This is a genomic window from Gracilibacillus thailandensis (genome assembly GCF_010994055.1).
Lineage (GTDB): Bacteria > Bacillota > Bacilli > Bacillales > Amphibacillaceae > Gracilibacillus > Gracilibacillus lacisalsi.
This window is the reverse complement of the sequence record NZ_WJID01000013.1, coordinates 57,672-100,602: the sequence shown is the minus strand read 5'-3', so window position 1 is coordinate 100,602 and position 42,931 is coordinate 57,672. Positions and strand designations below refer to the sequence as shown.

51 protein-coding genes and 1 tRNA gene (1 of these 52 running past the window's edge) are annotated in these 42,931 nt (G+C 36.9%); 9 read left to right on the top strand and 43 right to left on the bottom strand.

The genetic code is table 11. The features are described from left to right. The coding region (locus GH715_RS05780; RefSeq protein ID WP_205601837.1) for a transposase at positions 1-176 on the bottom strand (176 nt) is incomplete at its 3' end. Positions 177-253: 77 nt separating this feature from the next. Then, on the bottom strand, positions 254-490 hold the full coding sequence (locus GH715_RS05775) for a hypothetical protein (RefSeq protein ID WP_153834548.1): 237 nt from the start codon (positions 488-490) through the stop codon (positions 254-256). A 139-nt stretch (positions 491-629) separates the two neighbouring features. On the opposite strand from GH715_RS05775, the gene tlp reads away from it, so the two are divergent. Then, positions 630-863, top strand: a complete 234-nt coding sequence (gene tlp / locus GH715_RS05770; RefSeq protein ID WP_153834549.1) for a small acid-soluble spore protein Tlp — start codon at positions 630-632, stop codon at positions 861-863. 101 nt (positions 864-964) lie between these two features. Here tlp and GH715_RS05765 read toward each other — a convergent pair whose 3' ends face one another. The 6 genes from GH715_RS05765 to GH715_RS05745 all read right to left on the bottom strand — a co-directional run bounded on the left by GH715_RS05765 (position 965) and on the right by GH715_RS05745 (position 4,041). Further along, positions 965-1,753 (bottom strand): phosphotransferase, encoded by a 789-nt coding sequence (locus tag GH715_RS05765; protein ID WP_153834550.1) that lies wholly within the window; start codon positions 1,751-1,753, stop codon positions 965-967. Between the two features lie 60 nt (positions 1,754-1,813). Then, entirely contained in the window at positions 1,814-2,425 is a 612-nt protein-coding gene (locus GH715_RS05760; protein WP_163578472.1) for a class I SAM-dependent methyltransferase, read from the bottom strand. Positions 2,426-2,506: 81 nt separating this feature from the next. Then, positions 2,507-2,977 (bottom strand): VanZ family protein, encoded by a 471-nt coding sequence (locus GH715_RS05755; RefSeq protein ID WP_153834551.1) that lies wholly within the window; start codon positions 2,975-2,977, stop codon positions 2,507-2,509. Positions 2,978-3,049: 72 nt separating this feature from the next. Beyond that, positions 3,050-3,274, bottom strand: coding sequence for a GNAT family N-acetyltransferase (locus tag GH715_RS21490; RefSeq protein ID WP_228760256.1), 225 nt, complete (start codon positions 3,272-3,274; stop codon positions 3,050-3,052). A gap of 38 nt (positions 3,275-3,312) precedes the next feature. After that, positions 3,313-3,549, bottom strand: a complete 237-nt coding sequence (locus GH715_RS21485; protein WP_228760257.1) for a hypothetical protein — start codon at positions 3,547-3,549, stop codon at positions 3,313-3,315. 27 nt (positions 3,550-3,576) lie between these two features. Then, a complete protein-coding gene (locus GH715_RS05745) occupies positions 3,577-4,041 on the bottom strand; it encodes a GNAT family N-acetyltransferase (RefSeq protein ID WP_153834552.1) in 465 nt (154 codons plus the stop codon). A 335-nt stretch (positions 4,042-4,376) separates the two neighbouring features. Between GH715_RS05745 and GH715_RS05740 the strand changes: the two genes are divergently transcribed. Both GH715_RS05740 and GH715_RS05735 read left to right on the top strand, forming a co-directional pair. Beyond that, positions 4,377-4,739 carry a PadR family transcriptional regulator gene (locus GH715_RS05740; RefSeq protein ID WP_153834553.1) on the top strand — a complete coding sequence of 121 codons (363 nt, stop codon included), beginning with the start codon at positions 4,377-4,379 and terminating at the stop codon, positions 4,737-4,739. Continuing rightward, complete coding sequence (locus tag GH715_RS05735; RefSeq protein WP_153834554.1) at positions 4,726-5,727, top strand: HAAS signaling domain-containing protein; 1,002 nt, start codon at positions 4,726-4,728, stop codon at positions 5,725-5,727. Before GH715_RS05740 ends, GH715_RS05735 begins: the two co-directional genes overlap by 14 nt. A gap of 46 nt (positions 5,728-5,773) precedes the next feature. Here the strand turns inward: GH715_RS05735 and GH715_RS05730 are convergent, their stop codons facing one another. Further along, positions 5,774-6,136: an NIPSNAP family protein gene (locus GH715_RS05730; protein ID WP_153834555.1), complete on the bottom strand. Its 363-nt coding sequence runs from the start codon at positions 6,134-6,136 to the stop codon at positions 5,774-5,776. 82 nt (positions 6,137-6,218) lie between these two features. Beyond that, positions 6,219-7,430, bottom strand: a complete 1,212-nt coding sequence (locus GH715_RS05725) for an MFS transporter (RefSeq protein WP_153834556.1) — start codon at positions 7,428-7,430, stop codon at positions 6,219-6,221. A gap of 79 nt (positions 7,431-7,509) precedes the next feature. Between GH715_RS05725 and GH715_RS05720 the strand changes: the two genes are divergently transcribed. After that, positions 7,510-8,352: a MerR family transcriptional regulator gene (locus GH715_RS05720; RefSeq protein WP_153834557.1), complete on the top strand. Its 843-nt coding sequence runs from the start codon at positions 7,510-7,512 to the stop codon at positions 8,350-8,352. A gap of 322 nt (positions 8,353-8,674) precedes the next feature. On the opposite strand, the gene GH715_RS05715 is transcribed toward GH715_RS05720, so the two are convergent. The 8 genes from GH715_RS05715 to GH715_RS05680 all read right to left on the bottom strand — a co-directional run bounded on the left by GH715_RS05715 (position 8,675) and on the right by GH715_RS05680 (position 16,414). After that, the gene (locus GH715_RS05715) at positions 8,675-9,166 is read right to left on the bottom strand and encodes a PTS sugar transporter subunit IIA (RefSeq protein WP_153834558.1); all 492 of its coding nucleotides are present in this window, start codon (positions 9,164-9,166) and stop codon (positions 8,675-8,677) included. A gap of 20 nt (positions 9,167-9,186) precedes the next feature. Beyond that, complete coding sequence (locus GH715_RS05710; protein ID WP_153834559.1) at positions 9,187-9,978, bottom strand: endonuclease/exonuclease/phosphatase family protein; 792 nt, start codon at positions 9,976-9,978, stop codon at positions 9,187-9,189. A gap of 1 nt (position 9,979) precedes the next feature. Further along, entirely contained in the window at positions 9,980-11,629 is a 1,650-nt protein-coding gene (locus tag GH715_RS05705; protein WP_153834560.1) for a PTS transporter subunit IIBC, read from the bottom strand. A 205-nt stretch (positions 11,630-11,834) separates the two neighbouring features. Further along, positions 11,835-12,596, bottom strand: coding sequence for a sugar phosphate isomerase/epimerase family protein (locus tag GH715_RS05700; RefSeq protein ID WP_163578471.1), 762 nt, complete (start codon positions 12,594-12,596; stop codon positions 11,835-11,837). Positions 12,597-12,609: 13 nt separating this feature from the next. After that, on the bottom strand, positions 12,610-13,650 hold the full coding sequence (locus GH715_RS05695; protein ID WP_153834562.1) for a Gfo/Idh/MocA family protein: 1,041 nt from the start codon (positions 13,648-13,650) through the stop codon (positions 12,610-12,612). A 16-nt stretch (positions 13,651-13,666) separates the two neighbouring features. Continuing rightward, entirely contained in the window at positions 13,667-14,635 is a 969-nt protein-coding gene (locus tag GH715_RS05690) for a sugar phosphate isomerase/epimerase family protein (protein WP_153834563.1), read from the bottom strand. Positions 14,636-14,650: 15 nt separating this feature from the next. Then, positions 14,651-15,676: a Gfo/Idh/MocA family protein gene (locus GH715_RS05685; RefSeq protein ID WP_153834564.1), complete on the bottom strand. Its 1,026-nt coding sequence runs from the start codon at positions 15,674-15,676 to the stop codon at positions 14,651-14,653. A gap of 15 nt (positions 15,677-15,691) precedes the next feature. After that, positions 15,692-16,414 carry a ThuA domain-containing protein gene (locus GH715_RS05680; protein ID WP_153834565.1) on the bottom strand — a complete coding sequence of 241 codons (723 nt, stop codon included), beginning with the start codon at positions 16,412-16,414 and terminating at the stop codon, positions 15,692-15,694. A gap of 496 nt (positions 16,415-16,910) precedes the next feature. Between GH715_RS05680 and GH715_RS05675 the strand changes: the two genes are divergently transcribed. Beyond that, positions 16,911-17,675, top strand: a complete 765-nt coding sequence (locus GH715_RS05675; protein ID WP_153834566.1) for a helix-turn-helix transcriptional regulator — start codon at positions 16,911-16,913, stop codon at positions 17,673-17,675. Positions 17,676-17,680: 5 nt separating this feature from the next. Here GH715_RS05675 and GH715_RS05670 read toward each other — a convergent pair whose 3' ends face one another. The 5 genes from GH715_RS05670 to GH715_RS05650 all read right to left on the bottom strand — a co-directional run bounded on the left by GH715_RS05670 (position 17,681) and on the right by GH715_RS05650 (position 22,481). Further along, positions 17,681-18,358, bottom strand: coding sequence for a response regulator (locus tag GH715_RS05670; RefSeq protein WP_018931214.1), 678 nt, complete (start codon positions 18,356-18,358; stop codon positions 17,681-17,683). A 203-nt stretch (positions 18,359-18,561) separates the two neighbouring features. Next, positions 18,562-19,566, bottom strand: coding sequence for a glycosyltransferase family protein (locus GH715_RS05665; RefSeq protein WP_153834567.1), 1,005 nt, complete (start codon positions 19,564-19,566; stop codon positions 18,562-18,564). Positions 19,567-19,723: 157 nt separating this feature from the next. After that, positions 19,724-20,062 carry a helix-turn-helix domain-containing protein gene (locus GH715_RS05660; protein WP_018931216.1) on the bottom strand — a complete coding sequence of 113 codons (339 nt, stop codon included), beginning with the start codon at positions 20,060-20,062 and terminating at the stop codon, positions 19,724-19,726. A gap of 98 nt (positions 20,063-20,160) precedes the next feature. Beyond that, entirely contained in the window at positions 20,161-21,279 is a 1,119-nt protein-coding gene (locus GH715_RS05655) for a glycosyltransferase family 1 protein (RefSeq protein WP_163578470.1), read from the bottom strand. Positions 21,280-22,037: 758 nt separating this feature from the next. Further along, complete coding sequence (locus GH715_RS05650; RefSeq protein ID WP_018931219.1) at positions 22,038-22,481, bottom strand: DUF5392 family protein; 444 nt, start codon at positions 22,479-22,481, stop codon at positions 22,038-22,040. Between the two features lie 183 nt (positions 22,482-22,664). Here GH715_RS05650 and GH715_RS05645 point away from each other — a divergent pair, with 183 nt between their 5' ends. Further along, a complete protein-coding gene (locus GH715_RS05645; protein ID WP_153834568.1) occupies positions 22,665-23,384 on the top strand; it encodes a metallophosphoesterase family protein in 720 nt (239 codons plus the stop codon). 57 nt (positions 23,385-23,441) lie between these two features. Here the strand turns inward: GH715_RS05645 and GH715_RS05640 are convergent, their stop codons facing one another. The 6 genes from GH715_RS05640 to GH715_RS05615 all read right to left on the bottom strand — a co-directional run bounded on the left by GH715_RS05640 (position 23,442) and on the right by GH715_RS05615 (position 28,846). Beyond that, complete coding sequence (locus GH715_RS05640) at positions 23,442-25,499, bottom strand: heavy metal translocating P-type ATPase (RefSeq protein ID WP_153834569.1); 2,058 nt, start codon at positions 25,497-25,499, stop codon at positions 23,442-23,444. Beyond that, entirely contained in the window at positions 25,489-25,839 is a 351-nt protein-coding gene (locus GH715_RS05635) for an ArsR/SmtB family transcription factor (protein ID WP_153834570.1), read from the bottom strand. Before GH715_RS05635 ends, GH715_RS05640 begins: the two co-directional genes overlap by 11 nt. A 153-nt stretch (positions 25,840-25,992) precedes the next feature. Beyond that, positions 25,993-26,586, bottom strand: a complete 594-nt coding sequence (locus GH715_RS05630; RefSeq protein ID WP_153834571.1) for a histidine phosphatase family protein — start codon at positions 26,584-26,586, stop codon at positions 25,993-25,995. A 16-nt stretch (positions 26,587-26,602) separates the two neighbouring features. After that, positions 26,603-27,259 (bottom strand): HD domain-containing protein, encoded by a 657-nt coding sequence (locus tag GH715_RS05625; protein ID WP_153834572.1) that lies wholly within the window; start codon positions 27,257-27,259, stop codon positions 26,603-26,605. Between the two features lie 211 nt (positions 27,260-27,470). Beyond that, positions 27,471-27,944 carry a tRNA (uridine(34)/cytosine(34)/5-carboxymethylaminomethyluridine(34)-2'-O)-methyltransferase TrmL gene (gene trmL / locus GH715_RS05620; protein WP_018931225.1) on the bottom strand — a complete coding sequence of 158 codons (474 nt, stop codon included), beginning with the start codon at positions 27,942-27,944 and terminating at the stop codon, positions 27,471-27,473. Positions 27,945-27,994: 50 nt separating this feature from the next. Further along, a complete protein-coding gene (locus tag GH715_RS05615) occupies positions 27,995-28,846 on the bottom strand; it encodes an amidase domain-containing protein (protein ID WP_153834573.1) in 852 nt (283 codons plus the stop codon). Positions 28,847-29,143: 297 nt separating this feature from the next. Between GH715_RS05615 and GH715_RS05610 the strand changes: the two genes are divergently transcribed. Together GH715_RS05610 and GH715_RS05605 are read left to right on the top strand one after the other, a co-directional pair. Then, positions 29,144-29,494, top strand: a complete 351-nt coding sequence (locus GH715_RS05610) for a hypothetical protein (RefSeq protein WP_153834574.1) — start codon at positions 29,144-29,146, stop codon at positions 29,492-29,494. A 172-nt stretch (positions 29,495-29,666) separates the two neighbouring features. Next, a complete protein-coding gene (locus tag GH715_RS05605) occupies positions 29,667-29,810 on the top strand; it encodes a hypothetical protein (protein WP_153834575.1) in 144 nt (47 codons plus the stop codon). A gap of 20 nt (positions 29,811-29,830) precedes the next feature. Here GH715_RS05605 and GH715_RS05600 read toward each other — a convergent pair whose 3' ends face one another. The 4 genes from GH715_RS05600 to GH715_RS05585 form a co-directional block, all read right to left on the bottom strand. After that, complete coding sequence (locus GH715_RS05600) at positions 29,831-30,343, bottom strand: methylated-DNA--[protein]-cysteine S-methyltransferase (protein WP_153834576.1); 513 nt, start codon at positions 30,341-30,343, stop codon at positions 29,831-29,833. A gap of 10 nt (positions 30,344-30,353) precedes the next feature. Further along, positions 30,354-31,499, bottom strand: coding sequence for a tRNA epoxyqueuosine(34) reductase QueG (queG, locus tag GH715_RS05595; protein WP_153834577.1), 1,146 nt, complete (start codon positions 31,497-31,499; stop codon positions 30,354-30,356). Between the two features lie 13 nt (positions 31,500-31,512). Next, positions 31,513-33,213, bottom strand: coding sequence for an ABC-ATPase domain-containing protein (locus tag GH715_RS05590; protein ID WP_153834578.1), 1,701 nt, complete (start codon positions 33,211-33,213; stop codon positions 31,513-31,515). Between the two features lie 183 nt (positions 33,214-33,396). After that, positions 33,397-33,470, bottom strand: a tRNA-Gly gene (locus GH715_RS05585). Positions 33,471-33,650: 180 nt separating this feature from the next. Here GH715_RS05585 and GH715_RS05580 point away from each other — a divergent pair. Continuing rightward, complete coding sequence (locus GH715_RS05580; RefSeq protein WP_153834579.1) at positions 33,651-33,785, top strand: lmo0937 family membrane protein; 135 nt, start codon at positions 33,651-33,653, stop codon at positions 33,783-33,785. 154 nt (positions 33,786-33,939) lie between these two features. On the opposite strand, the gene zupT is transcribed toward GH715_RS05580, so the two are convergent. From zupT to GH715_RS05530, 10 genes are all read right to left on the bottom strand, one after another. Beyond that, positions 33,940-34,746, bottom strand: a complete 807-nt coding sequence (gene zupT / locus GH715_RS05575; RefSeq protein WP_153834580.1) for a zinc transporter ZupT — start codon at positions 34,744-34,746, stop codon at positions 33,940-33,942. A gap of 379 nt (positions 34,747-35,125) precedes the next feature. Beyond that, positions 35,126-36,586: a PH domain-containing protein gene (locus GH715_RS05570; protein ID WP_240469351.1), complete on the bottom strand. Its 1,461-nt coding sequence runs from the start codon at positions 36,584-36,586 to the stop codon at positions 35,126-35,128. Next, positions 36,579-37,061 (bottom strand): PH domain-containing protein, encoded by a 483-nt coding sequence (locus GH715_RS05565; RefSeq protein WP_153834582.1) that lies wholly within the window; start codon positions 37,059-37,061, stop codon positions 36,579-36,581. The genes GH715_RS05570 and GH715_RS05565 overlap by 8 nt, the downstream gene beginning before the upstream one ends. Beyond that, on the bottom strand, positions 37,058-37,699 hold the full coding sequence (locus GH715_RS05560) for an ABC transporter ATP-binding protein (protein WP_153834583.1): 642 nt from the start codon (positions 37,697-37,699) through the stop codon (positions 37,058-37,060). The genes GH715_RS05565 and GH715_RS05560 overlap by 4 nt, the downstream gene beginning before the upstream one ends. 92 nt (positions 37,700-37,791) lie before the next feature. Next, a complete protein-coding gene (locus GH715_RS05555; protein WP_153834584.1) occupies positions 37,792-38,538 on the bottom strand; it encodes an ATP-binding cassette domain-containing protein in 747 nt (248 codons plus the stop codon). Beyond that, the gene (locus GH715_RS05550) at positions 38,516-39,322 is read right to left on the bottom strand and encodes an ABC transporter permease (protein WP_153834585.1); all 807 of its coding nucleotides are present in this window, start codon (positions 39,320-39,322) and stop codon (positions 38,516-38,518) included. Before GH715_RS05550 ends, GH715_RS05555 begins: the two co-directional genes overlap by 23 nt. Beyond that, entirely contained in the window at positions 39,319-40,299 is a 981-nt protein-coding gene (locus GH715_RS05545) for an ABC transporter permease (protein WP_153834586.1), read from the bottom strand. Before GH715_RS05545 ends, GH715_RS05550 begins: the two co-directional genes overlap by 4 nt. Before the next feature lie 22 nt (positions 40,300-40,321). Further along, the gene (locus GH715_RS05540) at positions 40,322-41,911 is read right to left on the bottom strand and encodes an ABC transporter substrate-binding protein (protein WP_153834587.1); all 1,590 of its coding nucleotides are present in this window, start codon (positions 41,909-41,911) and stop codon (positions 40,322-40,324) included. A 117-nt stretch (positions 41,912-42,028) separates the two neighbouring features. Next, a complete protein-coding gene (larB, locus tag GH715_RS05535; protein ID WP_153834632.1) occupies positions 42,029-42,772 on the bottom strand; it encodes a nickel pincer cofactor biosynthesis protein LarB in 744 nt (247 codons plus the stop codon). Positions 42,773-42,923: 151 nt separating this feature from the next. After that, positions 42,924-42,931 carry the 3' end of a gluconokinase gene (locus GH715_RS05530; RefSeq protein WP_153834588.1) on the bottom strand. Its footprint extends 1,456 nt past the window's final position, so the window shows 8 of its 1,464 coding nt (coding positions 1,457-1,464); the start codon falls outside the window, past its right edge — the gene reads right to left on this strand; it ends in the stop codon at positions 42,924-42,926.

The window sequence follows — 42,931 nt, the reverse complement described above, 5'->3', positions numbered from 1 at the left end:
TCCATATCGTGGTTCCATTCAACTAATGTGATATTATATTTTTCACTCAATGACACAAATTTATTTTTGGCATAATCCGAAATCGTATCATCTATTACTTTTCTTCGATACTTCACGACTAACACAAGATGGTAATACATCAAGAATTCTGAATAATTGTTACTGTCTAATTTCATTGTTATAATACCATATTGAGGAAAAAGACTAAATAAAAAAACTTTGGGCTCTCGCCCAACCGAAATTCATCTCCCCCTTACCGTTGGGCTACGCCCTTCACACGCTTGAAGAGGGAGACTTCTTTCTGAAGAACGTTAAACAGATAGTTTGCAATAGTAGAAAAAGGGATAATATACCCGTCTCTCATCAACCTCATTCTAATAATGGTTGTATCTTCACTAACTAAGTTTCCCAATAATACGATAGCAAGATAAACGAACAACCGAAAAAGAACCAGCCTTTTGAATTTCAAACGGAGAACTAATACTTTCATGAACATACCTCCTCCATACAAGAAAATATGTCCAAGCTCTGTTAATTATTCAGTTATGATTTTCTATAAATCGAAATATAGTGCATACATATTATTTTCCAGCTTACTCATAATATAATTAATGATATGTAAAGGAGGAATGAAAGTGACAAAGCAACAGAACCAGCCGAATCCAGATGATCGCTCAGATAATGTGGAAAAATTACAACACAAGGTGCAAGATACAATAGAAAATATAGAAGAAGCACACGAGACGATGCAGTTTGCTTCTTCAGAAGAAAAAGAAAAAATTATCGAGAAAAATCGTCGTAGAGAAGAAGCAATTTCAGGTATGAGAGAAGAAATTAAAGATGAAGCACGAGATCAACAGTAGATATTCAAAAATACAAAAGGCATATGGAATTAGAATATTCTTTATGCCTTTTCCGAGAAAGATTGGTTTTTAATTATACTCACGCCTAACAAAAACTTATCTTAAACCCACTCTTGCCAATGATTACGAATAAATTGAATATCGTATTGATAGTGGGAAAGATGTCCTTCATCAATCATATTTTGAAACGCTGTATCTCCTTCACTGGCTTTTCTTATAATAGTTTTACATAACCCTTCTAAACGGAGTAGCACCATTTCTAAATACTCTTCTTCCATCCTTTCCCCATAAGCTTCAAAGAAAATTCTAACTCTCTCCTTTATACGATTAGCATGCTGTGATGAATGATAATAAACTTTCTCGCCTTTTTCAGAAAGATAAAATCTACTTAGGGGGATGCAGGTATAAAGAGTGTAAGCCATGTCCCAAAGCCTTGGACCAGGTCCAGCAACATCAAAATCAATAATACCTATTGGTCTTTCATGGTGAAATATAATGTTGTATATTGCAAAATCATTATGGCATAGTACTTCAAATGGTTGAGGGGTGTTATCAATCGGTTGCCAGCTATCATATGAAAAATCACTCACAGAATCATGATAAAGACGGAGTATTTTCGCTATTTCTACCAAGACTTCATCAGACCACATATACTCTTTTACAGGGTAATTACCAGCTTCCCCTTCAATAAAAGATAAAATCTCTCTCCCTTTTTCATCAATCCCTAAAAACCTTGGTGCATAACTGAAACCTTTTGTTTCCAAATGCTTTAGTAATTTATGAATGTTTGGACTTTCTTTCTTTAACTCTCTTCGTACAGTATTTCCCAAACGATAAACGTTCGAGACATTTCCTCCTGATAGTATTTTTTCATTTTTATGGTTTGACATTTGAATCCCCCCTTCTGTGACTCTATTTACCTTTCTGTTACTATAGAACAAGTGACTTAATTATGATCGAACCGGCTTCGCCCATATTAAATAGAGGATATCTGACCAATAACGTTCGATATGATCGACCTGAAGGTTTGAATTTCTCATTATCTCATTGATATTTCTGTTACAATGACATCCAGAAATCTTTTTATGTAGTGGATCAATCATTTTTTGACCGAAGGAAAGAAAGCTATTAGAACTCAAGCCATGTTCCATTAACAATATAATCCCATCTTTGCGGCACCAATGATTAAATTTATTTAATGTAACAATTGGATCGGGATAGCTACAAAGGGAAAGCGTTGATACGATACAATCAAAAGAGTTGTCTTCTAAAACCAGCTCATCAATATCTGCTTGGATAAATTCCGCTTTCACCTGAAATTGTGCTGCTGTCCTCTTGGCGCTCTTGATCATCTCTGAACTAAAATCAACCCCTGTTACCTCAACATTATCCCTATCATAATAGGGAAAGTTTGCTCCCGCTCCAATTCCCACCTCCAAGACTTTTCCGTATGCGTTTTTTATTATTTTATTTCTCCATCGAGCAAGCTTTTGATTCGCACGATTATTTTCATACATCTTAGCCTGTTTATCATATTTTTCGATGAGCTTTTCGTTTTTCACCTTCTCACCCTCTACAAAGTAATTTTGTGCTTATTATGGGTAATTACTCTATTAGTTGAAGTTAAAACTTGGTAATTACTGCTATCGCTGAGATACAAGTTTCTGAACAATATTGGATCTCCAAATAGTAAAAACTAACAAAGCACCAAACACGTTAAGAATTAAATCATCTATATCAAAACTTCCTCTTCTTGTAAGTGCTTGGAGTGTTTCGATACTTAATATGATTACAATCATGGAAACGGTGAACCTAGTCACGCTATTTAATTTCCTTATGAAAAGCGGTAGGAACACGCCCATTGGCATAAAAGCTATAATGTTACCAATAATATTTCGTACAATTATATTTATATTTAAAGTTTCGTTAAACATTGCCTGCACATAAAAATATATGGTGTTAAACGGTATGAAATTCGAAGTGTTCTTTATGTATTCTATCAAAGATAGGTTTGTTCCAGTATATCCTCTGTTTTCAAAAAATAATAGTATGATCAATACAAATAAATATAATATGAAACAAATCCCCAGAGTAAATTTTATTACCTTTCTCATATATCCACCTTACATCTTTAAGTAATAATTCTTCGGTTTATTTTGACATAAAATACCAAGAGTGAATCTTTTTTAATCAGAACTTCTATTGGCAAACCATTCTGACAAGAGAACACGATACGAATAAACATCATAAAACTCATCGCCTTCACGTACCCATGAGCGTAAAATTCCTTCGTTGACAAAATTATATTTTTCTAACAATCGAGCAGAAGCATAATTATCCATATCTACATATGCCGTAAGCCTCTCTAACTCCCAATTGTTTGCTACATCTTCAAGAAATAGTTTTATCATTTTTGACGCAACGCCTTTTCTCTGGTATTCAGGTAAAACTAAAAGTCAATTTCTGCTCGAGAATGGGTAGAATTATATCTTTTTAATGTGATAAACCCTACAGTATCTAGTGCATCTTTTATTTTTGCTACATATTTTACTCCTGTTTTTTCTTCTTTCATTTTTATACTTTCTCTTAGAATATCGGTTGCTTCATGATTAGAGTAACATGTGAACAATCCATTAATATCATTGTCGCAAATTTCTTCTAATATTATTTTATCTCTTAATGCCATTTTCTCCTTTCCCTCCTCGTATTTTATTTAGTATTTATATTCCATTTTAAGAAACTCAAATGTACTACCATTTGTTTCTTGCATAAATGTTTGTACTCCTATAAATCCAACTTTTTTATAAACTTTAATCGCCCTTTTATTAAATGTTGCGACTGATAAGGTTATTTTTAGTGGTTCATATTCAGTGTTAAGAAAATCTATACATTTTCTTAAAAAGCCTTCCCCTTTTCTTAATCCTGTTAAATCCGGTCTCATTCCCAAAGCAATATCAAGCGTTTTGTCATCAATCCTATTTATACTCAAAAAGCCAATCAAATCCTTTTCTTTTGTTACTGAAAAAGACAAAGTGCCTCGTTTCTCTTGGTTTAAGAATTCATCTAAATCTTCTTGGTCAGCCTCCATATCATAAAATGAATATTCATCATCGTAATGCCAGTTAAATGCAATATCTTCAGCTTCTTCTTGTGTCATGACAGTAAATTTATATGACATTTTTTATATCTCCCTATCCATCTCTATAAATCCATTACCCTTCTAGAATCACGTTACATTTACTTTACCTTTTCTCACTTCAATGTTGTATCTCCTTTCTTCCCTTACATTATTTTAACATAATATTCCATTAAAAACTTCACCTTGATTTATTTCCACATTATCCATAATTGTTTCATCACGGCCTTGGGCATTAGTTTTACCTGCAGAAACTTATGTAAGCCTCTCTTGCTTTTCATGAAAGTATGTTTTTTACAAATATTTTGAGACAAATTATATTTTGCACTTTACAATAGTGTGTGACATACAGTATAATACATGTAGGAGTTGATAAGATGAAGGATGCGAATGAATATTTAGATAAACTATTGCAAGAATTACGGCGGGGCACGATTACGATCAGTGTTTTGAGTCAACTATCGGAACCCCAATATGGCTACTCGCTTGTCACCATGTTGGAGGAGAAAGGAATTCACGTAGAACCTGGGACACTTTATCCACTTTTAAGAAGACTAGAAAAACAAGGACTACTGGAAAGTAAATGGGACACAAAGGAAACAAGACCACGTAAATATTACTTATTAAGTGAAACAGGTAAAGAAGTTTATGAACTGTTGATCGTTGAATGGCAACAAATTGTAGAAAGCATGAGTAATGTTATTGACATTAAAGGAGGCAAAAAGGATGGAGATGATTGACCGTTATATTTATGCTGTCACTCAGAAGCTCCCTCAATCACAAAGGGAGGATATTGCAGAAGAGCTTCGCGGTTTAATTGAGGATATGTTGGAGGAACGAGTCCAAGGTGAAGATGTTACAGATAATGATGTGGAAGAAGTATTAATGGAACTAGGAGATCCGAGACAATTAGCTCAAAAATATAAAGGAACGAAAAACTATCTAATTGGACCAGAACTTTTTGACACTTACATGCTAGTATTAAAATTTGTTTTCATATCAATTGCTTTATCTATATCAATAGGATTTATTTTAAAAACTATAATAAATCCAGTAACCATTTTGGATCATTTTGTTGATTTAATTGTTGCATCTGTTACCGCTCTTCCCGCAGCTTTTGGCTGGACAACATTTGGCTTTGCGATCGCGGACCATTTCGGGGAAATTAAAGCAAAAGATTTAGAGATTGGAACAGAATGGAAGCCATCGGATTTAGCTCCCATTCCCGATGAAAAAAGACAAATCAAGTACTATGAGCCAATCGTGAGTATTACATTTTATACGTTATTAATCATCATGTTTGTTTTCTCTAATGAATACCTAGGGGTCTGGATATTTCGAGATGGGTTTTCTGATGTGGTTCCGTTTTTAAATAACGAAACATATACTACTTCTTTATTATTCATTATTCTTATTATGGGTATTGGAATAACAAAAGAATGCCTTAAGCTCATTTACGGTAAGTGGACCTACAAGCTAGTCACTTATATAGCAATAGTTAATGTGATTTCAACTATAGCTGTATTATTTATGATAAATGGAAATACATTTTGGAACCCTGATTTTCTGCTTGAGCTTACACAAGCAGGTGTAATTACTGAAAATAGTGATGGATATAGAACTGTAAGTATGATTTGGAATCAATCTACATTATGGATTTTAGTCCTTCTAATCGTAGGATTAATTTGGGAATTTATTGATGGATTGATTAAGGCTAACAAAAAATAAAGTAAGTTGATTGAGAACTGTTGATTATCAGTCAACAACTCGTGGTTTAATCACGGGTTGTTGACTCACTCCCCTTCACAGTGGATTCGATCGCTTCGTTCTTAACTTCCAAGAAATAATCATTAAATACACGTTCTCTACCACCATTTTTTTGATACCAGTCTTGAACTCTTTTAACATGGGCTTTATCATTTCTTACTTTGGACTCAATATCTAAGTATTCTTCATAAGTATCATATTCCCATATAGCAAAAATTTCTACCGTATCATCATCATTTTCCTTCATCCAGCGACCAACCAATCGTGCTCCATATTTTAATTGGTTCGGCAAATTAGTGTTATTAAAGTGAGAATTAAAGATTTCTACAAATTCTTTTTTTACAATGTAAAACTTCCTGCGATAAAACATGAAAATACTCCCTCCCTGATTTCCTCCTATTTTTAATACACTTTCATTTTTGATTATTATACTACACAAACTTTACATCTAATTAATAAGCTCTAACAAATGTTTTTCCTTTCCACCATACACAAACAGCAATAACCATACCAATCACGCCAGATGCAAGCAAAATTAACTGAATATCGATTCCTGCTGAAGCTAACGCACTTACAACTCCATATGCAATTGGATCAAAACCATTCATCGCCAAGAAGATAATGCTCATTACTCGCCCCATGATTCGATTTTCGGTATTTTCTTGAGCTGCTGTGAAAAAAGGGATGAACACAAATGCAATCGAAAATCCGATAAAAAACAATATAGTTGTCAGGAGCATTAAATTAGTTGCAATACTAAAAATAATTAAGAAAAGTAATGAAGCCATAAGTCCTATTAGCGATGTAAAGCCTTTACGCTTCACTTTTACAAAACTCATAATCAGCGTACCAATTACCATACCAACCCCTAAGCTAACCTCCATCAAACTTAAATTAATCGGTGTTCCGCCAAGAAGATCAACTAATAATGGCATAGCAATTTGCAGTCCACCAAATACAAAGAAATTTAACGTGATCAACACAATAATCCCTGTTAATAAGAATGTAGAAGATTTCATATAGGCAATACCTTCACGAAAATCTTCTAATGTACTTTGGTCACCCTTATGCTCTACTGGTCCTTCCTTAATAAAAGGTGGAAAAACTACGAAAGCAGATAACAAAACCAATATAGTCGCCACAAAGTAACTAGTCGCTATAGAGCTAGTTTCCATGATTACACCTGCAAGGATTGGACCGATAATAAAGGATATTTGATCTATACCTTGGAAATAAGCATTTGCTTGCTGTAATTGCGATTTTTCCACTACTTTCGGTATCAGTGATGAGCTAGCTGGTCCAAAAAATGCATCCAGCATACCAAATAAACCTACCGTAACGAATAATAAAGCTAGTGTCATCGAGTCACTTGCCACAAGCCAATAAATACAAAAAAGTACTAGTGCTTGCAGCAAGTTAGTACCAAACATAATTGTTGTTTTTTTGTACTTATCTGCCAATACTCCACCAAAAGTAATTAATAGTAAACGTGGCACTGTTGCCGTAATTAAAGCAATTCCCAAGATGCCAGGTGAACTTAATACATTGATGATATACCAAGAGGTCGTTGTCAGAAACATACTAAAGCCAACAATCGCAAAAATACCTGCAACTAACAATAACATATATGTGCGATTTCGAAAGATTGATTGTTTCAATGTCATTTCTCCATTTCTAATTGTTGTGTACTAAATCATCTTATGGTATATAGTAACTATATAGTCAAGACTGGAGTGTTGAAAAATGACTGACAAAAATATTAAATATTTGACAACAGGTGAATTTGCCAAACTTTGCAGAGTAAACAAGCAAACTCTTTTTTATTATGATCAAATTGGTCTTTTATCACCTATGCTAAAAAACGAAAAAGGCTACCGCTATTATTCCATTCACCAATTAGAGTTATTTACACTCATAACTTTGTTAAAAGATCTGGGCATGTCACTACATGATATTCGTCAATATGTTGAACATAAATCACCAGAAAAATTCTTATCAATTATGCATAAACAGAAAGAAAAAGTAGCGAAACAACGGATGGAAATAGAAATGAAAGAGAATATGATCGATGCACAAATTGAATTAATGAATAAAGCATCAAGTATAGATTTTGATCAAGTTAGTGTTGAACGATTACCGGAACAAACATATTATTTAAGTAAAAATATCGAGAATATTTCAGATGAGGAATTTTTTGAAGTGTTCTCAGACTTTGTTGAGGAATTGTACAAATTACATATTGATACCGGATACCCTATCGGTGGCTTAACTAAACGAGAACAAGTGCTGAAGGGTGAGTTTACTAATTATAGTTATTTATATATAAAACAACTTCATTCTCAGAAGGATAACCCATACCTAAAGACTATAAAAGGTGACTTTTTAATCGGATACCATAAAGGGGAAGATAAGAAAATTCACCATACCTATAAACGACTTTTGTCAGAGCTGGAACGATTAAATCTAGAATTAGGAGATTATGTTTTAGAAGAATATATTTATGACACTGTCGTTAAAAACAGTGAGGAGCAATATGTGACAAAGATTATGATGCAAGTGAGACCTAAGGCAGATATGACATTCTAATTGTTCTCGCTTTTTTTTGCAAGTTCCAAGATTTATTTGCAACTTTACTAATTTATTTGCATTTGCAGGAATTTATTTGCAGCTTTACTAATTTATTTGCATTTGCAGGAATTTATTTGCAACTTTACTAATTTACTTGCAGATTCCTGAATTTATTTGCAACTTCTTCTGTTCTTAACATCAGCTCACTTAAAGTAGAAAACGCAATCGCATATTAATCACATTCAAAATGAGGTGCGAATTGCACCTCATTTTTTTAGCTATTTACAGTTTTGCATCTTAAACCAGACCCATTAGACAATAACCCACATCTTTTATCTAGTTACTTTTTCTCAATATGAAATAGAACGTCCTCTCCAGCTACAACCTCTTGTTTACTCTCCATATTAGTGATCGCAAATTCTTCACCATTTAATAAAATAATGGGAGTCACTGTTTTATATCCATCCGCTGCAATCGTGTCAATATCAAATGTAGCTAATCGATCTCCCTTTTTTACCTTTTGACCATTTTCCACATGAATATCGAAACCTTTTCCATCCAATTGAACTGTTTCCAATCCCATATGTACTAATATTTCTGCACCACCATCGGTTCTAAAACTAATTGCATGTTTGGTCTTAAATACATCCACTACTTCACCATCAATTGGTGATACGACATTATTATCAGAAGGTTCAATCGCGATGCCATCCCCCATCATTTTTTGCGAAAATACTTGATCTGGTACTTGTTCTAACGGCAGTAACTTTCCAGTTAATGGTGCAGTCAAATCTGTATTTACTTCCTTTTTCTTAAATAATTTCTTTAACATATTGAGTTCCTCCTCAGTTGTTAGTCTATTATTACATCTACCCCAAAATGATCGGAGATAACCTCGCTATTGTTACCATTAAAGATCACCATAGACGATTTTACACTAATCAATGAATTAACAAAAATAAAATCAATCCGTTTATCTTCATCATGATCTTTCCAACCGGCAATTTCTCCACTGACCGTAACTCCACTATCTCTTTCAGTTGCTAAACTATATGTATCGTACCATCCTTTAGCAACTAGATAATCATATCCTTCATCTCGATTCTTTGCTTCACTATTAAAATCACCTAACAGGAATACTCGATTATCTTTTTGACTGGCAATATAGTTTAATCGATCTAATTGATAAGCACTTGGTTCTTCTACATCATGCCACCATCCCAAATGACATGACATAAATGTTTGTATCTCACCTTCCACTTCAATATCAACTACTAATGCAACGCGTGTCTTCCAAAAGTAATAATCAGTAGATTTGCTCAAATAAAATTTCTCCACATGCTGAATTGGGTGTTTTGTAATAATCGCTAACCCTTCTTCATATTCATTAAAAGCTTGATGGCAACTAGCCCACACCAAATGATAACTTGATTTACCTATTTTTTTCAACTTATCCAACACTACTTGTCCGTAGTTGTCTTCACGAATATGCTCACTAATAAGGGGAGAATCTTCTTTCTGACTAACTTCTTGCAATGCAATGACATCATAATCATTATCTACGATTGTTTTAACTAATGTATTGATTTTATTTAGTTGATCATCTTCTTGCCACGCATGACAATTTAGTGTTAATAAGCGCATCTTAACCTCCTAAGTAATCCTGAACTTCAGATTTCATGACATCTGCTTTTGGTCCGTAAATCGCTTGAACACCATGATCTTTTAGCACTAGCCCAATTGCTCCTGTCTTCTTCCATTCCTCTTCTTCTTTAACTTCTTCAATATTTTTAACGGTAACACGAAGTCTTGTCATACAAGCATCTACATCTTCAATATTATCTTCTCCACCTAAAAGTGCAACAATTTGTCCTGCAGTAGAATGCTCATCTTTATTTCCCAATGTTTTGTCTACATTATCCTTCGTTCCATCATCATCTGTATAATTACCAGCACGTCCTGGTGTTGGTAAATTCATTTTTTTGATTAAGAAATTGAAAACAACATAGTTTAGAACAAAGAATACGACACATACGATAACAAAATTAATAATATCTTGTACTAATCCAGCATTAATTGTCATTGGCAATCGTGTCAGTAACTCAATATTACCGAAAGCATGGATACGTAAATCAATAATATCCACAACCGCAAAACTTAATCCAGCCACAATGGCATAGACAACATATAATAATGGCGCAGCAAACATAAACATAAATTCAATCGGTTCTGTTACCCCTGTTAAAAATACTGCAAGTCCTGCCGATAGAAACATAGATTTATATTTTGCTTTTTTATCTTTATCAACATTTTTATACATTGCTAATGCAGCAGCTATTAATCCAGCTGAACTTAAAATCATTTGTCCCATTTTAAAACGTGCTGGCGTAACATCTTGTAATAATTGGTTGTATGCATTTACATCTCCTGTAGCAAGTAGGTTATTTAAATCTGAAATCCAAGCCAACCATAAAGGATCTTGTCCAGCCACAACACTTCCCTCATTCGCACCAGACATTATGGTATAGGTACCACCTAATTCTGTGTAATTAATTGGCACTGTCAACATATGATGCAATCCAAAAGGTAGTAACAAACGTTCTAACGTACCGAATATAAACGGAGCTAGGATTGGAGCTGAGTCTCGTGAAGTTGCGATCCAGCGACCAAAGTCGTTTAGCAACCCTTGAATGAAAGGCCATACAAATGATAATACAATTCCAACGATAACGGACCACAAAATAACGACAAAGGGGACAAAACGCTTCCCATTAAAAAATGCTAATGCTTGCGGTAGTTTATTGTAATTATAATATTTATTAAAAATGCTTGCACCGATAAAGCCAGATATGATCCCTACAAATACCCCCATATTTAAAGCAGGAGCATCTAGGATCATCGTAAAGTAATCAGCTACAACTAATTCACTTCCTAATAATGATGTAGCTAATGCTTCAGGGTCATTCACCATTTCTCCTGACACACCAAAAATTGCACCGGTTACACGATTAATAAGAACGAATGCTAATAGTGCTGCAAAAGCTCCTCCTGCTCGTTCTTTTGCCCATGATCCACCGATCGCAACGGCAAATAATACGTGAAGGTTTTCAATAATCGCCCAACCTAATTGTTCCATAACATTACCAATACTTAGTAATAAAGAAATATCGTCACCACTCATGGCAACTAATTTACCTAATGATATCATAATCCCGGCAGCAGGCATAACGGCTACAACAACCAATAAAGCCTTTCCAAGTTTCTGCCAGAACTCAAATGACATAAACTTTTTCATATATTATCCCCTTTTCTCTTTTATACAATCGTTTGCACAAATATATTCTAAATTATAAACTTCATTATTGCAATGATATTTTTATTAACAGGGAATTGTTTTTTATATGATAGGAAATCGATTGCGCAATGTAAGCTTTCGTTTTTCTTATTGAATAAATAAAAATCCCTATTTATAGCTAACTACCATAAATAGGGGAAGATACTTATTTTCTTACTTTCGCTTTTAAATTCTCTACATTTTCTCTGGCGCTTTCTAATGGGTCTCCATCGAATTGTTCTTGCTCAATTACATACCAATCGACACCGACAGATTCACCTGTCTCCCACAAAGTTCCGATATCTAACGAGCCTTTACCAATTTCAATGCTACGTTTTTCACCATTTTCTACTGTCATATCTTTAATGTGTAAGGACACAACTAGATCATCATATGCTTTGATCGTTTGTAATGGATCTACGCCAGCATGTGTTGCCCAATAACAATCGAGTTCCATCTTTACATACTCACGATCTGTTTCCTCAAAAAGAATGTCGAAGCCTCTTTTTCCATTACCAAGATCAAAGAATTCCATATTATGATTGTGATAAGCAAAAGTGAATCCAGCTTCAGAGCATTTCCGTCCAATCTCATTTAATTCTTCTGCAGCACGGTAATAGGCACCTTCATCTGCTCTTAGCTCTTCCGGTAAAATCGGACAAATAATTAAATCATTACCAATTGTTTTGTTATAGGTTAATGAAGCTTCTAGTTGATCACCTGTTAAACTGTCAAACGGCATATGACTGCCAGCAGCCACTAAACCTGATTCATCCATTACTTGTTTCAATTCATTGGCAGGTGTATCAAAGAATCCGGCAAACTGTACGGCCTCATAACCCATTTCACCCAATTTTCGTAAAGTACCTAAAAAATCTTTTGAAGTATGGTCACGTACAGAATACAATTGAATTGCAATTTTCCCCATGTGTAATGCCTCCCTATAGATATACGGCCTTACCCGTTTCAGCTGATTGGTAAAGTCCGTCGATAATTTTTTGAATATTGGTACCTTGCTTCGCATAACGATCTGTGATATTACCTTCAATGCAGTCCGTAACAAAAGCATGAACTTCTGTTTGATGAGCATTTATTTCTGGTAAATAGGCTGGTGTAATATCAATTAAAGTATCATGCTTTTCCTGATATATTTTTAATGGAAAAATGTCTGCTCCACCTTGATTACCCATTAACGAAACTTGCATGGTGTCACGCTTTTCTACATTAGCTGCAAATGCCGATTCTAATACGAGTGATGCACCATTTTGGAAAGTTATCATCCCCACCGCCATATCTTCGACAGTATAGTTTTGATAATCCCATTCACCTAATAAACCGATACCTTTTTTTGTTCCGAGTTGTTGATGTGTCTGACCAAGGACTACTACAGGCTCTGGGTAACCCATTAAATATAGTGCTGTATCTAGCATATGGACACCGATATCGATTAATGGACCGCCGCCTTGCAATTCCTTGTTAGTAAATACACCCCAACCTGGAATACCACGTCGTCTAATTGCTTGCACACGTCCGGAATAAATGTCACCGAGTTCGCCTGCATCAATAAAACGTTTGGCAGCCTGCGTCTCCGATTGGAAACGATAATGGAAACCATACATCAACAATTTACCTGATTTCACCTGCGCCTCTTCCATTTCTTTTGCTTCTTCTTGATTCATTGCTGGTGGCTTTTCACATAAGACATGACAACCTGCTTCTAATGCAGTAACCGCTGCCTCCTTATGAAATTTATTTGGCACACAAACGCTGACAGCATCAATGTCTGTTTCTCTTAACATAGTGTGATAATTGTCAAATGCTGCTTGAATACCATGTTCACTTGCCACTGCTTTTGCTTTGTCATACGCGACATCTGCGACCGCTACAATTTCCACTTGTTCTGGCACTTTTCGATACGCAGGAATATGGACATCTGTCGCAATACCCCCTGCACCAATCAGCGCAACTTTTAACTTTGTCATCTGTGACTTCCTTTCCTTACGCCCACCACATCTCAGCCGGGCTTTCTTTAATATTTACTGCTTTTAAGTTATCTACAGCACGAGCAAAACCTTCGTCAATGGACATAATAGGATCTTCATGCTCAATACTTACAACATAATCATAGCCAAACGTTCGAAGAGCACTAATCATGTTAGACCATTCTTCTAAACCATGACCACATCCAACAGATCGGAAATTCCATGCTCTTGTTTGAATATTGCCATATGGTTGCATATCCGTAAGACCATACATATTAACATTATCCTGATCAATGTAAGTATCCTTTGCATGGAAATGATGAATCGCATTTTCTTTTCCTAAAATTTTTATCGCTGCAACTGGATCGATTCCTTGCCACCATAGATGGCTTGGATCCAAGTTAGCTCCAATTGCTGGGCTTGTTTCTTCACGAAGCTTTAGCATCGTATATGGTGTGTGCACTAAAAACCCGGCATGTAATTCAATACCGATTTTAACGTTATGTTGTTCAGCCAGTTCTCCAATCTCTTTCCAGTATGGGACCAACTTTTCTTCCCATTGCCATTCCAGAACATCTGCGTATTCTGTTGGCCATGGTGCGACAGGCCAGTTTGGTGCTTTAGCGTTTTCTTGGTCTCCGGGAGTCCCCGAAAAACAGTTGACAACCGGTACACCAGTTAGACCTGCAAGTTCAATTGTTTTACGAAGAATTTGATCACTTTCTTCCGCAAATGGCTTATCAGGTGTTAATGGATTGCCATGACAGCTAAAAGCACTAATCGTTAGCCCTCTATCTTTAACCTCTTGTAAATAATGATCGCGTTTCACCGCATCTTCTAAAAGTTCATCAATTTTACAATGTGCATCTCCCGGGTAGCCGCCAGTTCCAATTTCCACGGCATCTAACCCACTAGCTTTCACATGGTCCAACATCTCTTCGAAATTTTTTTCTGCAAATAGTACCGTAAATACACCAAGTTTCATGACTGTCTCCTCCTTCTATAAGGTTATATTCTTCTTCGTTTCATTCGCTTCTAATGCTGCTAAAATAATTTGTAATGATTTATAGCCTTCTTCTCCGTCTATTAATGGTTTGGAATCATTTCGTACACTGTCAACAAAATGATCAATAACACCTGAAGACGTTTGGCCGCCACTGTCATTTGTTTGGATTTGGCCAAGCTCATAATTGATTTTTGATCCGTCTGTATAGGTTGCTATTAAGCTGTAAGCAGGATCATCTTCAAGACGAAGCATTCCTTTTTCTCCGTAAATGACGGTTGAGTTGTCTTCTCCAGCTCCATAAGCCCAACTAGCTGTCAATGTACCAATAATGCCCTTCTCACTACGTAAAATCGTCACCGCTTGATCATCAACATCACTGTTCTCCTTGGCAGACGATTCTACCATAGCCGCTACTTCAGTAAATTCTGTTCCCAAAATATAACGAATGACATCTGCTTTATGTACGCCAAGGTCACCTAACGCACCAATAAATGCCTCTTCTTTACGGAAGAACCAGCTTTCCTTTCCATCAATACTCCAACCTTCTGGACCACCATGACCAAATGTGGTACGGAAGCTGTACACTTTACCGATCTCACCATTTGCGATTAATTGTTTCGCCTTTTCATGGCTAGGTACAAAGCGTTGATTATGTGCGATCATTAATTTTTTGCCTGCTTTATTGCTAGCGTCGATCATTTGCTTTGCCTCTTCTTCAGAAGTTGCCATCGGTTTTTCACATAAAACATGTTTTCCTTGTTCAGCAGCAAATATAGAGACAGGCGCATGCAAATAGTTCGGTAAACAAACGCTGACAAGATCTGCGTTAGAGTCTGTTATCGCTTGTTTATAATCCGTATACGCTTGTACGTTATATTCAGATGCTGTTGACTGAGCACGCTCCTCTTTAATATCACAGACAGCCACAATTTCTACAAAAGGATTTCCCTGATATTCTGGTAAATGACGATGAATTGCAATACTCCCACAGCCAATTACGGCGACTTTTAGTTTATCCATAGATTCCATCTCCCTTTATGATTTTGGTTTTATTTCTTCTAATGGTTGGGCATTTCCATAGCTGGAAAATTCCCTTGTTGTTGGCTTAGCCCATCTTACGGCATTTTGAATTACTTTTTGAATATCTTGATGGTAATACGTCGGGTAGCCTTCGTGACCTGGGCGGAAATAAAAGACTTTGCCATGTCCTCTTCGATAGGTACAACCGGAGCGGAATACTTCCCCGCCTTCAAACCAGCTGACAAGCACTAATTCATCTGGTGCAGGGATATCAAAATGTTCTCCATACATTTCTTCTTTTTCTATTTCAATATATTCACCAATCCCTTCGACAATCGGATGAGAAGGGTTGACCACCCACATTCTTTCCTTTTCATCTGCTTCACGCCATTTCAAGTCACAGCCTGTTCCCATTAATTTCTGAAAGATTTTCGAGAAATGTCCAGAATGAAGGACAATTAATCCCATTCCTTCAAGTACACGTTTATGTACTTTATCGACTATTTCATCTGCTACCTCATGATGAGCTAAATGTCCCCACCATAGCATGACATCTGTCTCTGATAACCTTTCATCAGTAATTCCATGATTCGGCTCATCTAATGTAGCGGTTTCAACATGAATATCATCTGTTTCTAAAAACGCTTTAATTGCTTCATGAATCCCATTTGGATAGATTTTTGCTACTTCTTCGTCTTGCTGTTCATGTCTGAATTCATTCCATATTAAAACATTCATTAATTCCTACTCCACCTTTCGTATTTGCGTAAAGAATAAGAGTTAACAATCAAAATCATGATGAGCGAAAATAGACTGCTCTGATAATGTTACCCTTTTCATTTTGCAATATTAGTTATTTATTATCATAAATGATCAGCTTTCATTTGAACATAAATGATATAATCAAAACATGAACTATTTTGCTATAAAGTGTGACTTCCAGCAGTGGTGGTTTTTCCTCTGGTGATTAGCGAAACTTATCGGGGAGTTACCGTCCGTTCCCTCCTTGCTATACCCTTGAATGCTACGGACGGTTGTCTCTGGGATAAAGTGAGACTTCCAGCAGTGGACTTTCACTGCTGGTTAGCGAAACTTATCAGGGTGTTACCGAGCGTTAACTTCTTGATATACTCTTGCATATTACGGACGGTTACCACCGTGGAAAAGTGAGACTTGCAGCAGTGGGATTTTCACTGTTGGTTAGCGAAACTTATCTGAAATGGAGGATTTTTTGATGAAAATTAATTTTTGCGGTTACTCTTATCATAATTATCGTTATCACACATCCCATCAATCTCGATATGCGTCATACTTATTCCGTCTTCAAACAGAGGGAAGGTCACAGGTGAAGGTAAATGCGGATACTCGTGTAGTGGAAAAAGGAGATTTACTTATTATAAAACCCGGGGAGAATTATGAGTTATACGTGGAGGAAGGACAACAAAGCGGCGATTTTCATTTATATTGTGAAGGAAAATGGATAGACGAACGCTTCAAGGACGCTCCAACCTTTGCAAAAATCACATTAGATGAAGCAGTATTAGATTTCTGGCATCATTTGATCATTGAGGAAAGACGCCCGAAAAAAGAAAGAAACAGCGAACTTACCTACTATTTGGTTAGTGCACTGTGTGTTTCTTTACAAAGAGCTATGGATAAAAGATCAGATGACATTTACCGTCCGTATGTAGTAACGAAAATGATGCGCTTCATTGAGGAAAACGCGACAAAACAAGGCTTTAAAGTAGAGGACATTGCCAATCACTGCAACCTGAGTGTTTCTAGATGTGTGCATCTGTTCAAAGAACATGTCAATCAAACGTTAATTGAGTATGCCCAATCTATTCGCATATCTGCAGCAATTAACCAAATGAAATATACTACGATGACACTTGAAAATATTGCCCAAAATTGTGGATTTGGCTCTTACTCTTATTTCCATCGCGTTTTCAAAAAAAATTATGATGTCTCCCCAAGAGCATATCGTGAAAAAATGTAGGGCGATCAGCCGGTCATATCAGACAATATTTGCAGAAGTTCGACTCGACTTTTGATTTTAAGCTTTTTATAAATGAGTGACAAATAATTCTTGACTGTCCCCTCACTGATCCCTAATTGATCGGCTATCATTCGGTTTGTCCAACCTTTTTTCATCAACTGAATAATTTGCAATTCACGATTGTTCAAATCTTTATGTTGATTAAACTGTTCTTTAATAAAATGCAATGAACTTTCCCGCTCTAGCTTAAGTAAGGATTCTAAACGCTGTGAAAAATGCTGAACTAGTGTCTGAGGAGCAACAAATTTACCATCCATAATAAAACGAAGTGTATCTTTAAATTCATCTAATCCTGAACTTTTTAATATGTATCCATCTGCTGAAACAGATAACACTGTTTCGATCGACTCTTCGTCATCAAATGCAGATAATAAAACGACTTTAATGTTTGGGTGCATTTCTTTTAATTTTTTTGCACATTCTAATCCATTCATAACCGGCATATGAATATCCAATAAAATCAAAAAAGGACGAACTTCCTTCTCTTTGATAAAATTGATGACTTCTTGTCCATTTGTTAATGTACCAATCACCCGAAACTCTTCCATATCTTCTACAAAATTCGTAATCATATCACGAAAAAGTGTTTGTGACTCTGCCACAACTACCGTGTGCTTTATCATACTATTTTCCCCCTCTTATTTACTAAATTATGATAATTTTAACTTAGCTGTTACTTTTACTCCTAACTCTATTTTATTATAACGCATTTTTTATTCGTTTTAAAGAACATTCTGGTTTAAATTTACTATTTTTTATTTTAAATTGTCCATTGAGCTGTTGAATTTTTGACTATTACGTGAAATCTAGTCGAATCAAAGTCGCTTCATTTATATTTTTTTATTAACTTTAAGATCTGTTGATTATGATAAGGTGGTTCATTTTTCATATAAATGATAGGCTTCTTCATTGTTTCAGCTTCAAAATTTAATGCAGATTGTGGCTCCCATTCCACATAGAGATCAGCTTGTTCTAAATATCGAAATACATTGGCTATGCTGCCAATAAACTCAACATAATCCTCTAATAGATGGATTTTGAGCTCGTTTCGGATCATTGTTTCATTGTGATGATCACCATAAAGATACCACTTGAAGGCAATCCGCTGTTTTACAAAGTACTTGATCATAAAAATAAATCCTTCAATATGCCTCCTGTACTTTAGATTATTGGCTGATAAAACAGATAAATGTTGAGGATGATACCTTGTTGCTTCATCTAATTTTAAAACGCGGTAGAGTGATTCTTTATAATAAGGATCTGCATAGTACTTTATTTGATGATTATTTTTCGCTAACTCACGATACATGGATTGTGAAGCTGTGTATATCAAATCCTGTTGACGTAATCGACCTATCACAGGTGCTACAGCCTTTTTGAACTGTCTAATTGGAAAGTAATAAATTTTCTTGTCAGCTTGTACTTTATCTATTAAGTAAAAGGATGGGATACCAGAAGACAAACTAACTGCCTCATCAAAATGAATATGACTTTCGGCTATGCTCTCATTAATAGATTTCCAATACAACCGAACTAACGATGGAAAATTATAATATGCTTTTCTAATATGTAATGGGATTGAATGAGATTGCAACGTATAACTCCAATTCCGTTGATCGTGGAAATTCTTTCTAGTAGAAGAAAGGACATGACTGATTGGTAGCATTACCTTTATCTGTTTATTCAAATGTTGTAAAAACATGGAATCATTCTCGAGTAATTTTACATATATCTCAGATATAGGCTCAAGATGACGGTAGGTAAGATATAATTGATGTTCAATGGAAAGTCCGAGGTCTAACGGATCAACTATCATTAACACTTTTTTCATGAACATTCCTTCTTTCTATCTACTTTTCACCGTAAATGCTTGCCTGAACCTCTTGGCCATTCTCATACAAGTATATGTAATTGTTTTTTTATTATAACTATTTCTAGTACCTTACTTGGTTATTAAACAAGCAGAAGTCTATATATCCACTTTTACTTCACTTCTTTGCATCCTTTTGGTTCTTCCATTTAATGAATTCAAAGACGATTCGATATTCATCAAAGTCTGGTTTCGTTATTCCTAAGGATTTTAAATTATCGACAAACTTGATCCATTCCTCATCATTCGTAAACGGCTGATCTTCTTCTCCTAACAGTGTCACCACTTCAACCTCTAATACTTCTGCTAATTTTTCTACTATTTGAATAGATGGGTTATCATTTAAGTTCCGTTCGATATTACTTAAATAAGATTTTGACACATCGGACCTTTCCGCTAACTCCGATAAAGTTAAATTCTTCTTCTTTCTGATTCGGTTTATATTATTCCCTATCATTTTTACAATACCTCAATCCCATCGATATTCTTTTTTTATCACATTGTTAAGGGTCTTTAAGATGCTCATAGTCTCCCTTTACTCAAGGGAGTGTTACATTATATGCCATCATCTCTTAGCTGCAAATACGTTTGCTCCGTTTGATGAACTACTTGCTCTAGATCATATCCTTTGTTTATTAATATTTCTGGCGCAATAGGATTTCTAGCTTTGTTCTCATAAGCAGCATACATCGCTTCTAACCACTTTCTTTTATTATCTATAGGAATGAATTGAACTAGTCCCACTCCCAAATCAACTTCCTTCGATATACTGTCTGAAGCAATAATCGGCAATCCTGCACCTTGTGCTTCTACTAGAGTTAGTGGTAACCCTTCGGATAAAGAAGGGAAAATAAACAAATCAAATACTTGTAACCATTTTCCCAAATCTTCTTTCGCTCCTAATAAAATCACATGATCTTGGATGCGATATTGCTTCACTTTTGCTTCGATTTCTGCTCGTAAAGGTCCATCTCCTACTAATATTAATTTTGATTGCGGAATTCTTCTGCGGAATCCTACAAATAATTCTATTAAATAATGATAATTTTTTTGGGCAGTAAACCGACCGATATGACCAATAACAAATTCCTTATCGATGATGCCGAGTTCCTGCCTTCCTTGCTCTCTCAATGAATGCGAATAACAAAAACGCTCTAAATCGATTGCTTTAAACATGATTTCTGCTTGATTGGCCCTTCTTTTAAACAACCATTCTGCCGCTTCAGGTGAAGAAGCAAAAAAATGAGTGGCATAGAGTGGAATTAATGAGCTGGCTATCTCATCTAACATCTTTACCGTTCCTGTTGCGTTACCTTTTGTACGATGACTATGAGCTACTCTTACAGGTATCCCTGTTCTTTTTGCTGCTCTTAAGGGATAGATACTCATCTGATCTATATGCGAATGCATAACAATGTAAAACCGATGTCCTTTAAAAAATTGGCGTAATGATTTTCGATAACCCGTTATTCCAGCTTCCTTTATCGACGGAATACGGTATATAAGACCGCCTAACTGTTGTATTTCCTGATCATAATCTCCTTCTTCATTTGTTAAAAAGTCAAATTGTACTTTGCTTCGATCCAAGTTTCGGTAGACATTCATCAGCATCGTTCCTACCTCACTTTGGTTCATACTTTCCACCACATGTAAAATTCGTAGTGCACTTTCCACCTTTGTTCCTCCTTAATCATTCATTATAGCGAACAGTTATGTATATCGTTTTATTGCAGGGCTTTATCTCCCACTGCGGGTTAGCAAAACTTATCAGGGTATTAACTCTCCTTTTTCCATACTGAACTCCTTAGATTTTCGGATAATTTGTACCGTGATAAAGTTGGAATCTATCATTTTCTATGCAACTCTTTAAAACTACATTATTTCTTTATAAAGAACATAAATATATATTCTCATGATTTTAGTAGGTTGTCAACTAACATTTGGAAGAAAGAAAAACCGGTAAACAACGCCGGCGGTCCATTATTACTTTGGTAGTAATGATAAAATATTTGAACAACTTGATCACCACTCCGGCTGCCCATTTTCCTTTCCGTGGGGTTTGTAACTTTTTCGAGCAAAAACCGCTCGAAAAAGTTAGCTGAAGGGCAAACAATTCCCACAGGAGTGAAAATGGGCGGCCTTCGTTAGGATCTGCTCTACAACACTAACATGAAGTTGGCGACCTTTACTTTGTTCATTGCAAAAAAGTCACCCTATTACTTATCACAAAAGTTGTTGCACCTATTCATAGCGGAGACTACTATGGGAATAGCTCGAGCCAAAAATACACTTTCCAAAGTTAGTTGATGCCGTGCCCGCGGAAAGCGTAGTAATTAGTTGGAATGCTGCGAATATACATCAAACCTTTCCCATATAAAAATAGAAGGATGAACATGGCTCACCCTTCCACTTTTTATCTATTTGATTGTTCGCTATTCTTCCATCATCTTTCTTCTGTCATTTTCTTCTGTTAAGAAATTAATAAATGTTTGTAGCCCCATTTTCGGCTGTGCTTTTATGAGAGAAATATAATCTTTCTTTTTGTGTTCATTTAAGATGTCACTTTTTTCAATTCTAGTTACGATATGTTCCATCTCTAATTGTTGGATTTTTTTCTTAATGTGCTTGGATTCTTTATATAACGCCATTCCAACTGCGGCCATCAATGCATAGACAACGACAACGGCAACCATACCATTTGAAAATCCACCAAAAAACAAGAAAAAGATTAAGTTAAACACCGAGATAAACAATAACGGAACAGCAAACATCATATATTTAGCATTCTTTTTGATTAAAGGATTTATTTTATGAAATAATTTTTCTAACTCGCCTTTCATAAATGCGGGAATGTTACTGGTAAAAAACGAAACCATAACGATAACCTCCTTACTAGAGTTATACCCAAATTTGTTAAAAGAAAAACCTACACCTTTTTCATTGGTATAGGATTCATGACAATTATCTCTATAGTACTATTATATGTTTCACACCTGTAGAACGTCAAAATCTTTGCTTTAGCGAAAGATAATACCTTATGATGGGGGTGAGGTGATAAAATGAGATTCGCTTTTATTTCGGACATTCACGGAAATGCTGTAGCTTTGGAAGAAGTATTACATGATATCGAAAAGAAACAAGTTGATCGTATTGCCGTACTTGGTGATATCGCCTATCGTGGACCTGAACCATCCAAGTCAATAAACTTAATTCGGGGATTAAACACGGATGTTATCAAAGGGAATGCTGATCAATGGGTTGTTAGGGGTGTTCGAGAAGGTGAAGTGCCACAGCAAGCCTTGGAAACCATGCAGCAAGAACAAGAATGGATAAGAAGCCAACTAAATGAAGAGCAAATTTCGTACCTTGAGTCTCTGCCAACAGAATTAACATTAGAAGAAGAGGGAGTCCGGCTTCACGCTTTCCATGCAACTCCCGACAGTTTATTTGATGTGGTCTTACCAAATATGAAGGACAATGATCTGTTAGCAAAATTAACGACAAAAAAAGAAGCCGATTTATATTTATATGGCCATATTCACAAAGCTTACGAACGTACAGTAGAAGGTAAAACCATTATTAATTTAGGTAGTGTTGGTTTACCTTTTGACGGGATTGCCAAAGCTTCTTATGTAATCATTGATATTGTCGCGGGTCAAGTACAAACAAGTCATGTGCGAGTTCCATATGATCTTGAAAAAGTGTGCCAGCAATATGAAGAGTTTAACTATCCTAATGTAGAAAAGATGCAGAATATTATTCGCTCTGGTCGAAACTAATTGATTTTTAGTGCCTGTTCACGAGTTTTTGTGGTATGATCTCGTGAACAGAGGCACCTATCTATCCTTTTTTCGCATTAACCTTAATGCATTTAAAACGACCAATAATGTCGCTCCCATATCTGCAAATATCGCTAACCACAATGTTAACCATCCTGGGATCACAAGTAAAAGGGCAACGACTTTTAATAACAGCGCTAAGAAAATATTCTCTTTTATAATCCGTAATGTTCGCTTACTTAAGTGAATCGAGTGAGGAATCTTCGATAAGTCATCTCCCATTAACGCAATATCAGCTGTTTCCATCGCTACATCCGTACCTGCCCCGCCCATAGCAATGCCAACATTTGCTTCAGCTAGTGATGGTGCGTCATTGATTCCATCGCCAACCATCGCCACACGGTGAGTCTGTTTTAATTGTTTTATATAAGCAAGTTTATCTTCGGGAAAAAGTTCTGCCTTTACTTCCGATACGCCAGTTTCTTGTCCAATTTCTTCTGCGACATTCGTTACATCGCCTGTTAACATGACTGTATTGCTTACCCCTAATCGATGAAGATTAGTAATTTGTTGTTTTACATTCGGTCGAGGCTGATCAGCAACCGTTACATATCCCATTACTTCGTCATCGGTTCCAATATACAATACTGTATTTGCTGACACTGGCGGTAGTTCGCTCTCTTCAAACAGTTTAGCGTTTCCTATTTTATAGCGGACACCATTTATCACCGCTGCGATTCCTTTTCCGGTAAAGGATTGAAATTGTGTTGCTTCTGGCAACCGCATCCCTTGTGTTTTGTTATGAATCGCACGAGCTATTGGGTGTTCAGAGTATGATTCTAGTGCGCCTGCTATTTGCAATAATTCTTCTTCAGTTCTGCGTATAGCCTTTACTTCTGTTACTACAGGTCTACCTATTGTAAGCGTTCCTGTTTTATCAAAAGCAACTGCATCAATGTTTGCTAGTTGCTCTAAATGAATTCCACCTTTGATCAGTACACCATTTCGCGCTGCATTGCCAATCGCTGTCACAATTGCAACCGGTGTCGAAATGACCAGTGCACATGGACAACCAACAACTAACACAGCTAGCCCATTATAAATCCATGTCTGCCAATCTGCGCCAAAGATTGGTGGGATAATGATCACAAGTAAAGCCAATATCATAATTGCAGGCGTGTAATATTTCGCAAAACGATCAACAAATTGTTGAGTTGGCGCTTTTTCTGCTTGTGCTTCCTCTACTAAATGGATGATTTTAGCGATCGTTGTATCCTCACTTGATTTAGTTACTTCGACTACTAATGCACCTTCCTCATTGATAGAGCCCGCAAAAACAGTTGATCCATCTTCTTTTTCAACTGGAACAGATTCACCCGTAATCGCCGCTTGGTTAACGTAAGAGTTCCCCTCTATCACAACACCATCCATTGCAATTTTTTCTCCAGGCTTCACAATCATCGTATCGCCAATTCGTACATCTTCAACATCGATTTCAATTAATTGATGATCTCTTTTTATGGTTGCTCGATTTGGTGCTACATCCATTAAGGATTGGATCGAATTTCGTGCCTTATCCATCGAATAACCTTCCAGTGCTTCACTTAAAGCAAAAAGGAATACAACAACCGCTGCCTCTGCCCATTCGCCAATAATCGCTGCGCCAATCACGGCAATTGTCATTAATGTTTTCATGTCAAACTGTAGTTTCAGCAAGTTTCTACTTCCTGTTTTAATCAGATCATAACCACCAATGATAATGGCCATTAGAAAGGTTCCAATTGTTAAAGCATGATGCTCTCCGATTTGGAAATAGAAGACATAACCAATCATGACAAATAATAAAGAAAGCATCGTTAACTGGTTTTCTCTTTTTTGGTAAAAAGGAATAGTCGGTGCTTTCATTTTTTCAGGATACACTTTAATATGGTCAAAAGCCCCTGCTTGTTCTAACTGTTTGATGCTAGCATTACCATAAACGGTTAATTTTGCAGCAGAAAAATTAACATTTACATCATCCACACTTTTAATATTACGGACATTTTTCTCAAAGGTAGCAGCACAGTTGGTACATGATAAACCTTGGAGGCGAAAGACTTGTTTCTCAGCCAACATGAACACCTTCTTCCGCATGTGCTTTTGCGATCGTCACAAGTTGACGTACATGATCATCTTTTAATGAATAAAAAACAAGCTTTCCTTCCTTACGATATTTCGCCAATCCCATATTGCGGAGCATTCGCAAATGATGAGATGCAGTCGCTGTCGAAGATCCAATAATATTCGCTACATCACAAACACATAGTTCTTTTTCTAATGTTAATGCATAGGTGATCTTTAAACGTGTCGCATCAGATAATGCTTTAAAAATCATTTCGACACCTGAAAGTTGTTCTATTTTCGGTTGCACACGCGCAACAACTGCTTCATCATAACAATATGTTTCACATTTCATTTATCGACACCTCATTCAAACATTCATTTGATTGTTTGAATATAGTATATGATAAAAAGTAGTGAATGTCACTACTTAAAAATCAATCGGCTTGTTTAATAGATGTGAACTTACTTCTTTTTTTCTCTATTCTACTCCAGAGCCAAGCCAGTTTCATACACTGCCTTTTTCACTAAACGCTGATAGATGTTCTGTCTGATTATAGCTCTTAATTTTCCAAGTTTCTTCTATCCATTCGATATGATTAATACAGCCGTTAACAAGTCTGGTCTTTCCTGACCCGATTTTCCCATCCGAAAAATTGGATAAAATCGCATTTATTACTGCGCCATGAGCGACAAGTAGCACTTTCTTTTCTTTATGTATATGATGTATGTTTTGCAATCCATTGACTAGGCGATCCGTAAGTGCTTCAATACTTTCCTGATTAGGATAGTTGCCATTCGGAAATACCTCTGCACGTTCCTGAAATGTCATTCCTTCTGCATCACCAAATCCTCTTTCACGAAAGTCATTCATTTCTATTAAAGGTAAGTGCAAATACTTATTGATGATAGTTGCTGTTTCTTTCGCTCGTTGTAAGGGACTTGTTATGATTACATCCCATTCAAAATCTTGTAAGTAACGACCACATTCATTGGCTTGCGAACGGCCACTGTTGTTCAACGGAATATCTGTCTGTCCTTGAATTTTTCCTAAAGCGTTCCATTCTGTTTCCCCATGCCTTACAAAACAAATCGATGTCAAATAAACCTCTCCTTTATTATTCAGGTCTTTTAACTTCACCAACTTCTAAATAAAAAGCATCTAAAAATTGTTCCATCACAAGATGTCTTTCTTGTGCTAAACGATATCCTGCTTTTGTATTCATCAAATCTTTTAATTTCAACAGTTTTTCATAGAAATGATGAATCGCGCTTGTTTTACCTTGACGGTATTTTTCTGTTGTCATTTGTTCTCGTACTTCTATTTCTGGATCATAGATTGGTTGCCCCTTTCTCCCAGCATAAACAAAGCAACGGGCAATCCCAACTGCTCCAATTGCATCTAACCTGTCTGCATCTTGAACAACTTGTCCTTCTATTGAGTTGAGCTGTTTGTTGTTACCGCCTTTAAAAGACATATCCTTTATGATCGTTAGAATATGTTCGATAACATCTTGTTCTACCTGATGTTGAACAAGCCAATCCTGAATTGCTGCTAACCCCTTCTCTTCACTTTCTACTACTTTATCATCTGCTAAATCGTGTAATAATGCTGCTAGTGTCACTACAAAAAGATCAGCATTTTCTTCAGTAGCAAGTTTTTTTGCTGTAGTCGTCACTCGTTCAATATGATACCAATCATGGCCAGATCCTTCACCTAATAACTGCTTACGTACCATCTCTTCTGTCTTTTGGATTACTTTTTCCTGTTTCATTTTATCACCCCCATGAAGTTTATCAGGAAAACTGTTGAATGAAACTGTAAGATTTCCCCGTAAAGATGATTTAACCGGGAAAAGTGTCTATGAAATAGGTGCGTTTTCCTGTTAATAAGGAAATTACGGGGAAATCTATCAAATAAATTGAGAGGGTTTCCCCGTAATTGTTTTTCCAATACTCAAAAAACCACAACAATTTATGCTGTGGTTAATCTAAGCCAGGAAAACCTTGTTGTTTCAAAACATCATAGACGATAATTGCTGCCGTATTAGATAAATTCAACGAACGAACCTTATCTGTCATATGGATGCGAAGACAACGATCTTCTTTTCCTTCTAACAGTTCTTTCGGAATGCCGTTAGTTTCACGGCCGAAAACGAAAAACAAATCCTTTTCACTGTCACTAAAATCAAAGTCCGAATAATATTTTGTTCCAAAGTTTTCGATATAATAAAATTCAGCATTCGGAAATGTTTCATATAATTCATCCAATGAGTCATAATAATTAATCGAAACATCATGCCAATAATCCAAACCGGCACGTCGTAACATTTTATCATCGGTAGAAAAACCGAGTGGTCGAATTAAGTGTAAATGAACATTTGTTGCCAAACAAGTTCTTGCGATATTTCCCGTATTTGCTGGGATCTCTGGTTGATATAAAACGACATGGACTGCCAATGTATTTCACCTCATATATTGCTTATTAACTTAGTCATTATACCATAATCTTAATCATTTGCACGATCTTCCTCTCCTATTCGAAAAAAACGATATTGGCAATTTGGTGTCCATGCTGCTGAATCTTCATAAGTCCAGTACCGATGACGACTGTTATTGGTATGAGCATTCACTAACGGCATATTTTGACTATCTTTAGCAACCACTATCGTATTATGATCCCATCTGCCATCTCCTTGAAAATCATAACAAATCACATCACCTAGCAAAAGATCTTCTGGATTATCAAGTTCTTTTCCCTTTAACCCAGTTGTCGATCCACTTAAATACCATCTTAAAGCGTTTGCTACTGACCAACTAAAACTCCAATTATCTTGTTGATACCACCAGCCTTTTGAACGATTGGGCGCACCATACATCGGAGCACCACCTGCTCTTAAGCATTGCGAAATATAATTGGTACAGTCATTATCTTCAAAAAAACGATAGGCAGGATTAGCATCGTTCCACCACCGTTCTGCATATTGAACTGCCGCTCTTCGGTCATACGCAAATCGAACAGAATGTTGACCTGCTTCAATCTTCTCTGGTTTTAGATCTGACAGAAATGAAATCTCCTTATCCTCTATAATTTCGCCATTCTCTATCGTGGCAATACGATTCTCTATCACTTCCTCATGATAAAAATTATCTTGATCCTCAATAAACAATTTGATATACAAGTGATACGTTATCTCAGAGCGATCTCCATTAGTTGTTATATCTCGCTTTTTGCCTATTAGATCTATATGATTAATCCTTTTGCCATTTTTTTTGTGCAGCTTTTGTTTTTTGTGAAGAGAATGCTCGCTCCGATTCCAGTTTTCTTTCCAATGCTCTTTAATGAACTCCCATTCTAACAAAACAATCCCCTCCCTGATTCCATGTATATTCACAAGAGTTGCATTTAGTCTAGAAATGACGCAACATCATTAATCCTTGTATCAGTGGAAGTTTGTATCCCCCCTACAACCAAATGAAACTTACCCTTTCAATCCAATGGAGAGTTTACACGATTGTTTCTGTATTTCAGTAAATTTTCAAATCTATTACTATATTTTCATGTCATTACCATTATATTAAATGTGGTTTTTTTTATGATTAATTCGTTTACTCCTCGGGAATACGATTTGTGAACATACAAGAAGGAGGAATTAAACATGAAGAAAAAAATATTATCATTGATAGGAGTTTCAGTACTAACAGTTGGTGGCTTAGCAGCTTGTGGTGAGGATGAAAGTCCTGATCCTGCAGAAGATACGCCAATGGAAGATCAAGCTCCAGCGGATGAGGAGGCGCCAATGCCAGAAGATGATCCTGCTACTGAGGAAGAGGCGCCAGCACCAGAAGATGATCCTGCTGCTGAGGAGGACGCGCCAGCGCCAGAAGATGATCCTGCTGCTGGAGAGGAAGCGCCTGCGGATGAAGAGGCACCAATGGAAGAAGATAGTGGAGACAATACCGGAGCTGAAGGTGAAATGAACGGCGACGTTGAATTAGAAGAAGAATAATACTAAATAAGTAAACAGACGCTTGGATATATATCCAAGCGTCTTTCTAGTATCTCACTAACTTTTTAATGTTAAGCCCATGTAAATAATATAAATTTTAGTTAATATATGGTATTTTCAGTTGTAATTTACCATATGGATTTTTAGAATGGAATTTGAAGGAGGGATTACGATGAAGAAAAAATGGCTATCTCTTTTAGCTGTTGCTTTCTTAGCATTTGGCGGGCTTACTGCTTGTGCTGGAGACGAAGAAAGTGACACAGAAGATCAAACGGAAGAAACTACTGAGACATCTGAAGACGAAGCAGCAGAATAAAATGATATAAGGGCGGAAGATCAAACTTCCGCCCTCTCTAATTCTAGTAAATATTCTTTTTTGTCCAAGCCACCACCGTAACCGATTAACTTACCGTTTTTTCCAATCACACGATGGCAAGGAATAATGATCGAAATCGGATTTTTATTATTCGCACCTCCAACAGCTCGTACTGCTTTCGGTGAATCAACACTTTTAGCGATATCTAGATAAGAACATGTTTTACCATACTCTACTTTGGCCAATGCTTGCCATACCTTTTGTTGAAAAGGCGTACCATAAAATTTATACGGTATCGAAAAGGTCTTTCGCTCCCCTTTAAAATATTGGGTCAGTTGGCTAATTGTCTCTTGCAATGCTTCCTTTGATTCTACTAATTTAGTAGGTAAAGCATGTTTTTCAGCCCAAGCAATAATTTCCTGTTCATTCTCCTTCATCGTCCCAAACTTAATGAAAATAAGATGCTGATCATAACTTACGAGTAATAGAGTGCCAAGTGGTGAATCATACGGATAATAGTTTAAAGCATTCATACAGAACCTCCTATTTATTGGTTGCTATAGATTCGAATTGTAAACCTTTTTCCATCTCTTCTATAACTTCTGGTTCTTTTTCTCGCTGCATTGCTTGTTCGATGGCACGGAATCCTCTTTCTTCTCCAATTTTACCGATTGCCCATGCTGCTGTTCCACGGATGACAGGACGTGGGTCCTCATTCATTAACTTGATTAACGTATCGATAGCTGACGACTCCTTATAATGAGCTAAGGCAAGAATGGCATTACGTTGCAGTGGTTTCTTTCCACGCCACGAACCGGCCATTTTCCCGAATTTTTCTTTGAATTCTCGGTTAGAAACAGCTAGCAAATCGATAAGTCGTGGTTTTACTAGATCTGGATCAGGCTCAAACTCTTCATGATGGTGGAAATCTACTCCTTTATTATACGGGCAGACAACCTGGCAGGTTTCATAGCCATAGATGTAGTTTCCCAGCTTTTCTCGATGTTCATCTGGCATAAAACCTTTCGTTTGAGTAAGAAATGCGAGACATTGCTGCGCATTTAATCTTCCCGGCTCGACGAGAGCACCTGTTGGACAAGCATCAATACATTTCGTACAAGTCCCACACCCCTCATCAAGTGGTTGATCCGCTGGAAAAGGTATATTGGTAATCATTTCACCTAAATAAATATAAGACCCATACTCCGGTGAAATGATTAACGTATTGCTGCCACTGAACCCAATACCAGCCCGTTCTGCCACCGCTCGATCAGACAATTCTCCTGTATCAACCATTGAACTAAATTGAAAGCCTGGCACTTTTTCCTGTAAAAAGGAGGCTAGTTTATCTAATTTTTCTTTTAAAACGATATGATAATCTGTTCCCCACGATGCACGGGCGAATAAACCACGGCGATCTCCTTTGACACTTTTCGGATCGTTTTTAATTCTTGTTGGATAGGCAAGTGCAATGGCAATAATCGACTCTGCACCTGGCATTAATCGTTCCGGTTCTGTTCTTTCTTCATTCGTTCCTTTTTCAAAACCTGAAGCATAGCCTAGTGCTTGCTGTTCTTCTAGCCTTGATTTAAATTCAGCGAAAGGTTCCGTACTAGCAAAGCCGATTTTATCAATACCGATTTCTTTACTATAAGTAATTAACTCTTCTTTTAGCTGTTGATATGCCATTACACTCACCTCCTTATTGAACTTTTGCTGTTCTCATGCGGTTTAAGCATGCCGCAATTTCAAACCGTCTTGGTCTAGCTAAATCACCTGGGTGTTGATTCGGGAAAGGTGCAAAAGCTTGTAGCCCTTCTTGATCCATGACATGTTCGATATCGTCAAGCAATGCAGTTAAAGGTTTTCCTTGCTCTAATGACCCTTTTGCTTCCATATAACGTAATAGTTCTGCAATTGCTCGAGTTTGAGAAGCATCAACTAACTGCTCCACATCATCAAGCTGAATTGTTGACGTTCCCATAAGAACTGTATATAAACCTTTTGCTTGGACTTTTTTCTTTTTCCCTTTTTGTAAGTTTAAACTTGGTGGTAAAAAGATCCGTTGATTCATATCACTTGCCAGTTTGTCCGTAACCGGCTGTCGGGATACCGGCTGATGTTCCACAATTTCTCGAGCTTTTTCTGTTACATTAAATGGTTTATATTGATCCATCATGATGACCTGATCTGCCACATCAAAGTAATCACCAGAACCACCCATTACTAAAATCGTGGATACATCCAAATCATCTCGTAATTGTTTAATTTTATCGACAAAAGGTGTAATCGGTTCTTTATTTTGGTGAACAAGTGCTTGCATACGTGCATCACGTATCATAAAATTTGTCGCACTTGTATCTTCATCAATTAACAAGGTTGTCGCCCCGGCTTCAATTGCTTCCACTACATTTGTAGCTTGCGAGGTACTGCCACTGGCATTCTCTGTCGTAAATTTTGTTGTCGTTTGTCCATGAGGTAGATCATTAATAAAAGCAGAAATATTAACCGATGTTACCTGTCTGCCATCCTCCGCTCTTATTTTCACTGCGTCAGGATCAGTTAGCACATACTCACGTCCATCACCGCGAATATGATGATAAACACCACGTTCCAACGCTTGCAATAACGTACTTTTACCATGATAGCCGCCACCAACAATCAGACTTATACCTTTCCTGATTGCCATACCTGTTAAAGCTTCCTCACGATGTGGTAGCTTAATTTCCACTCGGTTTTCTTGCGGACTTTCAAAAGGTACTGCTTTTCTTAGTGGACGGTTGCTTACACCACTTTCACGTGGAAGTATGGCACCATCTGCAACAAAAGCAATCCAGTTATTTTCCTTCATTTTCTCTCTAATAACAGTATGTTGATCTGCTAATTGAACACTTTTTGTTAATTCATCATCTTTAATAGAGAAAATTGAGTTTTTTAAAATCGAAGGTAATATTGTAAAAAATAATTTTTCTGCTTCTTTACCATTAATACGGCGACCATTTGCTGGCAGACCAACTGATAAACAAATAATTGTTTTATCTTTTTTTATTTGAACTGCTGTCCGTTCGAGAATTTCCTGACCAGGCTGGTCAATATGGATTAATCCGCTTTTACCAGACCCTTTTGGTTGGTTGGATTCTTTCTTAATCGCCTTCGCTACCGATCGGGCAATATGGTCAGCTACATATATGTTTCTTTGTTTAGATTGTTTCCATTCATCTTTAATTGGACGATAGACATCTGGTATCACAATACGGATCTTTGAAGGTGAGGCAAAGGGATCTCCTTGTACATAGTCCACACATACTTCATAGCGGTGGAAGGAATAACTTCCTTGAATTGATTTATAAGCTTTATACCCTTTTCCATCTATATTTTGTAAGAGTTGTTGTAACTTCTTCATACTATTTACCCCTCTTATATATTGTTATTCATTCTCTACAATACAAGTTGTAAACAGTAATGCGCAAGTGTTTTAATCAGACTCTAACTTAATTTGTCGTAATTCATTTGGATAGATTGTTTAATAACATAAAAAAACGTAATGCTTCATTTTAAAACGAAACACTACGTTCAACCCTATGTATGGAGCGGGTGAAGGGAATCGAACCCTCGACATCAGCTTGGAAGGCTGAGGTTTTACCACTAAACTACACCCGCATATATATAAAAGATGTTATTTATTAACATTTTATTAAAAACAGTTAACAATCTCTTAACGAAACCACGTTGATTATTATAACAAGCTACTTCTATGATTGCAACATTTTTTCGAAAAAAGTTTATTATTGTCGATATTGGGTATTTTATACGTAACATGCGAAAAAAGGAGTGGACTTCATGATTTGGACCATTATAGGAATTTTATTGTTAGCATGGATTATCGGATTCTTGTTTGAAATTGCAGGTGGTCTAATACACATTCTCTTAATCATTGCACTTGTAGTTTTTATTGCAAGAATGATACGGAATTAGTAAAAATGCAGGACTAAACTAGCCCAGTCCTTATTACTAGGCTAGGTTGATCTACAGCAGTAACAAGAAGTAACATGCTGGCTTTTATCCGAAGTATACCTCGGATAATATACTTTCTTCACTAGATAAAAAAACGGGGAGCCTCCCCGTTTTTTTAAATGAACAATAATAAACTTAACGCCATTACTGCCATTCCTGTAATAAGACCGTATATAGATGTATGTGCTTCATCGTATTTCTTAGCTGCGGGCAGTAATTCATCTAAAGAGATAAATACCATAATTCCAGCAACGGCTGCAAATATCATACCAAACAACACATCTGATAGAAAAGGCATTAAAAATAGAAAGGCGGCTAATGCTCCAATTGGTTCAGCTAATCCTGACAAAAAGGACAATTTAAATGCTTTCTTCTTGTCTCCTGTCGAAAAATAAATTGGCACCGAGACAGCAATCCCCTCTGGGATATTGTGAATTGCTATGGCAACCGCAATGGCGATCCCTAAACCTGGATCTTGTAAGGCAGCTGTGAAAGTAGCAATACCTTCAGGAAAGTTATGAATGGCAATAGCTAGTGCCGTGAACATACCCATTTTTAATAAACTGCCATCACCATTTGGATTTTTATTCATATCCTCTACTTTTTTCAATTCGTGTGGATTGCCCTGTTTTGGAATAAATTTATCAATTAATGCTATTAAAATCATACCTGCAAAAAATCCGATGACGGTCAACCAACTACCTGTTGTTTCCCCTAATTCGCCAACTAATGAGTCTTGTGCTTTCACAAAAATTTCTACCATTGAGACATAGATCATCACACCAGCTGAAAAACCTAAGGCCCAGGACAAAAATTTCGTATTTGTATTAGACGTAAAAAATGCTAATATGCTTCCAACCCCAGTTGCCAAACCTGCTAGTAAGGTCAAACTAAACGCCAACGCTACCCCTTCTAATTCCATTAGCTGTACACCTCTCCTATGCAAACTATAATAGAGCAAGACTTCCATAGCGTCCGTTATCTCCCTGTTCTGGAAGTGAGGAGCTTACGGGCGACTGTTCAAAGGACTCAATTATATATATGCCCAAATATTCCAAAAGTTTCTCATGGGAAAAATAATACTCCTAATGCAAAAATTCGTCAACTTTTTTATTTATTCATAAAAGGCGAAAATCCCGTGGAAAGGGAAGCGGACAGCCGCAGCGATGGTTTCCTGTACAAGCTATTTCAAAATGGCTTCTGCTTACAAATGCGTTGATACCGCGGATTATATACTTTCTTTACTTATAAAAAAGGATAGTCAGTACACTTTTCAGTACTAACTATCCTTCTTCACTTTATTATGATAACGGCTTTTTTCGATAAGAATACCAATCTGCTATCTGATCGACATCCTCCACGTTTAGTTCTCTTACAATAAAATGACGACCAACAAATTTATTTAAAATTGCGGTATCTAATGTGGCTAATCCCTGTTTTCGGTGTAAGATATGCTGTTTCTTTTGCAGGGATTGTAACCTTTTATGTGGAACTAAAGCTGTATCCTTACTAATGGTTCGAGATTGGACCAACAATTGCTTATCCTGAATAAGGTAACCAGTTGTTTTGTATTGAAAATAACCATATATGCAGGAAAGTAACATTACTATTCCCGGTATCCAGGTGAATTCAGTAAATTGTACAGCTACTACAACCGTTGCGATCAACGGAATGATAACTGATCGAATAATATAGTAAGGTATTGCTTTCGTAGGTAATTTCACCAATCCTTCCGGTTGATATCGATATTCAGGTAAAATATCCTTTAAAAAACTAGCAATATGTTTTTTACGCATGATAGGGAAAATTAACGTATGCATCTCTTGATTCTGGCCAATTTCTCCACTAGCAATCTCGACATAAACGGAAGCTAATCCTATTGGCTGCCGAATAATCGTTTCCTTAATACCAACCGCTTGTATCCTTTTTAACGGAATGGTTGATTGTTTCTTTTCTAATAATCCTCTCGTTATAAACAATTCTTTGTCGTATCTGGTAATGGTAAAATTCCAATATTGGATGATAGTTGATAATATACCTAGTACCCACAATAAAATTAAAACGATAACCGCTAACGCAATCAATACTTGAACAGCTTGAGAAAACACCCATTCTGTTGCCTGATTATAGAAACGGTCCGGGATAAACGTTTCTAATTCTGAAAAGACTAAACCAGCTAAACCGAGGATAATACCAAAACTTCCTGATGTTGATCCAGCAACAAATAACGCTTTCGGTGTAATTTTTTTCTGTGGATAATCTTGTTCATGTACTTCCTCTTTTAGCTCCTGTTCTTCTCCGTTCACGTCAGTCTCGGTTACTTGTTTTTTGGATTTGAGCTGATCATGAAGCATTTTTCCATCTGCCATCGTTACTGCAGATAAAGCTGCATCGATCCGGTGGTCACTACCGGCTGTTTCAATCTGTACTTTTGTTAAACCAAAAATACGATGAATAATATTTTGAGAAAGATCAATCGATTGGATCCGATGTTTGGAGATCGTTCGCTTTTTCCTTATAAGAATACCTTGTTCAATCCGAATTTGATCTTCTTCTAATTGATAAGTGTAACGAAGCCAAGATAAAACACTAAATAAAATAATTAAACAGATAAGAATGGACGCACCAAGAATAACATAAAACCAAGCATCATTCCCCACAGCGATAATGACAAGTGGTAAGAAACCAAATACGGAATGTCGGATGGCCTGAATGATATTAAATAACATGCCTGCTGGATGTAATCGTTTTGGTTCAGACATCATCTTGCTCCACCCTCGCTAATTCAGAAATTTGGTCACGTAAATCAGCAGCCTCATCCTCTAATAAGGCAGGTATTTCATGTGTTGTAGCAGCTGTAGAAATCTGTAGTGTCGATAATCCATATTTCTTTAAAATCGGCCCTTGCTGGGTATCAACATGCTGTACTCGTATCATTGGCACTACCGTTCTAGTCACAATTAATATGCCATGCTGTATGTATATTTCCTGATCATAGATTTGGTAGCGCCATCTTCTCCATCTTAATTTTGGAATAATTACTATGGAGATAACCCATTCCAAAACAGTTAAAACTGCTAGTACAATTCCTATCCAATACGATAGAAAATCAAAGAAATAGGCTGCAACAAATGCTCCAATTGTAATTAATAAAGGTATAATTGCAATAAGTTGAGCCGTTAATTTCCACGCTTTAATCGCATCTGTGGCGATTCTTTCGTTAGGTTGTTCTCTCATGTTCTCACCCCTTCATGCTTATTACGAGAGTTATCATCCAATGGTTTCACATATTGTGTAAAATCTATTATTTTTTCACATAGATTATCTAACAAAAGCCGATCATGACTAATAATCAGTAATCCGATCTTTTTCTCTTGGACATGGTTCGTTATCAGTTGCCATATTTCAGCTTGCGCAATCGGGTCTAACATCGTCGTCATTTCATCTGCAATGATATAGGAAGGATGTGTTAATAAACAACGCGCAATACATATTCTTTGGAGCTGGCCTCCTGAAAGTTGGTGAGGGTAACGTTGTAACCATTCAAAGGGAATCTGTAATTCTTCTAGTAATTCCTGATCGATCGGACCAGCTTCTTCTAGCACTTTTCGAATTCGCCATTTGGGATTAACGGCTTGTTCCGGATGTTGCCATATTAACTGAATCGGATGTGGGGTAATTTTTAATCTTTTACAATTGATTTCTCCCGATCCAGCGGGTAGATAGCCTGTTACTACCTTGGCAAATGTTGTCTTACCTAAGCCACTGGCACCACTTATTCCAACTATTTCTCCTTGATGAAGCGTCACTGATACATTCCGAAAAAGCGTTTGTTGATTTGGTAATGTAAAAGATAGATTGGTAATCTCAAGCATTCACAAGCTCCTTATTACTTGATTTATAGATAAAACGAAACTATGACAAAACTTTTTTATCTCTTGTTAGATTTGGCATTTAAAAAATTATCTCATTTGATAAATGAATTCTGTGGTAAGGACTGCCATAATGCTTTAGTAAAAGGATGTGCTAGTTTCTGTCCATCACCTGAGAAATGATTAGCATCTGCTATTTCAACGATGCTCCCTTGATATAAAACGGCTACACGATCTGCAAGCTGAAGGACTGCATCGAAATCATGTGTAATCAAGAGAATCGCTTTTCCTGCTTGCTGCACCTCTTTTAATAAAGCAATCATCTCATTTTTTGCCTCTTTGTCAAGACCAGGGGTTGGCTCGTCAGCAATCACAATGCTGGCAGAACTACCTAATGCAATTGCTGCTAACACTCTACGCGCTTGTCCTCCCGATAGTTGAAACGGATAACGGGCTGCGATTTCAGCTTCCAGTCCCAATCGTGCTAATAAGTCGAGCATGACTTGATGAGAGTCCTCGGTTTGAATCAAGCCTTCTATCTGTTTACCAACTTTCATCAGAGGATCCAGTGCTTCTACTGATTGCGGTATCAATACGATATTTTTGCCACGGTCATATTGATTAACCTGACGACCGTTATATAATACCTCTCCTTTGTGACATAGGTTTTCAGGTAGCAACTGCAAAATAGCTTGTGCTAATAAGCTTTTACCTGAGCCACTGGAGCCTACAAGTGCCAAAACTTGCCCTTTGGATAACGAAAAGTTAATATCTTCTAACAAATAATGTTCTGATTGCTGATGGAGAACAGATAAGCCATTAACCGTTAAAATAGTGTTCATAGGAACGATCCCTTTCTAAATGGTGTTTGAATGCATTGGCAAAACGTTGAAATAGCAACATCATCAATAACAGTGTCACACCTGGAAAAAAGGCAAGCCACCACATACCTGAAGATAAATACTGCATCGATTCCGATAAAATAATACCAATCGCCGGTTGTTCTGCTGATAAACCAAATCCTAAGAATGTGATCGATGCTTCATGCAAAATTGCATGTGGAAATATTAAGGTAAAGCCTACCATTAATTGCGGAAACAAGTGTGGAAGAAAATGATGTCTTGCCCGCCACCAAAAACCTTTCCCCTGTTGTTTCGATATTTGGATATATGGCATGGTTTGTAACTGTAAAAGCTCCGCCCTGAGCACCCTCGTAATCGCCGGCCAGTGGGTCAGCATGAGACCAATTACTACTCCCTTAAATCCACCACCTAAAACAAATGAAATTAATATTAATGTAACAAGGTGCGGTAGGCTCAAAAATAAATCGATCAACCAGGAGACCATTTTATCCAGATAGGGATGGACTATTGCCAAGAGACTCAGCAATAATCCTAAACTGGTCGAAAGCAATGCTGTCACCACACCAAGTGTAATACTAAGTTGAACCCCTTTCAACGTTCGGAGTAACATATCGCGTCCTAGCCAGTCCGTTCCGAACAAATGCGATAAACTTGGTGCTTGATTTTTATTCGTTAATTCCAAACTTATTGTATCTTTAATTAGAAATGATAGTACATAGCAGGTTAGAAATAGAAAAAGCGGGATCATCATGTTTTTTTTCATGAACTTTTACCCCCTTTTCGCAAACGCGGGTCTAAAACGAGATATAAGATATCTGCTATCCAATTTCCAACGAAAACAAACACGGCACTGATCAGAACAATTGCGAGAAAAAGTGGCATATCACCTTGCAGACCAGCATCCACCACCGCTTGACCTAATCCAGGATAACTGAATACTTGCTCAGCAATAATCGCACCACCAAATAATTCTCCAAAAGAGGCAAAATGTACCGAAATAGCTGGTAATAACATATTACGCAAGCCATGTCTCCAAAATAAGCCGATACCTTGGTAACCATTAGCTCTCGCCTGGAGAATATATGGGGTGTTCAGTACTTCTATCAATTTTTCTCGTGTATGTAAACAAACATTGGAAACACCGATAATACTAAGAGTTAAAGCTGGTAAAATAGCATGATAAAAGCGATCAAGTAAGGTGACATCCCCTGTAGTCATGCCTATCGGGGCACTTAATCCTGTTGGAAAGATACCAAGCCAGACCGAAAACACCATTAAGAGTAATAGTCCTAGCCAGAACCCTGGTGTAGAAAGTAATAAATAACAATACCCTTTGATAACGCGATCAAGCCATGATCCTTTTTTCATAGCAGAAACAGAGCCTAGCACAACCCCTAACATTCCTGACATAAGCCAAGCGAGAACAATTAATAGAATCGAAGAAAAGAAGCGATCAGCTATCACCTCTGTTACAGGCACTCGATGGATTAATGATGTACCGAAATCACCTGATAGAATGCTAGAAATCCATTGTACATATTGAGTGAACAAAGGTTGATCCAATCCCCAATATGCTTCGATCTGTTCCCGTTGTTCCGGACTTACCAGCAGCATATCTGTACCAATATAGGCTCTTATCGGATCAACCGGAGACATGCTGACAAGTAAAAAAGTAAGGAGACTTACCGCAAACAGCAATATCACTAATCGTACCAATTTCTTTATAATCGCAACTGCCATTTACGTTCGTCTCCTTTCTTTTCTATTCCATCACTTGCCATTCTGTAATAAAATCAGTAATTGGCCAGCCATGACCATGAGGTTGTACTTTTTGTTCACCTATCTTAATATTTTCGCTAACATAATAGATGTGATTAAGATTTACGAGCCAAACCCATGGTGCATCTCCTAATGTACTCATACCGGTATTGCCATCCCATTGAGCCAATTTCCAAAATTCATTGGCCTCTTCTTCTGTACTCGCATGCATTGCCTGATCTAAATATTGATCTACTTGCTCGTTTTGATAATAGTTAGCATTATAGTAATCTATCCCTTGCATCGAGGAATGATATAAAGAATATAATTCAACAGGATCATGACTCCCCCAGCCCATCATGACAGGATTAGCATGCATTTCTTGTTCAATTTCATTCCAGCTTGCACCTTCCGTAATGACTTCTATACCAAAATCATTGATCATGTCTGCGAACACAAGAGATAAAGATTGTCTCATTTGATCACCTGACGGATAATACAACGTCATACTAGCTTTTTGTCCATCTTTTTCAAAAATATTATCTTCTCCACGTTCCCAGCCTGCATCTGTTAAAATTTGTTCGGCACGCTCTTGATCAGCATCTTCTATTACTGTATCAGCGTTTCCCCAAGGTAAGCCATCTGTACTGGAATAAGCAACTGTTCCTTCCCCATTTAAAACACCATCCACAATGGCTTCCCTATCAATCGCATAGTTGAGAGCTTTTCTAATAGCAGGGTCTGACGTTATCGGATTACCGACGTCCTCAGCCTCTTCATTTGTGGTTGGCTCCGGATATGGTAGCATTACACCTCTATTATCAACACTTTGTAAAGAGATTTGCTTCATGCCAGCAATTTCTTGATTGGCCATTGTAATCGGGACCGATAATACATCGATCTCCCCTGCTTTTGCTGCTGCTAGTGCTTGATCCTCTCCAGAAAATAAAAAGGTAAGCTTTTCAACTACAGGTTGATTTCCATAGTAGTGTGGATTTTTTTCAACGATTAATTGCTCTCCTTTGCGCCATTCCACTAATTGATAAGGTCCTGAACCAACTGGGTTCTCTGCATAGTCCTCAGCATAAGCATGTTCTGGAACAATCCCTAATCGTTGCAGCGTATATAAAAATGTTGATTGAGGGTGTGATAGGTGAAATATAACTTGATAATCACCATCTTTATCGATGTTTTCAAGGTCTGCTAAGTCGACAACCGATTGCGATTTTTTTGCTGTTTCATATGTAAAGATCACATCATCAACTGTTACGGATTCACCATCAGAAAATGTTGCATCATCCCGAAGTGTCACTTCCCATGTTAATCCATCTTCTGATACCTGATAATCTGTTGCTAGATCATAGGTAACTTCCATTTCGCTATCTTGTTTTAACAAGGTACTTTGAAAAAGCGGTGAGCCATATCTTCCCCACCCTGTTGTCGGGTCAAAACCATCCTCTGGTTCGCCACCAATTGCTAATGTTAATTCGTTTGCTTGATCTGCTTTTGCATTTGTTTCAGGTGTTGGTTTATCGTTACATCCTACTAAGGCGAAAACAACGATTACCAACACAATGAAACCGAATTTCTTCATATAGATTGCCCCTTTTCCGAAAAGAAATAATGTTTATTATAACATGTACAAGCCTTTTAAATGATAAAACTCGCTCCATTTTAATAGAAACGAGTTCATCACTGTGAAAGTCTTTCATTATGATTGATTGGCAATTCGGTGGATCATCACTGCATTATAAGCCCCGCCAAAACCATTATCAATATTAACCACGCTAATACCCGATGCACAAGAATTGAGCATTGTTAATAATGCCGATAATCCCTGAAAATTAGCTCCGTAACCAACACTTGTAGGTACTGCAATGATCGGGTGAGAGACAAGCCCTCCAACGACACTCGGTAATGCTCCTTCCATCCCTGCTACTACGACAGAAACCGTTGCTTCTCTTATTTCATCAATATGTGCCATTAAACGATGAATACCCGCAACACCAACATCATAAAAACGTCTAACTTCTACACCAAAGGCTTCGGCTGTTTTTGCAGCTTCTTCTGCAACAGGCAAATCCGAAGTGCCTGCACAAACGATGGCGATATAGCCTTTATAATGACCGGAGTCTAGACTATTTTGCATAAATAGAGTTCTGCTTGTATGATCATATTGAAAATCAGGCAATTGCTCCATAATTACTTGTGCTTTTTCATATGTAACTCTTGTTATTAAAATATTTTCTTTTTTTACCATCATTGCCCGGGAAATATCGATAATATGTGACGGTTCTTTTCCCTCGCCAAAAATCACTTCTGGGAAGCCTTGACGTTTTTTTCGATGGTGATCAACTTTGGCAAACCCGAGATTTTCAAATGTAGCAAGCTTTTCTTTCGCCTTATCAGGTGATAGCTCGCCATCGGCTACTTTTCTTAATATCTCTTCTAGCATTTCATCACATCCATAAACTGATACAAACATTTTTTATGGCCACTTTCGATGAATTTATGGCCACTTTTTGTGATTTTATGGCCACTTTTTTCAACTTAATGGCCATTTTCGCGCAGTTTATGGCCACTTTTAATCTTTTTATGGCCACTTTTTAAAAAT

Excerpts from the sequence above, each read along its gene's own strand:
- GH715_RS05740 (WP_153834553.1), top strand. The coding sequence starts at position 4,377 with ATGAAGGATGCGAATGAATATTTAGATAAACTATTGCAAGAATTACGG.
- GH715_RS05560 (WP_153834583.1), bottom strand. The coding sequence starts at position 37,699 with ATGCTTGAGATTACCAATCTATCTTTTACATTACCAAATCAACAAACG.
- zupT (WP_153834580.1), bottom strand. The coding sequence starts at position 34,746 with ATGGAATTAGAAGGGGTAGCGTTGGCGTTTAGTTTGACCTTACTAGCA.
- GH715_RS05665 (WP_153834567.1), bottom strand. The coding sequence starts at position 19,566 with ATGAAAAAAGTGTTAATGATAGTTGATCCGTTAGACCTCGGACTTTCC.
- GH715_RS05580 (WP_153834579.1), top strand. The coding sequence starts at position 33,651 with ATGATTTGGACCATTATAGGAATTTTATTGTTAGCATGGATTATCGGA.
- GH715_RS05590 (WP_153834578.1), bottom strand. The coding sequence starts at position 33,213 with ATGAAGAAGTTACAACAACTCTTACAAAATATAGATGGAAAAGGGTAT.
- GH715_RS05625 (WP_153834572.1), bottom strand. The coding sequence starts at position 27,259 with ATGAAACAGGAAAAAGTAATCCAAAAGACAGAAGAGATGGTACGTAAG.
- GH715_RS05725 (WP_153834556.1), bottom strand. The coding sequence starts at position 7,430 with ATGACATTGAAACAATCAATCTTTCGAAATCGCACATATATGTTATTG.
- GH715_RS05675 (WP_153834566.1), top strand. The coding sequence starts at position 16,911 with ATGAAAATTAATTTTTGCGGTTACTCTTATCATAATTATCGTTATCAC.
- GH715_RS05600 (WP_153834576.1), bottom strand. The coding sequence starts at position 30,343 with ATGAATGCTTTAAACTATTATCCGTATGATTCACCACTTGGCACTCTA.
- GH715_RS05755 (WP_153834551.1), bottom strand. The coding sequence starts at position 2,977 with ATGAGAAAGGTAATAAAATTTACTCTGGGGATTTGTTTCATATTATAT.
- GH715_RS05715 (WP_153834558.1), bottom strand. The coding sequence starts at position 9,166 with ATGTTAAAGAAATTATTTAAGAAAAAGGAAGTAAATACAGATTTGACT.
- GH715_RS05650 (WP_018931219.1), bottom strand. The coding sequence starts at position 22,481 with ATGGTTTCGTTTTTTACCAGTAACATTCCCGCATTTATGAAAGGCGAG.
- GH715_RS05680 (WP_153834565.1), bottom strand. The coding sequence starts at position 16,414 with ATGAATGTTTTAATATGGAATGAATTCAGACATGAACAGCAAGACGAA.
- GH715_RS05745 (WP_153834552.1), bottom strand. The coding sequence starts at position 4,041 with ATGTCATATAAATTTACTGTCATGACACAAGAAGAAGCTGAAGATATT.
- GH715_RS21490 (WP_228760256.1), bottom strand. The coding sequence starts at position 3,274 with ATGATAAAACTATTTCTTGAAGATGTAGCAAACAATTGGGAGTTAGAG.
- GH715_RS05705 (WP_153834560.1), bottom strand. The coding sequence starts at position 11,629 with ATGAAAAAGTTTATGTCATTTGAGTTCTGGCAGAAACTTGGAAAGGCT.
- GH715_RS05540 (WP_153834587.1), bottom strand. The coding sequence starts at position 41,911 with ATGAAGAAATTCGGTTTCATTGTGTTGGTAATCGTTGTTTTCGCCTTA.
- GH715_RS05610 (WP_153834574.1), top strand. The coding sequence starts at position 29,144 with ATGAAGAAAAAAATATTATCATTGATAGGAGTTTCAGTACTAACAGTT.
- GH715_RS05685 (WP_153834564.1), bottom strand. The coding sequence starts at position 15,676 with ATGGATAAACTAAAAGTCGCCGTAATTGGCTGTGGGAGTATTGCAATT.
- larB (WP_153834632.1), bottom strand. The coding sequence starts at position 42,772 with ATGCTAGAAGAGATATTAAGAAAAGTAGCCGATGGCGAGCTATCACCT.
- GH715_RS05550 (WP_153834585.1), bottom strand. The coding sequence starts at position 39,322 with ATGAAAAAAAACATGATGATCCCGCTTTTTCTATTTCTAACCTGCTAT.
- GH715_RS05710 (WP_153834559.1), bottom strand. The coding sequence starts at position 9,978 with ATGCGCTTATTAACACTAAATTGTCATGCGTGGCAAGAAGATGATCAA.
- GH715_RS05605 (WP_153834575.1), top strand. The coding sequence starts at position 29,667 with ATGAAGAAAAAATGGCTATCTCTTTTAGCTGTTGCTTTCTTAGCATTT.
- tlp (WP_153834549.1), top strand. The coding sequence starts at position 630 with ATGAAAGTGACAAAGCAACAGAACCAGCCGAATCCAGATGATCGCTCA.
- GH715_RS21485 (WP_228760257.1), bottom strand. The coding sequence starts at position 3,549 with ATGGCATTAAGAGATAAAATAATATTAGAAGAAATTTGCGACAATGAT.
- GH715_RS05775 (WP_153834548.1), bottom strand. The coding sequence starts at position 490 with ATGAAAGTATTAGTTCTCCGTTTGAAATTCAAAAGGCTGGTTCTTTTT.
- GH715_RS05645 (WP_153834568.1), top strand. The coding sequence starts at position 22,665 with ATGAGATTCGCTTTTATTTCGGACATTCACGGAAATGCTGTAGCTTTG.
- GH715_RS05730 (WP_153834555.1), bottom strand. The coding sequence starts at position 6,136 with ATGTTTTATCGCAGGAAGTTTTACATTGTAAAAAAAGAATTTGTAGAA.
- GH715_RS05640 (WP_153834569.1), bottom strand. The coding sequence starts at position 25,499 with ATGTTGGCTGAGAAACAAGTCTTTCGCCTCCAAGGTTTATCATGTACC.
- GH715_RS05660 (WP_018931216.1), bottom strand. The coding sequence starts at position 20,062 with ATGATAGGGAATAATATAAACCGAATCAGAAAGAAGAAGAATTTAACT.
- GH715_RS05765 (WP_153834550.1), bottom strand. The coding sequence starts at position 1,753 with ATGTCAAACCATAAAAATGAAAAAATACTATCAGGAGGAAATGTCTCG.
- GH715_RS05565 (WP_153834582.1), bottom strand. The coding sequence starts at position 37,061 with ATGAGAGAACAACCTAACGAAAGAATCGCCACAGATGCGATTAAAGCG.
- GH715_RS05695 (WP_153834562.1), bottom strand. The coding sequence starts at position 13,650 with ATGACAAAGTTAAAAGTTGCGCTGATTGGTGCAGGGGGTATTGCGACA.
- GH715_RS05690 (WP_153834563.1), bottom strand. The coding sequence starts at position 14,635 with ATGAAACTTGGTGTATTTACGGTACTATTTGCAGAAAAAAATTTCGAA.
- GH715_RS05670 (WP_018931214.1), bottom strand. The coding sequence starts at position 18,358 with ATGATAAAGCACACGGTAGTTGTGGCAGAGTCACAAACACTTTTTCGT.
- GH715_RS05735 (WP_153834554.1), top strand. The coding sequence starts at position 4,726 with ATGGAGATGATTGACCGTTATATTTATGCTGTCACTCAGAAGCTCCCT.
- GH715_RS05635 (WP_153834570.1), bottom strand. The coding sequence starts at position 25,839 with ATGAAATGTGAAACATATTGTTATGATGAAGCAGTTGTTGCGCGTGTG.
- GH715_RS05570 (WP_240469351.1), bottom strand. The coding sequence starts at position 36,586 with ATGTCTGAACCAAAACGATTACATCCAGCAGGCATGTTATTTAATATC.
- queG (WP_153834577.1), bottom strand. The coding sequence starts at position 31,499 with ATGGCATATCAACAGCTAAAAGAAGAGTTAATTACTTATAGTAAAGAA.
- GH715_RS05700 (WP_163578471.1), bottom strand. The coding sequence starts at position 12,596 with ATGGGGAAAATTGCAATTCAATTGTATTCTGTACGTGACCATACTTCA.
- GH715_RS05720 (WP_153834557.1), top strand. The coding sequence starts at position 7,510 with ATGACTGACAAAAATATTAAATATTTGACAACAGGTGAATTTGCCAAA.
- GH715_RS05555 (WP_153834584.1), bottom strand. The coding sequence starts at position 38,538 with ATGAACACTATTTTAACGGTTAATGGCTTATCTGTTCTCCATCAGCAA.
- GH715_RS05545 (WP_153834586.1), bottom strand. The coding sequence starts at position 40,299 with ATGGCAGTTGCGATTATAAAGAAATTGGTACGATTAGTGATATTGCTG.